The sequence below is a fragment of the Paraburkholderia gardini genome (assembly GCF_907164575.1).
Classification (GTDB): Bacteria; Pseudomonadota; Gammaproteobacteria; order Burkholderiales; family Burkholderiaceae; genus Paraburkholderia; species Paraburkholderia gardini.
The window spans coordinates 1-44,384 of sequence record NZ_CAJQYY010000038.1 but is presented as its reverse complement, the minus strand read 5'-3'; the positions used below and the strand labels follow the sequence as shown (position 1 = coordinate 44,384).

At 63.7% G+C, this 44,384-nt stretch carries 43 protein-coding genes; 30 read left to right on the top strand and 13 right to left on the bottom strand.

What is annotated here, in order from left to right:
• The first annotated feature begins 56 nt into the window (after positions 1 to 56).
• Genes LPA34_RS24635 through araD form a run of 4 tightly spaced genes read left to right on the top strand, consistent with a single transcriptional unit; the run spans position 57 to position 4,720 of the window.
• Positions 57 to 1,136 (top strand): ABC transporter ATP-binding protein, encoded by a 1,080-nt coding sequence (locus tag LPA34_RS24635; RefSeq protein ID WP_228983402.1) that lies wholly within the window; start codon positions 57 to 59, stop codon positions 1,134 to 1,136.
• On the top strand, positions 1,133 to 2,011 hold the full coding sequence (locus LPA34_RS24630; RefSeq protein WP_228983401.1) for an ABC transporter permease: 879 nt from the start codon (positions 1,133 to 1,135) through the stop codon (positions 2,009 to 2,011). Before LPA34_RS24635 ends, LPA34_RS24630 begins: the two co-directional genes overlap by 4 nt.
• Positions 2,011 to 2,931 carry an ABC transporter permease gene (locus tag LPA34_RS24625; protein ID WP_228983400.1) on the top strand — a complete coding sequence of 307 codons (921 nt, stop codon included), beginning with the start codon at positions 2,011 to 2,013 and terminating at the stop codon, positions 2,929 to 2,931. The genes LPA34_RS24630 and LPA34_RS24625 overlap by 1 nt, the downstream gene beginning before the upstream one ends.
• A 55-nt stretch (positions 2,932 to 2,986) precedes the next feature.
• Positions 2,987 to 4,720, top strand: a complete 1,734-nt coding sequence (gene araD, locus LPA34_RS24620) for an L-arabinonate dehydratase (RefSeq protein ID WP_228983399.1) — start codon at positions 2,987 to 2,989, stop codon at positions 4,718 to 4,720.
• A gap of 113 nt (positions 4,721 to 4,833) precedes the next feature.
• Here araD and LPA34_RS24615 read toward each other — a convergent pair whose 3' ends face one another.
• Complete coding sequence (locus LPA34_RS24615) at positions 4,834 to 5,439, bottom strand: short chain dehydrogenase (protein WP_228983397.1); 606 nt, start codon at positions 5,437 to 5,439, stop codon at positions 4,834 to 4,836.
• Positions 5,440 to 5,597: 158 nt separating this feature from the next.
• On the bottom strand, positions 5,598 to 6,053 hold the full coding sequence (locus LPA34_RS24610) for a DUF3005 domain-containing protein (protein ID WP_228983396.1): 456 nt from the start codon (positions 6,051 to 6,053) through the stop codon (positions 5,598 to 5,600).
• Positions 6,054 to 6,348: 295 nt separating this feature from the next.
• Between LPA34_RS24610 and LPA34_RS24605 the strand changes: the two genes are divergently transcribed.
• The 4 genes from LPA34_RS24605 to LPA34_RS24590 all read left to right on the top strand — a co-directional run bounded on the left by LPA34_RS24605 (position 6,349) and on the right by LPA34_RS24590 (position 9,533).
• Positions 6,349 to 6,582 (top strand): hypothetical protein, encoded by a 234-nt coding sequence (locus LPA34_RS24605; RefSeq protein WP_090538000.1) that lies wholly within the window; start codon positions 6,349 to 6,351, stop codon positions 6,580 to 6,582.
• Between the two features lie 113 nt (positions 6,583 to 6,695).
• Positions 6,696 to 7,622, top strand: coding sequence for a serine O-acetyltransferase EpsC (epsC, locus tag LPA34_RS24600; protein ID WP_228983394.1), 927 nt, complete (start codon positions 6,696 to 6,698; stop codon positions 7,620 to 7,622).
• A gap of 60 nt (positions 7,623 to 7,682) precedes the next feature.
• Positions 7,683 to 8,501 (top strand): AraC family transcriptional regulator, encoded by an 819-nt coding sequence (locus LPA34_RS24595; protein ID WP_228983393.1) that lies wholly within the window; start codon positions 7,683 to 7,685, stop codon positions 8,499 to 8,501.
• Between the two features lie 120 nt (positions 8,502 to 8,621).
• Positions 8,622 to 9,533 carry a DMT family transporter gene (locus tag LPA34_RS24590; protein WP_228983392.1) on the top strand — a complete coding sequence of 304 codons (912 nt, stop codon included), beginning with the start codon at positions 8,622 to 8,624 and terminating at the stop codon, positions 9,531 to 9,533.
• Positions 9,534 to 9,547: 14 nt separating this feature from the next.
• Here LPA34_RS24590 and folE read toward each other — a convergent pair whose 3' ends face one another.
• Together folE and LPA34_RS24580 are read right to left on the bottom strand one after the other, a co-directional pair.
• A complete protein-coding gene (gene folE, locus LPA34_RS24585) occupies positions 9,548 to 10,174 on the bottom strand; it encodes a GTP cyclohydrolase I FolE (RefSeq protein ID WP_228983391.1) in 627 nt (208 codons plus the stop codon).
• Between the two features lie 65 nt (positions 10,175 to 10,239).
• Positions 10,240 to 11,160, bottom strand: coding sequence for a LysR family transcriptional regulator (locus tag LPA34_RS24580; protein WP_228983390.1), 921 nt, complete (start codon positions 11,158 to 11,160; stop codon positions 10,240 to 10,242).
• 373 nt (positions 11,161 to 11,533) lie between these two features.
• Between LPA34_RS24580 and LPA34_RS24575 the strand changes: the two genes are divergently transcribed.
• The 5 genes from LPA34_RS24575 (at position 11,534) to pcaC (ending at position 15,575) form a co-directional block, all read left to right on the top strand.
• On the top strand, positions 11,534 to 12,223 hold the full coding sequence (locus tag LPA34_RS24575) for a 3-oxoacid CoA-transferase subunit A (RefSeq protein WP_228983386.1): 690 nt from the start codon (positions 11,534 to 11,536) through the stop codon (positions 12,221 to 12,223).
• Positions 12,224 to 12,236: 13 nt separating this feature from the next.
• Positions 12,237 to 12,899 (top strand): 3-oxoacid CoA-transferase subunit B, encoded by a 663-nt coding sequence (locus LPA34_RS24570; protein ID WP_228983383.1) that lies wholly within the window; start codon positions 12,237 to 12,239, stop codon positions 12,897 to 12,899.
• A gap of 104 nt (positions 12,900 to 13,003) precedes the next feature.
• Entirely contained in the window at positions 13,004 to 14,383 is a 1,380-nt protein-coding gene (locus LPA34_RS24565) for a 3-carboxy-cis,cis-muconate cycloisomerase (protein WP_228983381.1), read from the top strand.
• A 5-nt stretch (positions 14,384 to 14,388) separates the two neighbouring features.
• Complete coding sequence (gene pcaD, locus LPA34_RS24560) at positions 14,389 to 15,174, top strand: 3-oxoadipate enol-lactonase (RefSeq protein WP_228983379.1); 786 nt, start codon at positions 14,389 to 14,391, stop codon at positions 15,172 to 15,174.
• A 2-nt stretch (positions 15,175 to 15,176) separates the two neighbouring features.
• Positions 15,177 to 15,575 (top strand): 4-carboxymuconolactone decarboxylase, encoded by a 399-nt coding sequence (gene pcaC / locus LPA34_RS24555; protein WP_228983376.1) that lies wholly within the window; start codon positions 15,177 to 15,179, stop codon positions 15,573 to 15,575.
• A gap of 6 nt (positions 15,576 to 15,581) precedes the next feature.
• Here the strand turns inward: pcaC and LPA34_RS24550 are convergent, their stop codons facing one another.
• The gene (locus LPA34_RS24550; RefSeq protein WP_228983373.1) at positions 15,582 to 16,292 is read right to left on the bottom strand and encodes a TetR family transcriptional regulator; all 711 of its coding nucleotides are present in this window, start codon (positions 16,290 to 16,292) and stop codon (positions 15,582 to 15,584) included.
• A 280-nt stretch (positions 16,293 to 16,572) separates the two neighbouring features.
• On the opposite strand from LPA34_RS24550, the gene LPA34_RS24545 reads away from it, so the two are divergent.
• The 11 genes from LPA34_RS24545 to LPA34_RS24495 all read left to right on the top strand — a co-directional run bounded on the left by LPA34_RS24545 (position 16,573) and on the right by LPA34_RS24495 (position 30,646).
• On the top strand, positions 16,573 to 18,183 hold the full coding sequence (locus tag LPA34_RS24545) for a 6-hydroxynicotinate reductase (protein ID WP_228983371.1): 1,611 nt from the start codon (positions 16,573 to 16,575) through the stop codon (positions 18,181 to 18,183).
• A 36-nt stretch (positions 18,184 to 18,219) separates the two neighbouring features.
• On the top strand, positions 18,220 to 19,188 hold the full coding sequence (locus tag LPA34_RS24540) for a UPF0280 family protein (protein ID WP_228983368.1): 969 nt from the start codon (positions 18,220 to 18,222) through the stop codon (positions 19,186 to 19,188).
• Positions 19,164 to 19,754 carry an amino acid synthesis family protein gene (locus LPA34_RS24535; RefSeq protein WP_228983365.1) on the top strand — a complete coding sequence of 197 codons (591 nt, stop codon included), beginning with the start codon at positions 19,164 to 19,166 and terminating at the stop codon, positions 19,752 to 19,754. Before LPA34_RS24540 ends, LPA34_RS24535 begins: the two co-directional genes overlap by 25 nt.
• 35 nt (positions 19,755 to 19,789) lie before the next feature.
• Entirely contained in the window at positions 19,790 to 20,374 is a 585-nt protein-coding gene (locus tag LPA34_RS24530; protein ID WP_228983360.1) for an amino acid synthesis family protein, read from the top strand.
• Between the two features lie 87 nt (positions 20,375 to 20,461).
• A complete protein-coding gene (locus LPA34_RS24525) occupies positions 20,462 to 22,402 on the top strand; it encodes an ABC transporter permease (RefSeq protein WP_228983358.1) in 1,941 nt (646 codons plus the stop codon).
• Positions 22,399 to 23,199: an ABC transporter ATP-binding protein gene (locus LPA34_RS24520; RefSeq protein ID WP_228983356.1), complete on the top strand. Its 801-nt coding sequence runs from the start codon at positions 22,399 to 22,401 to the stop codon at positions 23,197 to 23,199. Before LPA34_RS24525 ends, LPA34_RS24520 begins: the two co-directional genes overlap by 4 nt.
• Positions 23,196 to 23,909 (top strand): ABC transporter ATP-binding protein, encoded by a 714-nt coding sequence (locus tag LPA34_RS24515; RefSeq protein ID WP_228983353.1) that lies wholly within the window; start codon positions 23,196 to 23,198, stop codon positions 23,907 to 23,909. Before LPA34_RS24520 ends, LPA34_RS24515 begins: the two co-directional genes overlap by 4 nt.
• Positions 23,910 to 23,962: 53 nt before the next feature.
• On the top strand, positions 23,963 to 25,162 hold the full coding sequence (locus LPA34_RS24510) for an amidohydrolase family protein (RefSeq protein WP_228983352.1): 1,200 nt from the start codon (positions 23,963 to 23,965) through the stop codon (positions 25,160 to 25,162).
• A 13-nt stretch (positions 25,163 to 25,175) separates the two neighbouring features.
• The gene (locus LPA34_RS24505) at positions 25,176 to 25,697 is read left to right on the top strand and encodes a (2Fe-2S)-binding protein (protein WP_228983349.1); all 522 of its coding nucleotides are present in this window, start codon (positions 25,176 to 25,178) and stop codon (positions 25,695 to 25,697) included.
• Complete coding sequence (locus LPA34_RS24500; protein ID WP_228983346.1) at positions 25,694 to 29,332, top strand: molybdopterin cofactor-binding domain-containing protein; 3,639 nt, start codon at positions 25,694 to 25,696, stop codon at positions 29,330 to 29,332. The genes LPA34_RS24505 and LPA34_RS24500 overlap by 4 nt, the downstream gene beginning before the upstream one ends.
• Positions 29,333 to 29,437: 105 nt before the next feature.
• Positions 29,438 to 30,646 (top strand): ABC transporter substrate-binding protein, encoded by a 1,209-nt coding sequence (locus tag LPA34_RS24495; protein ID WP_228983342.1) that lies wholly within the window; start codon positions 29,438 to 29,440, stop codon positions 30,644 to 30,646.
• Between the two features lie 80 nt (positions 30,647 to 30,726).
• On the opposite strand, the gene LPA34_RS24490 is transcribed toward LPA34_RS24495, so the two are convergent.
• On the bottom strand, positions 30,727 to 30,978 hold the full coding sequence (locus LPA34_RS24490) for a hypothetical protein (RefSeq protein ID WP_228983340.1): 252 nt from the start codon (positions 30,976 to 30,978) through the stop codon (positions 30,727 to 30,729).
• A 245-nt stretch (positions 30,979 to 31,223) separates the two neighbouring features.
• Between LPA34_RS24490 and LPA34_RS24485 the strand changes: the two genes are divergently transcribed.
• The gene (locus LPA34_RS24485; protein WP_228983336.1) at positions 31,224 to 31,748 is read left to right on the top strand and encodes a DUF6496 domain-containing protein; all 525 of its coding nucleotides are present in this window, start codon (positions 31,224 to 31,226) and stop codon (positions 31,746 to 31,748) included.
• Positions 31,749 to 31,793: 45 nt separating this feature from the next.
• Here the strand turns inward: LPA34_RS24485 and aptA are convergent, their stop codons facing one another.
• Positions 31,794 to 33,122 carry an omega-aminotransferase AptA gene (gene aptA, locus LPA34_RS24480; protein ID WP_228983335.1) on the bottom strand — a complete coding sequence of 443 codons (1,329 nt, stop codon included), beginning with the start codon at positions 33,120 to 33,122 and terminating at the stop codon, positions 31,794 to 31,796.
• A 158-nt stretch (positions 33,123 to 33,280) separates the two neighbouring features.
• Here aptA and LPA34_RS24475 point away from each other — a divergent pair, with 158 nt between their 5' ends.
• Positions 33,281 to 34,687 carry an aminotransferase-like domain-containing protein gene (locus LPA34_RS24475; protein ID WP_228983332.1) on the top strand — a complete coding sequence of 469 codons (1,407 nt, stop codon included), beginning with the start codon at positions 33,281 to 33,283 and terminating at the stop codon, positions 34,685 to 34,687.
• Between the two features lie 5 nt (positions 34,688 to 34,692).
• On the opposite strand, the gene LPA34_RS24470 is transcribed toward LPA34_RS24475, so the two are convergent.
• The 6 genes from LPA34_RS24470 to LPA34_RS24445 all read right to left on the bottom strand — a co-directional run bounded on the left by LPA34_RS24470 (position 34,693) and on the right by LPA34_RS24445 (position 40,314).
• A complete protein-coding gene (locus LPA34_RS24470) occupies positions 34,693 to 35,316 on the bottom strand; it encodes a LysE family translocator (protein WP_228983329.1) in 624 nt (207 codons plus the stop codon).
• Between the two features lie 262 nt (positions 35,317 to 35,578).
• On the bottom strand, positions 35,579 to 36,634 hold the full coding sequence (locus LPA34_RS24465; protein WP_228983326.1) for a permease: 1,056 nt from the start codon (positions 36,632 to 36,634) through the stop codon (positions 35,579 to 35,581).
• A 24-nt stretch (positions 36,635 to 36,658) separates the two neighbouring features.
• Complete coding sequence (gene mnmH / locus LPA34_RS24460) at positions 36,659 to 37,726, bottom strand: tRNA 2-selenouridine(34) synthase MnmH (RefSeq protein ID WP_228983322.1); 1,068 nt, start codon at positions 37,724 to 37,726, stop codon at positions 36,659 to 36,661.
• Positions 37,727 to 37,858: 132 nt separating this feature from the next.
• A complete protein-coding gene (gene selD, locus LPA34_RS24455; protein WP_228983319.1) occupies positions 37,859 to 38,923 on the bottom strand; it encodes a selenide, water dikinase SelD in 1,065 nt (354 codons plus the stop codon).
• A 168-nt stretch (positions 38,924 to 39,091) separates the two neighbouring features.
• Positions 39,092 to 39,268: a phage integrase Arm DNA-binding domain-containing protein gene (locus LPA34_RS24450; RefSeq protein WP_228983317.1), complete on the bottom strand. Its 177-nt coding sequence runs from the start codon at positions 39,266 to 39,268 to the stop codon at positions 39,092 to 39,094.
• A gap of 119 nt (positions 39,269 to 39,387) precedes the next feature.
• Positions 39,388 to 40,314, bottom strand: a complete 927-nt coding sequence (locus LPA34_RS24445; protein ID WP_228983403.1) for a LysR family transcriptional regulator — start codon at positions 40,312 to 40,314, stop codon at positions 39,388 to 39,390.
• Between the two features lie 118 nt (positions 40,315 to 40,432).
• On the opposite strand from LPA34_RS24445, the gene LPA34_RS24440 reads away from it, so the two are divergent.
• From LPA34_RS24440 to LPA34_RS24420, 4 genes are all read left to right on the top strand, one after another.
• Positions 40,433 to 41,353, top strand: a complete 921-nt coding sequence (locus tag LPA34_RS24440; protein ID WP_228983315.1) for a DMT family transporter — start codon at positions 40,433 to 40,435, stop codon at positions 41,351 to 41,353.
• Positions 41,354 to 41,817: 464 nt separating this feature from the next.
• On the top strand, positions 41,818 to 42,003 hold the full coding sequence (locus LPA34_RS24435; RefSeq protein ID WP_228883678.1) for a hypothetical protein: 186 nt from the start codon (positions 41,818 to 41,820) through the stop codon (positions 42,001 to 42,003).
• Between the two features lie 267 nt (positions 42,004 to 42,270).
• A complete protein-coding gene (locus LPA34_RS24425; protein ID WP_228983312.1) occupies positions 42,271 to 42,912 on the top strand; it encodes an alanine racemase C-terminal domain-containing protein in 642 nt (213 codons plus the stop codon).
• A gap of 433 nt (positions 42,913 to 43,345) precedes the next feature.
• Positions 43,346 to 44,113 carry a phytanoyl-CoA dioxygenase family protein gene (locus tag LPA34_RS24420; protein ID WP_267478883.1) on the top strand — a complete coding sequence of 256 codons (768 nt, stop codon included), beginning with the start codon at positions 43,346 to 43,348 and terminating at the stop codon, positions 44,111 to 44,113.
• Positions 44,114 to 44,384 lie beyond the last annotated feature (271 nt).

Sequence of the window (44,384 nt, the reverse complement as noted above, 5' to 3'; positions counted from 1 at the left end):
TGGCGCGCGGCCGCGCCCCCCCGGCCCCGCCCCGCCGCCAGCTTCAGGAAATTGTCATGAAGTATCACTTTGAGCAGTTGCGCCTCGATTCGGTGTGCCGCAGCTTCACGAACGCCGAGGGTCACGCGGTTGCTGCGTTGCAGGGGCTCGACCTGAACATCCAGCGTGGCGAATTCATCGCGCTGCTCGGGCCTTCCGGTTGCGGCAAATCCACCGCGCTCAATTGCATCGCCGGGCTTCAACCGCTGACGGCCGGCGGCATCTGGCTCGACGACCGGCGCATCGACGTGTTGCCGCCCGAAAAGCGCGGCTTCGGCATGGTGTTCCAGAACTACGCGCTCTTTCCGCATATGTCGGTGCTGGAGAACGTGGGCTTCGGTCTGAAGATGCGCGGCGTCGCGAAGAGCGAAGCCGTGCGACGGGCGCGCGAAGCGCTGCAGCTCGTGCAACTGGTCGGGCATGAGCGCAAGCTTCCCGGACAGCTTTCCGGCGGCCAGCAGCAACGTGTGGCGATTGCGCGGGCGATCGTAATCGAGCCGCCGCTCATTCTGATGGATGAACCGCTGTCGAATCTCGACACCAAACTGCGCATTGAGATGCGTGCTGAAATCCGCCGCATTCACAGCCAGCTCGAACGCGCGACGATTTACGTCACGCACGATCAGGACGAAGCGCTTTCGATGGCCGACCGGATTGTCGTGATGAGAGAAGGCATCGTGCAGCAGGTCGCCACGCCGAAGGAAGTCTACGGACGGCCGAAGAATCTGCATGTCGCGCGCTTCATGGGTTATCGCAATGTCGCGGAGTTCACGCTGGAAGGCATGGAGGGCGAAGGCGTCGCGATGACGGCGAACGGCGTGCGGCTCATCGGCACGCCGATGGAAGCGTTCAACAGCAAGCGCGTGAGCGTCGCGCTGCGTCCGGAGGATATGGAGCGCGCCGCGCCCGGCACGCCGAACGCGTTCGACGCCGACGTGCTGACCGTCGAATACGGCGGCCGCGATTCGCTGATCCGTGTGAAGACGGTGTTCGGTGAACTGTGGGCGCGACTGCCGGGCGAATTCAGCGAAGGCGAGCGCATCAGCCTGTGTGTGCCGCCCTCGCGCACGCTCGTGTATGACGGAGCGGTGCAATGAACGCGGTCACGCTCTCACCGCCACCCGCGCCGCGCGATACCCGCGCGTGGCTCGTCACGCCCGCGCTGATATTCATTCTCGCGCTCTTCATCTATCCGTTCGCGTACGGTCTGGTGCTGTCGTTCCAGCCGACGAACGGCGGCAGCATGTGGGCCAATTACACGACGTTCTTCACCGACACGTCGATGTGGCCGACGATCATCGTCACGCTGAAGCTCGCGGTGCCCGCGACGCTGATCAACGTCGGCGCGTCGATTCCGGTCGCGTTCGCGTTGCGTCGCGATTCGCGCTACCAGAAGTTCGTCACGACACTGCTGGTGATTCCGGTCACGCTCGGCACGGTCCTGATCGCCGACGGCATGCTGACGTATTTCGGCCCGAACGGCTGGTTCCCGCAGGCGTTGCAGGGCATGCATCTGTATTCCGACGAAGTGCGGCTCACGCATAACTACTGGGGCGTGCTGATTTCGCTGATCGTATCGGGCTTTCCGTTCGCGTTTCTGCTCACACTGTCATACGTCACAGGTATCGATCCGCGGCTCGCGAGCGCCGCGGCCACGCTCGGCGCGAGTCCGTGGCAGCAGTTTCGCCAGATCTATCTGCCTTTGCTGGTGCCGGGCCTCACGATGGCCGCGTGTCTGTCGTTCGTGCAGGCGTTTTCGGTGTTTCCGTCGGCGGTGCTGCTGGGTGCGCCCGCGGGGCCCACGCGCGTGATGTCGATTGCCGCGGCCGAAGCGGCGTTCGAAAGCTATGACTATTCGCTTGCGTCCACCATCGCGATGGTGATGGGTTTCGTGCAGCTGCTGGTGGTCGCGGGGATGCTCGGTGCGCGCCGCTTCTTCTACAGCGGACCGGTGACGGGAGGGAAGGGCTGATGACGACCGATCACCACGCCACGCATCCGTGGCCCGCTGATGGCAACCGCAAGAGCGGCAACGACGGCACGCAGCGTTCGGGCCGGCAGCGCACGAGTCTGCCCGATCGTCTGTGGAAAGTGCTCGTATGGGGCGCGATGGTGTTCTTCCTGCTGAACGTCGTGCTGCTGATCGCGACGGTCGCGGTCAACTCGATCGCCACGCGCTGGTTCGGCACGCCGCTGCCGCAGGGTTTCACGCTGCACTGGTACGCGCAGGCGTGGAGCGATTTCCAGCTCGCCAACGTGTTGTGGGTGACCGTCGAGGTCGTGGGCGCAGTGGTGCTGCTGTCGGTCGCGCTCGGCGTCCCGGCGGCCTATGCGCTCGCTCGCGTCCAGTTCCCCGGCAAGCGGGTTGCGATGCTGATCTTCCTGCTGCCGCTGATGGTGCCGCCCGTGACGTACGGCATTCCGATGGCGACCGTGATGTACAAGGTCGGTCTGGCCGGTACGCTCTCCGGTGTGATTCTCGCGAATCTGGTGCCGGCGCTGCCGTTCGTGATTCTCGTGATGACGCCGTTCATCGAGCAGATCGATCCGAACCTCGAATCGGCGGCGCGCATCTTTGGCGCGAACACGTTCCGCTACTTCCGCTACGTGCTGCTGCCGCTGCTGGTGCCCGGCATGCTGGCCGCCGGGCTGCTCGTGCTGGTGCGCACCATCGGCATGTTCGAGCTGACGTTCTTTACAGCGGGGCCCGCCACGCAGACGCTTGTCGTCGCGTTGTATTACGCTGTGTTCTCGACGGGCGTTCGCGCACCGCAATCGATCGATGCGATGGCGATGATCTACATGGCGATCACGCTGATCTGGGTACTGATCGCATTGCAGTTCGTGAGCCCGACGCAGATCGTGTCGCGTGGGAAGCAGCAGAAGGCCTGACGGCCGCTCCAGCACGCGCCGCGCCGTACGTAGTCAGGACGTTGCTGGAGAGAGCGTGGCCAGACGAAAGACACCTGAAGAACTGCGCAGCCACCGCTGGTATGGCGTGAACGACCTGCGGTCGTTCGGCCATCGTTCGCGCACGGCGCAGATGGGCTTCAGCCGCGAGGAATACGCCGGCAAGCCGGTGATCGCGATCCTCAACACGTGGAGCGAAATGAACGCGTGCCACACGCATTTCAAACAGCGTGTGGAAGAGGTGAAACGCGGCATCTGGCAGGCCGGCGGCTTTCCCATCGAGTTACCGGTGCAGACGCTCGCCGAGCCGTTCCAGAAGCCGACCACGATGCTCTATCGCAACTTCCTCGCGATGGAAGCCGAAGAGACGTTGCGCTCGTACCCCGCCGACGGCGTCGTCCTGATGGGCGGATGCGACAAAACCACGCCCGCGCTCCTGATGGGGGCGATCTCGATGGACCTGCCCGCCATCTACCTGCCCGCCGGCCCGATGCTGCGCGGCAACTGGAACGGCGCGACGCTCGGCTCGGGCTCCGACACGTGGAAATACTGGGCCGACCTGCGCGCGGGCAAGATCACCGAAGAAGACTGGCAGGGCGTGGAAGGCGGCATCGCACGCTCGCCGGGCCACTGCATGACGATGGGCACGGCATCGACGATGACGAGCGCCGCCGAGGCGCTGGGCTTCACGTTGCCGGGTTTCGCGTCGATTCCCGCGCCGGACTCCCGTCATGCGCAGATGTCGGCGAAGACCGGCATGCGGATCGTCGAGATGGTGTGGGAAGACCTGAAGCCGTCGGACATTCTCACGACCGGTTCGATCGACAACGCGGTGACGACGTGTCTCGCGCTGTCCGGCTCGACGAACGCGATCGTCCACATGATCGCGGTGGCGCGACGCGCGGGCATCGAACTCACGCTCGAGCGCTACGACGACATCTCGCGCCGCACGCCGGTGCTCGCGAACATCCGTCCGACCGGCGCGTACCTGATGGAAGACTTCTTCTACGCGGGCGGCCTGCCAGCGATGCTCCGCGAACTCGGCGACCTGATCGACGGCTCGCAGAAAACCGTCAATGGCCGCACGATCGGCGAGAACATCGCGGACGCGAAAATTTTCAACGAAGACGTGATCCGCAGTCGCGCCGCGCCGCTTCTGCCCGGCAACGGCCTTGCCGTCCTGCGCGGCAACATCGCACCCGACGGTGCGGTGATCAAACCGGGTGCGGCCGATCCGAAGCTGCTCGTGCACACCGGCCGCGCGGTCGTGTTCCGCGACTATAACGACATGGCGGCGCGCATCGACGACGACGCGCTCGATATCGACGAAAACAGCGTGATCGTGTTGCAGCACGCGGGGCCGGTCGGCGCACCGGGCATGCCGGAGTGGGGCCAGTTGCCGATCCCGAGGAAGCTGCTGGAGAAAGGCGTGCGCGACATGGTGCGCATCTCCGACGCGCGGATGAGCGGCACCAGCTATGGCGCATGTGTGCTGCACGTCGCGCCGGAGTCGTTCATCGGTGGACCGTTCGCGCTGATCCAGACCGGCGACCTGATCGAACTCGACGTGCCGCAACGCAAGCTGAACGTGCTCGTGCCGGACGATGAACTCGCGCGCCGCAAGGCCGCGTGGGTCCAGCCGGCGCCGCGCTTCGAGCGGGGTTACGGAGCGATGCATCAGGTTCATGTGCTGCAGGCGGACAAAGGCTGCGACTTCGACTTCCTGCAACGCGGCGGCGCGAAGCCCAATGGCGAGCCGGAGATTCACTGAGCGCCGTTCACGCGATGCGCGGCTACGCGACGGCCGTCGCATCCCTCATGGGAATACGACCGCCGTCTCGTGAACTACATGACTAAAAACGCGCGACGTCACGCCGCGCCGGTTCAGTAGCCGACGCGATAAATCTGCCCGGTCTGCGCACCTTCAACGCTACGCAGATAGGCCTGCGCCGCGCGTTTCGCGCTTACCGGTTCGAAGCCGCGGAAAAACGGCGCATAGCCTTCCATCGATTCTTCGAGTACGGTCGGGCTTACCACGTTGATGCGGATGCCGCGCGGCAGCTCGATTGCCGCACCGCGCACGAAACCTTCCAGTGCCAGATTCACCGAGGTCGCGCTCGCGCCGAGGCGGATCGGTTCGTCGGCGAGGATGCCGCTTGTGAGCGTGAACGAGCCGCCATCGTTGATGTACTGATGTGCGCCGAGCACGACGTTGATCTGGCCCATCAGCTTGTCGCGCAGACCGGTCCAGAACTGCTCCACGGTCATCTCCGTGAGCGGGCCGAAGTGTACCTTGCCGGTCGTGGTGACCACGGCGTCCACTTTGCCGATTTCGCGAAAGAGCTTCTCGACGCTTGCCGGGTCTGTGCTGTCGACGCGATACGCGCCGCGCGTCGCGCCCACTTCGATGACTTCATGCCGTGTCTTCAGTTCGCTTGCGACCGCCTGACCGAGCGTGCCCGTTGCACCGATGACGACAACCTTGTTCATGCTGATACTCCACAAATGGGGAATGGGAAACCGGGAGATATCAATTCCGCCATGACGCGGGCAATCGACACCGGGCACGAATCAAACACGGGTAAAACGTAAAGCCCACGTGCCGCAAGCGACACGCGGGCAAATCAAACACAACAGACGGATGCAGTCTACTTGCCACGCTGCAGTTCGATCACACGCGCCGGCCGTAAATGATTCAACGCGTAGTGAATGCGTCCGCGCTGCCGACGTTCTGCAACCGTGCGTGGGTCGTCGAACTGATAGTCGATGTCATAGGCTTTTTCAGGTGCGACCATGCCCTTGTCGACGAGCGTGCATCCCGGTTCGAGCGCCAGCAGAAGATGATTGCCGCCGACGCGGCTATCGAAGCCGGCGATGTCGCCGAGCATGTCCGGCACGCTGTCGTCGAGTGACGCATTGCTACAGGTCATTTCGTCCGGGCTGATCGCTCCGTGCCCGGCAATTCGTGCCGCTTCATGATTCTTGCCGTCGGTGTCGACGGTGCTGTCGTGTGTGCGATCGTTATGCATCTCGGCGCTGAGCGGCCTTTTTGCCGCGGCATGCGCGGTGTCGCCCTGCGGTTTCTTTACGTCGGTGCTGTTCATGACGCTACCTCCATTCAGGAACGATCAGGTGGAATACCTGGCTGTTCCGTCAGCAAGACCCGTTCCGGCAGCCGCACTTTCAATGTGGGTAAGGGTGCCGCCGGGGTCATCCGCGTGTGCCGTAACTTTTTGCTTTTTTTCCGTAGAACACGCATTTTCTACAGAGTATGATCTTAGTCCGAACGAGATGGCGCGTATTGGCGTATTGAAGAACGGCCGCCGGTGGTCTGGCGGAAGCAGAACACCACGCGTCGTCGCTCATATCATTTACGAGGCAGTCAGGAGCGGGTGACTCATGCACTTCGATGCTGCATTCACACATCGTGGCTACTTGCTGAACTGTGCGCCGGCGCGTTCCGGCGACGGCATGTATCAACCCTATGTCGTGATCTCGCGCTCGAGCGACGGCGAGCTCGTCGCCAATCGTTTTTTCCCCGTCGATCTCCGCTTCTCTGACGAAGCTTCCGCGATCGCACACGCACGCGACTGGGCCGTGCGCTGGATCGATGCGAGCAGCGTGACGATCTGACTGCCGCGCGGCCTGGTGCGCTGTCCCGGCGCGCGTTACGCGGGCAGACAAAAAACGCGGTAATCTTGGGGACACTTCACTTCGAACCGCACTCCCGTGCGGGTGCCGTCCTCATGTCAAACGTGTCTTCCCATAACTGGGGCCTTGAACAGATCGTCGCCGAATTGCGGGCGTCGCGCGAAGAACTGCATCGAACGCGCCACCCGCGCGGCATCCGCGAACTGCCCTCGCGCGAAGGCGTGATCAATATCGTCGCGGGCCTGCGCGCGGCGCTGTTTCCGACGCACTACGGCGCGCCCGACCTGACGGATGAAAGCGTCGACTATTACGTCGGCCATACGCTTGAAAGCACGCTGCGGTTGCTGGCCGAGCAGATCCGTCGTGCGCTGCGATTTCTGCCGGAATACGCACAGACACCTGACGTCGAACTCAGCGTGCATGCATTCGATGTCGCACGCGAATTCGGCAAGCAGTTGCCCGGCATTCGCGCGCTGCTCGTGAGCGACATTCACGCTGCGTTCGCGGGCGACCCTGCCGCGCAGCACATCACCGAAATCCTGCTTTGCTATCCAGGCGTGGGCGCGATGACGCATCACCGTCTCGCGCACGCGCTGCACCGGCTCGGCGTGCCGCTGCTCGCGCGCTTCATCAACGAGATCGCGCACTCGGCCACCGGCATCGACATTCATCCGGGCGCGTCGATCGGCCCGAGCTTCTTCATCGATCACGGCACGGGCGTGGTGATCGGCGAGACGGCGATCATCGGCGAACGCGTGCGCCTGTACCAGGCGGTGACGCTTGGTGCGAAAAGTTTTGCGGCGGATGTGGACGGCTCGCTCGTGAAGGGCAATGCGCGCCATCCGATCGTTGAAGACGACGTCGTGATCTACGCAGGCGCGACGATTCTGGGTCGCGTGACGATCGGCAAGGGCTCGGTGATCGGCGGCAACGTGTGGCTCACGCATAGCGTGCCGCCGGGCAGCAGCGTGTCGCAGGGCAAGATCCGCGAAGGCGAGCGCAGCGACGAGGGCAAACGCTGATGTCGCCGCGCCTGCCCGCATGCATTCGCGCGTCGCATTGGCCTCGCGGCTGAGACTGGCATGCAGCGCGGCCGCGTCCAGATGGTTCGCTGTGCAATCGACGGCCTCGAAGCGACGGTCGCCGAAACGACGCATGCGTTTCCACGCCATTCGCACGACGGTTTCGGTATCGGCGTGATCGTGCGCGGCGGGCAGCGTTCGGCGAGCGGACGCGGTCCGGTCGAGGCGCTCGCCAATGACGTGATCACCTGCAATCCCGGCGAAGTCCACGACGGCAGTCCGCTCGACGCGCGCGGCCGTGCGTGGCACATGTTTTACTTCGCGCCTGCGCTGATGTTCGAGGCAGCGGGCGAACTGACGCAGACGTTCACGCGCGACGTCGAACTGACGCAGCCCGTCACGCACGATCCGTTGCTCAAGATACGGTTCGAACGCCTGTTCGCAGCCGCTGTCGACGATGCCGCGAGTCCCTGCGACATGGCGCGCGAAGAGGCGCTCGTCGCGCTGCTTGCCCATGTCGGCGCGCATCATACGATGCTCACGCCGCCGCGCCTCGCGGCCGCGCCGATCGCACGCGCGAAGGTGCGCATCGACGACGATCCTGCTTCCGCGCTGACGCTCGCCGATCTGGCATCCGAAGCGGGGATGAGCCGCTTCCAGCTGTTGCGCGGTTTCGCGCGGGAACTCGGCCTGCCGCCGCACGCTTACCGGATGCAGCGGCGCGTGGCGCTCGCGCGGCGGCTGATCGCGACCGGCAGCGCGCTCGCCGATGCCGCGGCTGGCGCGGGCTTCGCCGATCAGAGCCACATGACGCGCGCGTTCGTGCGCCTGCTCGGCGTCACGCCCGCGAGTTACGCGGCGGCGATGCGGCGTTCCTGAGCGTCATACCGCGCGGCGTGCTGCCGCGCATCCATTCGTCTCACGCTGCAATTTCATTCAAGACGCGCGTTCGCGCGTGTCCTACGCTGCGTCACATCAATCAGCGGACAAGGACGCAGCATGAATTCACGATCGACTGGCTATCTCTTTTGCGCGCTGGCGATGATCGGCGTGGGCAGCACCGTGGTGGTCAGCAAGACCATCGCGGCCGGCTTGCCGCCTTTCTGCGCCACGGCGTTGCGCTTCGCGATTGCGTTTCCCCTGCTCGTCGCGATCATGCGCATGCGCGGCGCGACGTTCCCGCGTCTGAACCGGCGCGACACGATGCTGGTGATCGCGCAGGCGGGCGCCGGCAGCGTCGGCTATACGGTGTTCCTGATCAGCGGCATGAAGCTCGCTTCGGCCGCCGACGCGGGCGTTATCGCGGGCACGCTGCCTGCCGTCACGGCGGGCGTCGCGATGATCGCGTTCGGCGAGCGGCCGCGTCCCGCGCTGATCGGCGCGATCCTGCTCGCGACGGCCGGCGTGCTGGCCTGCACGGTGCGTTTCGACGACATCGAAGGGGCGAGGAACAGCCGCGCGCTGGTGGGTGATGCGCTCGTGCTGGCGGCGGTTTTCTGCGAAGTGCTGTTCATCCTGCTCAACCGCAAGCTGTCAACGCCGGTCCCGGCGTTGCAACTATCGGCGCTGATGAGCGGGATCGGCTTTGCGGTGGCCGTCGTGCCGGCGCTCTTCGAAGCGCCCTGGCGCGGGCACGTCGACAGCGCGGCGATTGCCGGCGTCGTGTACTACGCGCTCGTGCCGACCGTGGCCGGCTTCGTGCTCTGGTACGCGGGCGCCGCGCGGATCAGCGGCTCGGAAGCGAGCCTGACGACAGCGCTCGTGCCGGTGTCGTCTGTCGCGCTCGCTGCGTGGCTGCTGCACGAGCCCGTGAGCGTCGCGCAACTGGGCGGCGTGGCGTGCGTGCTGGGTGCGGTGTTGCTGGCGAGCATGGACGGCCTCGTGCGTGGACGAAGGCGCGCAAGCGCGTGAACACCGCGTCAATCTCAGGTATTCGCCACGCTGACCGTCGACGCATTTCCGACAATCGACAGAAACTCGCGCCGTGTCGAAGGATCGGTGCGGAACGTGCCGAGCATGCGCGACGTGACCATCGCGACACCTGCCTTATGGACGCCGCGCGTCGACATGCATTGATGCGACGCTTCGAGAATCACGCCGACACCCTTCGGCTGCAGCACCTCGTTGAGCGTATCGGCGATCTGCACGGTCATCTTTTCCTGGATCTGCAGACGCTTGGCGAATGCATCGACGAGGCGCGCGAGCTTCGAGATGCCCACGACGCGACGTTCCGGCAGATACGCCACATGCGCGCGGCCGATGATCGGCACCATGTGATGTTCGCAGTAGCTTTCGAAGCGGATGTCTTTCAGCACGATCATTTCGTCGTAGCCGTCGACTTCGGAAAACGTGCGCGCCAGCAGTTCTTTCGGGTCGACGGTGTAGCCGGCGAAAAACTCCTCGTAGGAACGCACCACGCGCGCTGGCGTATCGAGCAGGCCTTCACGCGCCGGATCGTCGCCGGCCCAGCGCAGCAGCACGCGGACCGCTGCTTCCGCTTCCTCGCGCGTGGGACGAATGGAGGCTTCGTCAGTTTTCGTTGTTCTGGTCATCCGCGGCTCCTGTCAGTTCATGTCTGCCGGTCATTGTTCCATGTTTTGCGAAAGGCCGTCACCGGTTACCTGGGCCATTCGTCCATCGCATCGTTGAACAGCTCCGATACGGCGCCGCGCAGCCAGCCCACGCGTGCGTCGTTATGAAACTTGCGATGCCAGTGTTGCCGCAAATCGAAACGCGGTAGCGGCATCGGCGGCTCGACGATCGTGATCGACGCGTGCTCCGTCACATACGCGAAGCCGATCGCGTGCGGCACCGTCGCGATCAGGTCGGTGCGCGCGAGAATGAACGGCAGGCTCATGAAGTGCGGTGTTTCCAGCACGGCGCGCCGGCGGATGCGCTTTTTCTCCAGATACTGCTCGAGCACTTCCTGGCTGCGTCCTTCGGAGCGCACGACCGCATGCCCGCACGCAATGAACTGTTCGACGGTCAGCGTCTTCGCGAGCGGATGGCCGGTGCGCATCAGACAGATGAAGCGGTGCGTGAAGAGCCGTTGCTGAAAGAAGTTGTTCCCCGACAGATCCGGGAAGAATCCGACGGCCAGATCGACGTCGCCCGATTCGAGTCCGCGCTCGACGTGAGCGGGCGTAAGCGTCACCGAACGCAGGTTCGCGTGCGGCGCGCGCTGCGCGAACAGCTGCAAAAGACGCGGCAAAAACACGATTTCGCCAACATCGGAGAGCGCGATCGAAAACGTGTGCGTCGACGTGGCGGGGTCGAACTCCTCTGAATCGATCAGTCCGCTTTCGATGCGGCTCAGCGCCTCGCGTGCGGCCGGTATCAGCATGAGCGCGCGGGGCGTCGGCTCCATCCCGCGCGACGTGCGCACGAAGAGCGGATCGCCGAAGTACTCGCGCAGACGTCCGAGCGCCGTGCTCACGCGCGGCTGGCTCACGCCGAGGCGTTCGGCGGCGCGGCTCACGTTGCGCGTGTCTTCCATCGCGACGAGATAAGGAATCAGGTTCAGATCGAGTTCAGGCATGACGGCCACGGACCATTATCGGCAAGACGCATACACGATAACGGCAAAATCGCCTTGCCGCATATTGGGGGAAGCGCCCACGCCGCGCCTGCCCGGTGCGCTGCCTTGCCTTTTGCCGCGCAAGGTAGATGATGAAAGTCCCCGCCTTGACAGGCCTGCGGGATGCCGGCCATAATGCGCCAGAACGTTCGCTAAACGAATCGTTGTTCGTATATAGAACAAATCGGTAAAACAGCAGTCACGGACAGACCAGCACATAGCGGGCATGTGGCGCGTATCCGGAACCCGGCGGCGCGCAGTCAACACGACGCGGAGACGGTGCCATGCAGCTTCCTGAAGCAGCGCGGCGCAAGGCGTCCAACAGGGAACTGGCATGATCAACAAGATTTTCGAATCACTTCAGTCGGCGGTCGCCGACGTCAACGACGGCGCCACGGTCATGATCGGCGGCTTCGGTACGGCTGGCATGCCGTCCGAGCTTATCGACGCGCTGATCGGGCAGGGCGCGCGCGAACTCACGATCGTCAACAACAACGCCGGCAATGGCGACATCGGCCTCGCCGCGTTGCTGAAGGCAAAGCGCGTGCGCAAGATCATCTGCTCGTTTCCACGCCAGACCGACTCGTATGTGTTCGACGCGCTCTATCGCGCGGGTGAGATCGAACTCGAACTGGTGCCGCAGGGCAATCTGGCCGAACGTATCCGCGCGGCGGGTGCGGGCATCGGCGGTTTCTTCACGCCGACGGGTTACGGAACGAAGCTCGCCGAAGGCAAGGAAACGCGTCTGATCGACGGCAGGCATTACGTGCTTGAAGCGCCGCTGCATGCCGATTTCGCGTTGATCAAGGCGCTCAGGGGCGACCGCTGGGGCAATCTGGTGTACCGCAAGACAGCACGCAACTTTGGTCCGGTCATGGCAAGCGCGGCGAAGGTCGCGATCGCGCAGGTATCGGAAGTGGTGCCGCTCGGCGCGCTCGATCCGGAAGTGATCGTGACACCCGGCATCTTCGTGCAGCGCGTGATCGCGGTGCCGCAAGCGGCCCGGCAAACCGCCGCGGCGTGAGAGGAGACACAACATGAAACGACTGACCCGCGATGAAATGGCAAAGCGCGTCGCGCAGGATATTCCTGAAGGCGCGTATGTGAACCTCGGTATCGGCGTGCCGACGCTCGTCGCCAATCACCTCGACGCGAACAAGGAAATCTTCCTGCACAGCGAGAACGGCCTGCTTGGCATGGGCCCGGCGCCCGCCAAAGGCGAGGAAGACGACGAACTCATCAACGCCGGCAAGCAGCACGTCACGCTGCTGACGGGCGGCGCGTATTTCCATCACGCGGATTCGTTCGCGATGATGCGTGGCGGCCACCTCGACTTCTGCGTGCTCGGCGCGTTCCAGGTATCGGCGAAGGGCGATCTCGCGAACTGGCACACCGGCGCACCCGACGCCATTCCGGCCGTGGGCGGCGCGATGGATCTGGCGATCGGCGCGAAGCAGGTCTACGTCATGATGGAACATCTGACGAAGCAGGGCGAGAGCAAGATCGCCGCCGAATGCACGTATCCGGTGACGGGCGTGAACTGCGTCGACCGTATCTATACGGACCTCGCCGTGATCGACGTGACGCCGCAAGGGCTTGCCGTGCGCGAGATCTGCTCCGATATCGGCTTCGACGAACTCGAGAAGCTGACGGGCGTTCCGCTCATCGACGCCACGCGGGCCGCCGCCAGCGCAGCGTAAACACGGCGTGACGGTCGCGCGGCGCCCGGCGACAATGACGCCTCGCGCCGCGCGTGTTGCTTGCACCGCGGTTTTCGTTCTCTTCTTCGATTGCTGACGCCACCATGCTCGAAGCCAGCGCCCGCCTGACGGGCCTTATCTGCGGTACGCAGCCGATGAACGACCTCTGGTCGCCGCGCGCCACGTTACAGCGGATGCTCGACGTCGAAGCGGCGCTTGCGCGCGCGTCGGCGGCCCATAGTGTCATTCCGCACGCGGCCGTGGCCGCCATAGAAGCGGCGTGTCACGCCGATCAGCTCGACGCCGACGCGCTCGCCCGCGACGCCGCGCTTGGCGGCAATCTCGCGATTCCTCTCGTCAGGCAGCTCACCGCACGTGTGAAAGCGGCGGATGCGGAAGCGTCGAAATACGTGCACTGGGGCGCGACGAGTCAGGACATCATCGATACCGCGACGGTGCTGCAACTGCGCGACACGCTCGACCTGCTCGACGCGACGCTGCGCCCGACCTGTGACGCAATCGCCGCGCTCGCGCGCACGCATCGCGCGACGCCGATGATCGGCCGCACGTGGCTGCAACAGGCGCTACCGATCACGCTCGGTCTGAAATTCGCGCAATGGCTCGATGCGTTGCTGCGTCATCAGGACCGGCTCGACGCGTTGCGCGCGCGCGTGCTCGTGCTGCAGTTCGGCGGCGCGGCGGGCACGCTCGCGAGTCTGCGCGACGCGGCGCCGGCTGTTACGCAGGCGCTGGCGAAAGACCTCGGCTTGCAGGTGCCCACGCTGCCGTGGCATACGCAACGCGATCGCATCGCGGAAACGGCTTCCGTGTTTGGCATGCTGATCGGCACGCTCGGCAAGATCGCACGCGATATCTCGCTGCAGATGCAGACCGAACTGGGTGAGCTCGGCGAACCGGTTGCAGCAGGAAAAGGCGGCTCATCGACGATGCCGCACAAGCGCAATCCTGTCGGCTGCGCGGCCGTGCTGACGGCCGCCGCGCGCGCGCCGGGGCTCGTCGCCACTGTGCTGGCCGGCATGGTTCAGGAACACGAGCGCGCGCTCGGCGGCTGGCAGGCCGAGTGGGACGCGTTGCCCGACCTCGCGCGCCTCGCGGGCGGCGCGCTCGCGAACATCGAACAGATCGCAGCGGGCCTCGACGTCAACATCGAACGTCTCGCGGCGAATCTCGAAGTCACGCATGGACTGATTCTCGGCGAAGCGGTGATGCTCGCGCTCGGCGACAGGATCGGCCGGCTCGACGCGCATCATCTCGTCGAGCACGCTTCGAAAGCGGCCGTGCAGTCGGGCCAGTCGCTCTTCGAGGTGCTTTCCGCGGATTCGAACGTCACGCAGCACCTTCCGGTCGCGCAGCTGAAACGGCTGCTCGATCCCGCACAGTATGTCGGCCAGGCGCACGCGTATGTGGACGCCGCGCTGGCTCTTTACACCGCGCGCGCGGATCGCGCCAACCATCAGGAGTAACGGCAATGCCCTACGCCGCAGTGAATGGCACAGAGCTTCATTATCGTGTGGACGGCGAGCAGAACAGCAACGCCCCGTGGATCGTGTTTTCCAACTCGCTCGGCAGCGACCTGTCGATGTGGACGCCACAGGTTGGCGCGTTCTCGAAGCACTTTCGCGTGCTGCGTTACGACACACGCGGTCATGGTCACTCCGCTGCGCCGCAAGGTCCGTACACGATCGAACAACTGACGGGCGACGTGCTCGGCCTGATGGACACGCTCAAGATCGAACGCGCGCATTTCTGCGGCCTTTCGATGGGCGGCCTGACGGGCGTCGGTCTCGCGGCGCGGCACGGCGACCGTCTGGATCGCGTCGTGTTGTGCAACACGGCGGCGCGCATCGGCTCGCCCGAGGTGTGGGTGCCGCGTGCGGCGCGCGCGCGTGGCGAAGGCATGCTGGCGCTCGCCGATGCGGTGCTGCCGCGCTGGTTCACGGCGGGCTTTTTCGAGCGCGAGCCGCTGGTGCTCGCGCAGATTCGCGATGTGTTCGTGCATACGGACAACGAAGGCTACGCGTCGAACTGCGATGCGATCGACGCCGCCGACCTGCGTCCGGAAACACCCGGCATCAAGGTGCCGGCGCTGGTGATTTCCGGCACGCACGATCTTGCCGCGACGCCGGCGCAGGGACGCGAGCTGGCCGGGGCCATCCCGGGTGCGCGCTACGTCGAGCTCGACGCCTCGCATCTTTCCAACATCGAGCAGGCCGACGTCTTCACGAAGACCGTGCTCGACTTTCTGGCGGAGTAACCATGACCGATGACGAACGCTACGAAGCGGGCCTCGATGTGCGGCGCGCGGTGCTGGGCGAGGCACATGTCGACCGGTCGCTGGTGAACCGCACCGAGCTGACTTCGGAGTTCCAGAATCTCATCACACGCTATGCGTGGGGCGAAATCTGGACGCGTGAAGGATTGCCGCGCCACACGCGCAGCCTGCTGACGATCGCGATGATGGTCGCGCTCAACCGGGTCGAAGAACTGGCCCTGCATCTGCGCGCCGCGAAGAACAATGGCGTCACGCGCGACGAGATCAAGGAAGTGCTGATGCAGACGGCGATCTATTGCGGCGTGCCGGCCGCGAATTCCGCGTTCCATCTCGCGGACAAGCTGTTCGGCGAGGAAGATGCCGCCGCTGCGGCAAAACCGTAACGCGTATCAGGCGGCGGGCGTCCGTGCCGCCGCCGTACGTGCCGCATCTTCGACCGGCACGTGTATCAGCACTGCCCGCAATACGGTCTCCGTGATCACCTCGCGCCAGTGCGCGAGTTTTGCCTTGTCCATCAACGCTTCGCCGAGAAACGCGCCGAGTGTGTACTGGTTGGCGTTATAAAAATACCCCAGCGATGCAATCATGATGTACACGTCGCGCGCTTCGACGCTCTCGCGAAACACGCCTTTCGCCTTGCCGGCGTCCAGTACCCTGGCGACAACGGAAATCGCGTAACCGGAAATCTCGCGCAGCTTCGACGACTTCTTCGAATGCTTGCCCTGATGGAGGTTCTCGCTCGACAGCAGCGTGACGAATTCCGGATGATCGAGGTAATACTGCCAGACGAATTCGATCATCTGCGCGAGTCCGCGCGCCGGGTTGTCCAGATCGAGATCGAGCCTGCTCTCGGCCTCGTTGAACTGCGAGTAGATGGTCTCCAGCACTTCGACGAATAACTGCTCCTTGCTGCCGAAGTAGTAGTAGATCATCCGGTCGTGCGACTTCGCGGTCTTCGAAATGCTTTCGATGCGACCGCTCGCATAGCCCTGCTTCGCAAACACCTTGATGGCGGCACGAAGAATCTTCGCGCGCGTGTCCTGCGCCTGTTTTGCGCGGATGCCGGTCGCGCCCGGTTTGCGTGCAGCGGGTGTGCTCATGGGCAAGCTCGTCAGGGCCTATCAGAATGTAAGCAAGGGTGTCAGTCGTGACTGCGATGGCGCGCTGCAACAACCCTCGCTGCGGGCAAAAGGCGTTGCGCAGTCAATTTTGATCAGGTAGATTTCAACCAGAATTGGTGTAGCGGATACTACACGAACGGTGAGTGAACGCAACATCAAACACAATCAGACCGGATGCGCATCATACGAAAGTGCCCTGAAACAGGGGGTTTTCGTCAACCGGGCAGGACCCTGTAATGTCGTCGTATGGAACTCCGCCATGACTGAACATACGAAGGTCGATTTCGGTGCAGAGCGTGTCGATGGCGAAGTTGCGTCGACGCCGGGTCCCACCGTGCTCGAAAAGTCGGCGCCGCGCAGCGAGCGGATGGCGTCGAACAAGATCGAATGCAACGCGTGTCCGGTGCTGTGCCAGATCTCCGACGGCCGCACCGGTGCGTGCGATCGTTACGCGAACGCGCAGGGCAGACTGATTCGCGTCGATCCGGTGGTGTTCGTGTCGCGCGCGGCGGTATCCGGTGCCGAAAAGCCGGCGGTCGCGTTTGGCGCCGCTTCGTCTTCGTCGTCGCTCGCCGGGGCGCAGCCTGACGAGCAGGAGCAGGCGCTGTTCGTGACGGGCGTGGGCGCATCCTCGACCTATCCTGACTACAAGCCCGCGCCTTTCATCGTGTCGTCGAAACTCGACGATGTCGATATGGTCACCGTGGTGACCGAAGGCATCTTCAGCTACTGCAGTTTCAAGGTAAAGATCGACACCGACCGCTTTCTCGGGTCCGAGCAATCGAACGTGCGTTGCAACGGCGAGATCGTCGGTCACGTGACGACGGCCGAATATGGCTCGCAGATGCTGAGCCTTGGCGGCGTGCATCATCTGACGGGCGGCAGCAAGAAGGAAGGGCGCGTGACGTGCGACATGATGCTTGCGCTCGGCAACAAACAGGCAGTCGAACTCGCGATCGACGGCGGTGCGAGCCTCATCATTCGCGCAGGCGCCGCACCCATCGTGGATGGCGTGGAGGAACAGCGGATGCGCGTCGGCTGCGGCTCGGCGACCATCGGCATTTTCGCCAGGCAGTGGTTCGGGCATGTCGACGAAGTGGTCGTCGTCGACGATCACATTACCGGCGTGCTCACGGAACACCAGGCCGGCCGCTGTCTCGGCATGGAGCGCTCGGGGCTCCGGATTCGCGGACGTAAATCGACGCCTGGCCGCTATTTTCAGGTTGCCAATCCTGGCACGGGCTGGGGTGGCACGGACATTCAGGACCCGCTTGCGATCATCGAAGGTTTCGATCCCGCGATAGCGCGCCCGGGCATGCGCTTTCTGATGGTGTCCACAACCGGCGAGCACGCGCAATGGTATGAACTCGATCAGCATCTCGTGCCGCGGATCGCAACGATGCCCGACGTCGTGCGGCGCACTGTCGAGCGTATCGGCGAGAACTGCGAGCCATCGCTTGCGACGGTATTGTTTATCGGCGGCGCGGGCGGCAGCCTGCGCGCGGGCGCGACCGAAAACCCCGTGCTGCTGACGCGCGCCATCAAGCAGCGCCTCGTGAACGTGACCTGCGGCGGTGCGCCGGCCTATGTCTGGCCGGGCGGCGGTATCACGGTGATGGTGGACGTGGCGCGCATGCCCGAACGTTCGTTCGGCACGGTGCCGACGCCCGCGATCGTCGCGCCGATCGAGTTTTCGATGACGCTCGATGCCTATCGCGATCTGGGGGGGCATCTCGAAGCGGTCCGGTCGCTGGAAAGCGTGCTGGCGAACGGGCCGGATCATCTGGAGGGCGCGCCGCTCGCGCGCCGCACCATGGCGCGCAACGCCGCCAATCCGTGGCCGCTCGGCAAACCGCCGATGCTGGGTTAGGCGCATTTATTCCTGTCCTGTCAGGCGACCCATGCAATGAACGCAACCCGCATGCAACTCGACGACCGCCGCTGGCACTGGCAGCACGGACCGATCGACCTGATCGTCGCCGCCGATGGAGACGAAGCCACGCTGCACTTCGCGCACGAGGCGGGCTGGCAGCGGTTCTCGACCGTGCTCGCGGAACTCGTGTCGGAACTCGCGGTGCTGAGGGCGCCGCTGGCGCCGGATGCCGTTGAGAGTGACAACCCGTGCGCAGGCAGCGTTGCACGCCGCATGTGGCAGGCATGTCATGCGCACCGTGCGCGTTACATCACGCCGATGGCCGCCGTCGCGGGCAGCGTGGCCGACGAGCTGATCGAATCGTTCCGGCAGCCGGGCATTTCGCGCGGGTTCATCAACAACGGGGGTGACATCGCGCTGCATCTGACCGAAGGGGTGACGTGGCGCGTCGGCGTTTTCAGCGATCTGGCCGTGTTTGACGGCACCCCGCTCGATGCGCGTGAATCGTTCGACGCAAATCTCACACTCGATGCGACGCAGCCGGTTCGCGGCATCGCAACGAGCGGCTGGCGCGGCCGCAGCTTCAGCCTTGGCATCGCGGACAGCGTGACGGTGCTAGCCCGCACGGCGGCCGATGCCGATGCCGCGGCCACGATGATCGCCAACGCGGTCAATCTCGATCATGCCGGTATCATGCGGCGTCCGGCGTCCTCGCTAAAGGACGACAGCGATCTTGGCGACATGCTGGTTACGGCCGGCGTACCGCCGTTGCCGCAACCGCTGATCGATTTCGCACTCGCGAGCGGCGCACGCGAAGCGGCGCGTCTGCGCGAGTGCGGTTTGATCGTAAGCGCGGCGCTATTTCTGCAACGACGCGCGCGAGTCGTGGGCGTGATGGATCGCGGCGCGTCGACCCCAGCCGTGCCTGTCGCCTGCACGAATGGCATGCGACGCATCATTCCAGAGACGGAGGCCCCGTGTTCGAAATACGCCGCGTGCTGACGCACGTCGAAGACATTTTCCACGAGTTCGGTCCCGCGCCGGCGAAGCCGTTGCGCCGCGGCGCGATTGCCGCGGTGATGACGAATCCTTTCGCCGGCCGCTATGAAGCGGAAATCCAGCACGCGATGGAAGCCCTCAAGCCGATCGGTTTCGATCTCGCACAACGGCTGCTCCTGGCGATGAACGTCCCGCATGCGTCGATCGAAGGTTATGGCAAGGGTGCGATCGTCGGCGCGGCGGGTGAACTCGAACATGGCGCGCTATGGCACGTCCCGGGCGGTTACGCGATGCGCGAACTGCTCGAGAAGAACGGCGTGCCGACGAACGCGATCGTGCCTTCCACCAAGAAAGTGGGTGCGCCGTCCACCGCGCTCGATGTACCGCTCACACACGTCAACGCCAGCTACGTGCGCAGCCATTTCGATGCAATCGAAGTGCGCGTGCCGGGTTCGCCGGCGGCAAACGAAATCGTCTATATCCTCGCGATGAGCACGGGGCAGCGTGTGCACGCACGAGTCGGCGGTCTTTCCAAAGAGGCGATCGCGGGAAAAGACGGACTGCGCTAGACAGCGCTGGATCAGACGCATCGATGGAGATCGAAATGACAGTCAAGCTTCGCAAGCTGGTCGTGCAGGTCGAGGAAACGCGTGTCGAAATGGGCCAGGCCGTCGAGCCGCCCACGCGTCGCGCGGTTGCGATCGCGGTGATGGAAAATCCGTATGCGGGACGTTACGAACAGAACCTCGATACGCTGATCGCCGCAGGCGAGGAACTGGGCGGCCTGCTCGGCCAGAAGTGTGTCGAAGCGCTCGGCATCAGCCCAGGCGATGCACAAAGCTATGGCAAGGCCGCGATCGTCGGCGAAGCAGGTGAACTCGAACACGCGGCAGCGGTGCTTCATCCGAAACTGGGCGCGCCGTTGCGCGTCGCGGTGGGAAAAGGCGCGGCGCTCGTGCCGTCGGCGAAAAAGATGGGCACGCTCGGCACCGCGATCGATGTGCCGCTCGGTCATAAAGACGCCGCCTACGTGCGCAGTCATTTCGACGCCATCGAAGCGCGTGTGCCGGACGCGCCGCGTGCGAATGAAATCGTCGTGGCCGTCGCGGTGACGTCGTCAGGGCGACCGCTTGCCCGCATCGGCGGATTGCAGGTTAGCGAGATCAAGGGCGAAGACGGTTTGCGCTGATTAATTTCGCTGTTAGCGTGTCGGGGGAAACGGGATGTTCCCGATGCGCCTGGATGGCGCCGAATTGCAAGGCCGTTAAGGGCGACGATGCTTTCGAATCTGCTGGTACAACTTGTCAACGGACTGGCCGATGCGTCAGCGCTCTTTCTCGTCGCGGCGGGACTGTCGCTGATCTTCGGCGTGACGCGCATCGTCAATTTCGCGCATGGCTCGTTCTACATGATCGGCATTTACGTGGCGTACAGCATCACGAGCCGCTTTGGCGCGACGTCGGCCGGATTCTGGCTGTCGGTGTTCGCGGCCGCACTGGTCGTTGCCGTACTCGGCGCGCTGGTCGAGATGATCGTGCTCAGGCGGATTTATCGCGCCCCCGAACTGTTTCATCTGCTCGCGACGTTTGCCCTTGTGCTGATCTTTCGCGACGCCGCGTTGTGGCTCTGGGGGCCGGAGGATCTGTTCGGTCCGCGCGCACCGCATCTGGCAGGTGCCGTCGATCTGCTGGGGCATCCACTGCCAACCTACGATATCGCGCTGATCGTGATCGGTCCGCTCGTGCTGCTGGCGCTCTGGTATGGCCTCACGCGCACGCGCTGGGGCACGCTCGTGCGTGCCGCGACGCAGGACCGCGAGATGCTCGGCGCGCTCGGCATCAATCAGGCGTGGCTCTTTACCGGCGTGTTCTTTGTCGGTGTGTTTCTCGCCGGCCTTGGCGGCGCGTTGCAGGTGCCGCGCATGTCGGCGAATCTTTCGCTGGACCTTGAAACCATCGGCAACGCGTTCGTGGTCGTGGTGGTCGGCGGCATGGGCTCCATTCCCGGTGCGTTCGTCGCGGCGCTGCTGATCGCGGAAATCAAGGCACTGTGTATCGGGATCGGTCACGTGTCGATCGGCGGCATCGATCTTTCGCTAAGCAAGTTCACGCTGGTGGCCGACTTTGTCGTGATGGCGATCGTGCTGGTGGTGCGCCCCTGGGGCCTGTTTGGCCGTGCGACGGCCGCAGTGCGCGGAATGGCCGCCGCCGAGGCGCCGATACGCCCGGCGGGCAGGCGCCTGCGCGTGCTGGCTGTCGCTACGCTGGTCGTACTTGCCGTCGCACCGCTTGGCGCCGGCGTGTTTCCGTATATGCCGGTACTCCTCGTTGAAATCCTGATCGCCGTGCTGTTCGCGGCGAGCCTGCATTTCATCATGGGACCGGGCGGCATGCATTCGTTCGGTCACGCGGCGTATTTCGGGCTCGGCGCTTACGGCGCCGCGCTCTTTCTCAAGGTTCTGAATCTGCCGATGGAAGCGGCGTTGCTGCTGGGTCCATTGCTTGCCGTGGGTGGCGCGCTCGTTTTCGGGTGGTTTTGCGTGCGGCTCTCCGGTGTGTATCTCGCGATGCTCACGCTCGCATTCGCACAGATCGTGTGGTCCGTGGTCTTTCAGTGGGACGACGTGACGGGTGGCAGCAACGGCATTCTCGGCCTGTGGCCGTCGAACTGGCTGTCGTCGCCCGTGGCGTATTACTACCTCACGCTGGTGTGCGCGGCGATCGGCGTGTGGCTGTTGCGCAGGATGCTGTTTTCTCCGCTGGGCTACGCGATGCGCGCATCGCGCGATTCCGTGCTGCGCGCCGAGGCGATCGGCATCGACGTGAAGCGTGTGCAATGGGTCGCGTTCGTGATTGCCTCGCTCTTCTGCGGTCTTGCGGGATCGCTGTACGCCTTTTCCAAAGGCACGATCTCACCGGAAGTGATCAGCATCAGCCGCTCGGTCGACGGCCTCGTAATGGTCCTGCTAGGCGGTCTGCAGACGTTGACCGGGCCGATCGTCGGCGCGGCCGTGTTTACCTGGCTGCAGGACACCGTGGCGCGTCAGACGGATTACTGGCAGGCGCTGCTCGGCGTCACCATCCTGCTGCTGGTGATCGCGTTTCCGCAAGGCATCGTCGGCTTTATCCGCGACCGCTTTGGCGACGATGACGAAAGCACGCGAAACGGCGCGGCGACTACTAAAACGCCTGGTGCCGCGATGAAGGAGGGTCTGTGAGCCTGCTGCGCGTATCCGGTCTTTCGCGATCGTTCGGCGGATTAAAGGCCGTCGACGATGTTTCGTTCGATCTCGAAGCAGGGCAACTGCTTGCGTTGCTCGGTCCGAACGGCGCGGGCAAATCGACCTGCTTCAATATGGTCAACGGGCAACTCCGGCCGTCGGCGGGATCGATCGTGTTCGACGGACATGAACTCGTCGGCAGGCGGCCACGCGATATCTGGCGGCTCGGTGTGGGCCGCACGTTCCAGATCGCCGCGACCTTCAATTCGATGACGGTGCTCGAAAACGTGCAGATGGCGCTCGTTTCCCGCGAACGAAAGCTCTTCGGGTTATGGAAAGCAGCCTCGTCGTGGTTCGCGGATGAAGCCCTGCACCTGCTCGAACAGGTCGGCATGGCCGACGACGCGCATCGCGCATGCGGCGTGCTCGCCTATGGCGACGTCAAGCGCGTCGAGCTGGCGATTGCACTGGCGAACCGTCCGAAGCTGCTGCTCATGGATGAACCTACCGCCGGCATGGCGCCGGGAGAACGCAGCGATCTGATGGCGCTCACGCGGCGTCTCGCCACCGACCACCAGATCGGTGTGCTGTTCACGGAGCACAGCATGGATGTCGTTTTCGCGAGCGCCGACCGGATGATCGTGCTCGCGCGCGGCAAGCTGATCGCGGAGGGCGACGCCGATACGATACGTAACGATGCGCACGTGCAGGAAGTGTATTTCGGCACCGGCAAGACGTTCCAGCCGCGCGCGTCGCTTGCGGGAAACGGACCCGCAGCGGGAGCGCCGCGATGAGCGAACCTGTGCTGAAAGTATCCGGCCTGAACGCGTTCTACGGTCGCGCTCACATTCTGTTCGACGTCGGCTTTGAAGTGGCGCGTGGCGAAGTCGTCGCGCTGATGGGCCGCAACGGGGCAGGCAAATCGACCACGATGAAAGCGGTCATGGGGCTGTTGCCGCGCAAGCAGGGCTCGGTGACGTTCCGCGGCGCGGACATCACGACGTTGCCGCCGTATCGCATCGCCCGCCTCGGCATGGGTTTCGTGCCGGAAGACCGGCGCGTGTTCAGCGATCTCACGGTGATGGAGAATCTCGATGCCGGCCGTCAGCCGCCGCGCGAAGGCGCACCGCACTGGACGCCCGAAAAGCTCTTTCGCCTGTTTCCGAATCTCGGCGAAATGCCGAGGCGGCCGGGCGGCCAGATGAGCGGCGGCGAGCAGCAGATGCTGACGGTCTCGCGCACACTGATGGGCAATCCGTATCTCGTGCTGCTCGATGAACCGTCGGAAGGCGTTGCGCCCGTCATCGTCGAACAGATGGCGAACATGATTCTCGAATTGAAGCGCGACGGGCTGTCGATACTGCTGTCGGAACAGAACCTGCATTTCGCGGAACTGGTCAGCGATCGCGCCTACGTGCTTGAAAAAGGACAGATCCGGTTTAGCGGCACGATCGGCGAACTCGCGAAGAACGAAACCGTCAGGCGCGCGTATCTGAGCGTTTGACGGTTTCTGGATGCAGGCTCCGGTCGCAGCACTCACGTCGAAGGGAGAAGCAGATGGCAGCAGAGACATTGACGGGTACATCGGGCAAGGTCGTCGTCGGGAATATCGGCCTGCTGTTGTCCGGCGACATCGACAAACCGGTTCTGGACGCCGATACGATCGTCATCGATGAAGGCGTGATCGTCGCGATCGGCCACGCGAAGGACTGCGACCTTGAAGGCGCACGCACCACGATCGACTGCAACGGGACGACCGTCGCGCCGGGCCTGATCGATTCGCATGTTCATCCGGTGTTCGGCGACTGGACGCCGCGTCAGAACCAGATGGGCTGGATCGAATCGAATCTCAACGGCGGCGTCACGACGATGATTTCCGCCGGCGAAGTGCATCTGCCGGGCCGCCCCAAAGACATCACGGGTGTGAAAGCGCTGGCGATCACAGCGCAGCGTTCATTCGAAGGCATGCGCGGCGCCGGCGTTGGCGGTGGAGTGAAAGTGCTGGCCGGTGCGCCCGTGATCGAGAAAGGCATGGTCGAAGCCGACTTCAGGGAACTCGCCGAGGCAGGCGTGACGTTGCTGGGCGAGGTCGGCCTCGGCAGCGTCAAGGCGGGCGAGGAGGCGGGCCAGATGGTGGCGTGGGCGCGCAAGTATGGCATCCAGAGCACGATCCACACGGGCGGCCCTTCGATTCCCGGCTCCGGGCTCATCGACAAGGACGTCGTACTCGCCGCCGATGCCGACGTCATCGGCCATATCAACGGCGGTCACACGTCGCTACCGTATAAACATGTGTGCGACCTGTGCGAGCAATCCACCCGTGCGCTCGAGATCGTGCACAACGGCAATGAGCGCATCGCGTTGCTGACGGCACGCCATGCAATCGAACTGAAGTGTCCGCATCGCATCATTCTCGGCACCGACAGCCCGGCGGGTTCCGGCGTTCAGCCGCTCGGCATTCTGCGCATGATCGCGCTGATCTCGAGTCTTGCGGACATACCTGCTGAGATTGCGTTCTGCTTCGCCACGGGAAACACCGCGCGCCAGCGCCGCCTGAAGCAGGGTTTGATCGAGACTGGACGTCCCGCCGATCTCGTCTTCATGGATCGCGCCCAGCATACCGCCGGCGCGACGCTGCTCGAAAGTGTGCAACTGGGTGACATACCCGGCGTTGGGATGGTGATGATCGATGGCCTGATCCGTTGCCGTCGCAGCCGCAATACGCCCCCCGCGACCGAAGTACCGGTTGTGGTCTGAACGCGCGCACGCCATGGCTGCTTCCGTGTCACTGACCTTGCACGTGAACGGCGCGACGCATCGTGTCGTCGCGGACATCGACACGCCATTGCTTTATCTGCTGCGCAACGATCTGGAGCTGAACGGCCCGAAATTCGGCTGCGGGCTTGGCGAATGCGGCGCCTGCACGGTGCTGCTGGACGGCACGCCGACCCGCGCGTGTGTGACGACCGCGCGGGTCGCGCTGGAGCGCGAGATCACGACGCTGGAGGGTCTGGGTACACGGGGCGCGCTGCATCCGGTGCAGCAGGCGTTTATCGACGAACAGGCCGCCCAGTGCGGCTACTGTCTGAACGGCATGATCATGACGGCGAAAGCACTGCTCGATCGCAATCCGCATCCCGACGCCGAGGCGGTTCGCCGTGAGCTTTCGCGCAACCTGTGCCGATGCGGCACGCACGTTGAGATCCTGCGTGCCGTGCAGCGCGCCGCGGTCCTGCTCGCTGAACGTGGCGGGCATGACGTAGCTGCCGTACCTGCCGGAGACCCGCCATGACCGGGCCGGACTTCAGCGTCGATCGAAGCCGCGACGCTGAATCGCGGCGGACACTCTTCGACAGTGCCAACGTGCTGATCGTCACGCGGCCGCCGCAGGCATCGCCGCGAGCCGCCATGGGTCAACCCGGTTCGCGTTCCTCGCATGTGCCGACCGAAAAGGACATGTTCCTTGCGGTGCGGGGCGACGGTGGAGTCGTCGCGTTCAACGGGCACGTCGATCTTGGAACCGGCATCGGCACGGCGCTCGCGCAGATCGTCGCGGAAGAACTGGACGTGCCGCTCACGCGCGTGAGCGTCGTGCTCGGTCATACGGCCGAAGCGCCGAATCAGGGACCGACGATCGCCAGCGCGACGATCCAGATTTCAGCCGTGCCGCTTCGTCAGGCGGCCGCGCAGGCAAGGCATTTTCTCGTCGATGAAGCAGCGCGGCGCTGGAACGTCAGCGCGGAACTGCTCGACGTGCGCGATGGCATCGTGCATCGCCGCGATGGCGATATCGCAGCGGGCTTTGCCTATGCGGAGCTGATCGGTGGAAGACGCATCGAACTCGATCTCGCGCCGGATACGCCGCTCAAATCGCCCGACGAATATCGCATCGTCGGCAAGAGCACGCCGCGTGTGGATATTCCCGCCAAGGCCACCGGCGAACTCGTGTTCGTCCACGACGTGCGTGTGCCGGGCATGTTGCATGGGCGCGTGGTGCGTCCGCCGTATGCCGGTATCGCGCAGGGCGACTTCATTGGAAACAGCCTGCTACGGGTGAATGAATCGTCACTGCGCGAATTGCAGGGCGACGTGAAGGTCGTGGTGATTCGCGATTTTGTCGGCGTCGTGGCGCAGCGCGAGGAAATCGCGCACAACGCCGCGCGACGGCTCGACGTGCAATGGAAACCCGTCGACCCTCTGCCCGCGCTCGACACGAGCGAAGCGGTCGAAGCCGCGCTGCGTGCGAATCCGTCGACGCGCCGCGATCTCGTGATCGAAGGCGACGTGGACGGCGCGCTGGCGCAGGGCGGAAAAACGCTGGAGCGCACCTACGTCTGGCCGTTTCAGATGCATGCGTCGGTCGGACCTTCATGCGCTGTCGCCGACTTTCGCGACGATACGCTGAAGGTGTGGTCCGGCACGCAGAATCCGCATTCGCTACGCGCCGATCTGGCACTGCTGCTCGCCATCGACGAAGCGCACATCGAGGTCGTGCGCATGGAGGCCGCCGGATGCTACGGCCGCAACTGCGCCGACGATGTCGCCGCGGACGCCGCGCTGCTCTCGCGTGCGGTGGGCAAGCCGGTGCGCGTGCAGCTCTCGCGCGAGGACGAACACGCGTGGGAGCCGAAAGGCGCGGCACAACTGATGGACGTGCGCGGCGGCGTCGATGCCGAAGGCGCGCTGACGGGTTACGACTTCGCGACACGTTACCCGTCCAACGATGCGCCGACGCTCGCATTGCTGCTCACCGGCGCCATCGCACCGCAACCCCAGGTGTTCGAAATGGGCGATCGTACGGCGGTGCCGCCGTACGACTACCGGACGATGCGCATTGTTTGCGACGACATGCCGCCCATCGTGCGCGCGTCGTGGTTGCGCGGCGTCTCCGCACTGCCGAATAGCTTCGCTCACGAATCGTTCATCGATGAACTGGCCGCTGAAGCGGACGTCGATCCCGTCGAGTTTCGCCTGAATCATCTCACGGATCCCCGTGCGATCGACCTCGTGAAAGCGACTGCGGAAAAGGCCGGCTGGCAGCCGCGCGTGACCGTTGAAGGCACACCCGGACCAGACAGGGAACCCGACGCGAGCGACATCATGCGCGGACGCGGCTTCGCATACGCGCGCTACGTGCATAGCCGGTTTCCGGGCTTCGGCGCGGCGTGGGCCGCGTGGGTTGCCGATGTCGAGGTCAACCGGAAGAGTGGCGAGCTTGCGGTGACGCGCGTGGTCGTCGGCCAGGACGCCGGCACGATGATCAACCCCGATGGCGTGCGTCACCAGATCCACGGCAACGTCATCCAGGCGACAAGCCGCGCGCTCAAGGAACGGGTCGCATTCGGCAGCACGTCGGTGACGAGCCAGGAGTGGGGCGCCTATCCGATCCTCACGTTCCGTGAAGTGCCCGTGATCGAAGTCGTGATGATGCCGCGTCACGGCGAGCCGCCGATGGGCACCGGCGAATCCGCGTCTCTACCCGGCGCCGCCGCGATTGCGAACGCGTTATACGATGCGACGGGCGTTCGCTTCCGGCGCCCGCCGTTTACGCCGGACGTGATTCGCGCCGCGCTTGCCGATGCACAGGCCGAAGAGAAAGCCGCGCGCCGGAAGAAGCGCTGGCGCTTGGGGTTTTTCGGCGCGCTTGCTACGGGTGCAGCTGGGTGGCTAGGCGCTCTGGCGCTGGCACCGGCTGCCATCGCGCCGGTCACGGCGCCGCTTGCAGGCACGTTCGCGCCTGAACTGATCGCGCGTGGCAAGGTACTTGCCGCCGCTGGCGATTGCGCGGTCTGCCATACCGCGCGCAACGGCGTGCCGAATGCGGGCGGCCTGCCGCTCGACACGCCGTTCGGCACGGTCTACAGCACGAACATCACGCCCGACGCGCAGACGGGCATCGGTAACTGGTCGCTCGAAGCGTTCGTGCGCGCGATGCGCGAGGGGATCCATCGCGACGGCCATCGTCTCTATCCCGCGTTTCCCTACACGTCGTTCAGGAACGTATCCGACGACGATCTGAAAGCGCTCTACGCGTACCTGATGTCGCAAACGCCGGTGCATGCGCGGCCGCCTGAAACGAAGCTCGCATTCCCGTTCAGCGTGCGCCCATTGATGGCCGTCTGGAACGGCCTGTTCCTGCAACGCAATACGGTCACGCACGATGCATCGCAAAGCGTGCAATGGAATCGCGGCGCGTATCTCGTGAACGGACTCGGCCATTGCGGCGCGTGTCATACGCCGCGCAACGCGTTGGGTGCCGAAAAAACCGGCGCGGCGTTTCTGGCAGGCGGCACGGCGGACGGCTGGCACGCACCCGCGCTGACGTCGCTGTCGGATGCCCCGGTGCCGTGGACCGAAGACGAACTTTTCAGCTATCTACGTTCCGGTCACGCCAGGCTGCATGGCGTCGCGGCCGGCCCGATGGCCGCGGTGGTCAGCGAACTGTCGGCGTTGCCCGATGAAGATGTCCGCGCGATGGCCACCTACCTCGCTTCGATGACGCCGGCCCAGCCGAATGCGAATCCCGAGGCGCTCGCCCGCGAATACGAAAGGGCCAGCGGCACACGCGATATTGCGTCAGCGGCCGGCGCCGGCGCGCGGCTTTTCGACGGCGCCTGCGCCGCGTGCCATCACACCGGCAGCGGGCCGGAACTGTTCGGCGCGCATCCGTCGCTTGCGCTCAATACGAATGTGCACAGTACCGCGCCGGATAACCTGATTCGCGTGATTCTGGATGGCATCGTCTCGCCTGCGCGGCCGGAACTCGGTACGATGCCGGCTTACCGCGACAGCTTCAACGATGCCCAGGTCGCCGAAATCGTGTCGTACATGCGCGGGCAGTTCGCGGGCGGCAGACCGGCATGGCGGAACGTCGAGGCGACGGTTGCACGTATCCGCGCCGACACCCGCACCCATGCATTGAACTGAACGCGATGCCGATGTGGCAAACCGGCTTTAGCAGTATTTAGCAGCCTTTAGCAGCACACCTGAATTCGCAGCATCACGCAATTCCTCGATAACGGAGAACAGGTAATGACCACGCGCGCAGGATGGATCACTCGCATGACGGTTTCGTTGACGCTCTCGCTGGCCGCGCTCGGCGCGAGCGCGCAGCAGACCATCAAGATCGGCGAAATCAACAGCTACAAGGCGCAGCCCGCGTTTCTTGGGCCGTACAAGAACGGCTGGAATCTCGCGCTCGACCAGATCAACGGTTCGGGCGGCGTGCTCGGCAAACAGCTCGAGGTCGTCTCGCGCGACGACAACGGCAACCCTGGCGACACGATCCGCGTCGCACAGGAACTGATCGCGCGTGAGCAGGTGCAACTGTTGTTCGGCGGTTTCCTGTCGAATACCGGCCTCGCGCTGACCGACTTCGCGAAGCAGCGCAAGATTTTCTTCCTGGCCGCCGAACCGCTGACCGACAAGATCGTCTGGGCCGACGGCAACAAATACACGTACCGTCTGCGTCCTTCGACGTACATGCAGGTCGCGATGCTCGTGCCGGAAGCCGTGAAGCTGAAGAAGAAGCGCTGGGCGCTGGTGTATCCGAACTATGAATACGGGCAGTCGGCCGTGGCCACGTTCAAGAAGCTGATGAAGGCCGCGCAACCGGATGTCGAGTTCGTGACCGAACAGGCCACGCCGCTTGGCAACCTCGATGCGGGTGCGGTGACGCAGGCGCTCGCCGATGCGAAGCCCGATGCGATCTTCAACGTGCTGTTCGGCGCGGACCTCGGCAAGTTCGTTCGCGAAGGCAATACGCGTGGCCTCTTCAAGGATCGCAGTGTCGTGTCGCTCCTGACCGGGGAGCCTGACTATCTCGATCCGCTCGGCGCCGAAGCACCGACGGGCTGGATCGTCACCGGCTACCCGTGGTATTCGATCGATACGCCGGCAAACCGGAAGTTTGTCGATGCCTATCAGGCTAAGTATCACGACTATCCGCGGCTCGGATCGGTGGTGGGTTATTCGGCGCTGATGTCGATTGCGGACGGGTTGAAAAAAGCAGGCTCAACCGATCCTGACAAGCTGGCTGCGGCATTCAAGGGACTGGGCGTCGATACGCCGTTCGGGCCGATCACGTTCCGCGCGCAGGACAACCAGTCGACGATGGGCGCGTATGTCGGCGTGACGGGCGTAAAGGACGGCAAGGGCGTGATGACGTCGTATCGCTACATCGACGGCGCAAGCGTGCAACCGTCCGATGCGGAGGTGAAGAAGCTGCGCCCTGCGGAATAGGCGACCGTCAGCGCGGCATGCGGCATGGCATTGCGCGGAGGCAGCGAACGCCTTCTGCGTAATGCCCGCTGGTTATTCCTCTATTCCTCGTGGTCGTGCTCGGCGACGAAGTGGCGCAGATAGGCGAGAACGGCCGCTTCGGCGGCGCGATGATCGGCGCCGTTTTTCGAACCGGCGTTCTCTTCGTCGCCAAACAGCGCGGACGGCGCGTTATGCACGTCCACTTCCTGGCCCTCGCGATACAGGCGGATCTCGTGGGCCGTTTCGATGTATTCGGCGACCCAGTGGACCCCTTCAATATGCGTGCCGGCACGTATAGACGGTGGTTTCATGGTTGCGTCTCCCGATAGAGATGGTCTGAAGCGCCTTTTCTTCCCGTGTCCCCCATTTTTCATGAGCTTCCCTTTAACAATAGGCGCTGCGACAGGTCAGTGCATTCTTTGTTGAGCCGGCGTGCGCCGCCGGGTATCCCGCAAGCTCATGCCGCGTCACGCCGGTCGCGGGATCAGGACCCGTCGCGGTCACGGGCACACGCGTTGCTTCCCCGCAGAGGCAACCGTTACCTGGGGGAACTGTCATGCCAGAAAGAAAAACTGTCGCGCGCGCTCAAGCGGACAAACGCGCGGGAAAATCGGCGAGCACGCAGGCCGGCGAATTCGTGAAGGAAGAAGTCGATCGCGTGCGGGAAGGCAAACACGGTGTCAGATCGGCGAAGCAGGCCATCGCGATCGGTTTGTCGAAAGCGCGCCGTGCGGGCGTGGCGCTCAAGGCGCCAAAGAAGGGCGCGACCACTGAGGCAACCCGCAAAAAGGCGGCTCAGGACAGCGCCGCCGGCAAGCGCCGGCCAACGGCCGCGAAACCGGCCGGCAAGGAATCGAAATCGACACGTTCACGCGCCACGACCACGGCGCTCAGGCGCGAGAGCGGCGAGGGCGCATCGAAGAAGGCCTTGTCGAAACAGGCGAAGTCGGCGGCCAGCCATCGTCCGGCAGCGAGCCGCTCCGCGGCGGCGAAGAAAGCCGCGCAGACCAAAGGCGCGAGCGGCCGTTCAGCAGCCGCAAAAAAAGCGGCCCATACCCGGGCCGCTCGCGCGCATCACTAGCCGTGTAGCGCGCCTCGCGGCGCGTTATACGCTACACGTCACGCGTTACTGAACCGTCGCCAGCACCTCGCGAACGGTGCTGAAAATGCGGTCGATCTGCGCTTCCTCGATGATGAGCGGCGGCGAGAATGCGAGGATATCGCCCGTGAAGCGGATCAGCACGCCCGCTTCGAAGCATTTGACGAACGCTTCATAGGCACGCGCGCCCGGCGCGCCGTCGCGCGTGTCGAGTTCGATGCCAGCGATCATGCCGAGATTGCGGATGTCCTTCACGTGCTTCGCATCGCGCAGCGCATGGACGGCGCTTTCGAACTTCGGCGCCATCGATGCGGCGCGCGCGAACAGGTCCTCGCGGCGATACAGGTCGAGCGTCGCGACTGCCGCGGCGGTGGCGGCCGGGTGCGCCGAATACGTGTAGCCGTGCGCGAGTTCGATCGCGCCGGGCGCGCCGCTGTTCACGATCGTGTCGTGAACCGTGCGGCTTGCCGCGACAGCGCCCATCGGGATCGCTGCGTTGTTGATCGCCTTCGCCATCGTCAGCAGATCGGGCGTGACGCCAAAGTATTCGCTTGCGGTGGCCTTGCCGAGGCGGCCGAAACCGGTGATCACTTCGTCGAAGATCAACAGGATGCCGTGCTTCGTGCAGATGTCGCGCAGTTTCTGCAGATAACCTTGCGGCGGAATCAGCACGCCGGTCGAACCCGCGACCGGCTCGACGATGACGGCGGCGATCGTCGAGGCGTCATGCAGCGTGACGATACGTTCCAGTTCGTCGGCCAGATGTGCGCCCCACGCCGGTTGTCCCTTCGAAAACGCGTTGTGTTCGAGGCTGTGCGTGTGCGGCAGATGATCGACCGCGGGCAGCAGCGCGCCCGAAAACGTCTTGCGGTTCGGCGAAATGCCGCCCACCGAGATGCCGCCGAAGCCCACGCCGTGATAGCCGCGTTCGCGACCGATCAGGCGCGTGCGCTGGCCTTCGCCGCGCGCGCGGTGATACGCGAGCGCGATTTTCAGCGCGGTATCGACGGATTCCGAACCCGAGTTCGTGAAGAAAATGCGATCGAGTCCTTCCGGCATCAGTTCGGCCACTTTCGATGCCGCTTCGAAGGCGAGCGGATGGCCCATCTGGAACGTCGGCGCGAAGTCGAGCGTGGAGAGCTGCTTCGTGATCGCGGCGACGATCTCGTCGCGGCCGTGGCCTGCGTTCACGCACCAGAGGCCCGCGCAGCCGTCCAGCACCTCGCGACCGTCCGTCGTGCGGTAGTACATCCCCTTGGCCGATTCCAGCAGGCGCGGCGCGGCCTTGAACTGGCGATTGGCGGTAAAGGGCATCCAGAAAGACGACAGATCGTCGATGACGGGGCGCGAAGTCATGGGTTTTTCTCCTCGAAGTGGTAGCGAAACTGTAGCGCTCGCGGTCTAATGGCGGCATAGACAGTTGGCTCATCTGCATTGGCAACTGTGCTGGTTAATCCGCTTCGACTGTAGTGGTGCATGCGTGGTCCTTTATCGCTCGTTGCCCCTTCTTCGCCATGATCGAACTTCAACTGGAACGCGACCGCCGTAGTACATCGACGCTGGTCGAGCAGGTCGTACAGGGCTTTGCGGCGGCGATCGAATCGCAGTCGCTGCGCGCCGGCGCGCTGCTGCCCTCGGTGCGGCAGCTGGCGCAGACGCAGCGTCTCAGCACGTTCACCGTCACGGAGGCCTACAACCGTCTTGTTTCGATGGGCCTCGTGGTGGCGCGGCGCGGTTCCGGCTACCGGGTCGCGACGCTCGACGCGCCCCCCGCGCGGGTGAGCGCGAGCGACTGGCAGCCACCCAGCCTGACCGCGACGTGGCTGCTCTCGGACGTGTACGCGGATCATTCGGTGCCGATCAAGGCCGGGTGCGGCTGGCTGCCGAACGAGTGGGTCAACGGCTCCGGGCTGCAGCACGCGCTGCGCGCAACGAGCCGCGTGCCGCCCGGGCGTCTCGCCGATTACGGCCATCCCTACGGGTTCGCGCCGTTACGCGAGCGCATCGCTGAACAGCTCGACCGGCACGGCCTGCCCGTCGATGTGTCGAACGTGCTGCTCACGCAGGGCGCCACACAGGCGCTCGACCTGATCGTGCGCACCCTGTTGCGTCCGGGCGATACCGTGCTGGTCGAAGATCCCGGCTACTGCAACCTGCTGCAGATCCTCAAGCTGGCCGGGCTCAACGTGCAGGGCGTGCCGCGCACGCCGGCCGGGCTCGATGCCGACGCGCTCGAAGGGCTCGTCGCAGCACATCGGCCGAAAGCGATGTTCGTGAACACGACGCTGCAGAATCCGACCGGCACCACGCTTGGCATGGCGTCGGCGTTCCGGCTGTTGCAGATTGCCGAACGGCAGCGCATGTGGGTGATCGAGGACGACGTCAGCCGCGAACTTGCACCGGCCAGCGCGCCGCTGCTCGCCGCGATGGAAGGACTGCATCGCGTGCTGTACGTGAGCGGTTTTTCGAAGACGGTCACGCCGGGGCTGCGCTGCGGTTATGTCGTCGCGGAGCGCGACGTGCTGCGCGAACTGGCGCGCACGAAGATGGCGGTGGGTTTGACGTCGTCGGAACCGATCGAGCGGATCGTCGACAAGGTGTTGCTCGAAGGGCGTCACGCGCGGCACGTCGAGACGGTCAACGAACAGTTGAAAGCGGCGCACGTGCAGGTCGAGGAACGCATCGATGCGGCTGGCCTCGAACTGTTTCACCGGCCACGCGCGGGTCTTTTCCTGTGGGCCAGACTGCCGGTCGAGCCGGAGCGTGCCGCCGAAATCGCGACGGCCGCGCTGCGCGACGGCATCTGGCTCGCGCCGGGTTCGTATTTCCGCCCCGACGACGCTCCCACCGCGTGGTTCCGCTTCAACGTACCCTATTCAACCGACGACGCGTTGTGGCGGTTTATCGCCGGTATCCGGTAGCGGCTTCAGGCAAGCAGATGCAGCGCGACCGGGTACATCGACAGCACCAGCAGCGAGGCCATCACGATGTTGAACGCGCGCAGCCAGCGCGGATTCGACAGAAGGCGCCGCAGGCTCGTGCCGAATGCGGCCCACAGGCAGATGCAGGGCAATCCGGTTACGTAGAACAACACTGCCATCATCAGTGAGTTGAAGCCGAAATCGGCACTCAGATGAATCGTGGTTGCGGCCGTCAGCACCATCATCCACGCCTTGGGATTGATCCACTGGAACGCGATGGCTTCATGAAAGCGCATCGGCCGGCGCTCGCCCTTGCGGGTCTGGATTTCACCCGACGTGCCGATTTTCCAGGCGAGATACAGCAGGTACACGACGCTTGCGACTTCGAGCGTGGTGTAGAGCATCGGAAAACGGCGAAACGCTTCGCCAAGGCCGAAGCCGACGGAAAGCATCAGCAGCGCGACGCCGGCGGAGATTCCGAGTATGTGCGGCATCGTGCGGCGAAAGCCGAAGTTGACGCCGGACGCCAGCAGCATCGTGTTGTTCGGACCCGGCGTGATGCTGGTGACGAGCGCGAACAGGATGCCGGCGGGCAGGGCGCCGAGTGTCAGCGGGGAGTCGAGTGACATGACGGGCTCCAGATTCGGTGACGGATGATGCAGTCTATCGAAGGAGTCCGGTACAGTACCGGTACAAATTGAGAGATGCTGCCCGGTACGGCTGGCGGATTAGTCACTGAGGCCAGCCGCGCGGAACCAGCTTGAACCTTGATCCCACCATCGCGCGATCACTTCATCTTGAATTTCAAACCGTCCGTTTTAGACGAATTTGACGCCACTAGTAACAGTCAGAACGAATGCAGCGATACGTTTCAAACTCGGTAGCCTGGATTCAGAAGCCCAAAGCGATGGCCAGCAAGCCGCTGACCACGCCGCATACCACCACCGCCAGCGCCACCACCGTCAGTACGCGCCTCGGGAACGAGCGGCCGAGCATGGCCATCGACGGGGCGCTGATCAGCGGCAATGTCAGCAGCAATGCGCCGGCGGGACCGGCTGCCATGCCGAACGACAGCATTGCCTGGATGATCGGCACTTCGCCGGCGGTCGGAATCACGAACAGCGTGCCCGCGACCGACAACGCGATGATCCACACGAGGCTGTTATCGATGTTCGGTCCGATGTGCGGAAACAGCCACGCACGCGCCGCGCCGAGAATTAAAACCAGCACGATATATTCGGGTACGAGACGCAGCGTCATCCTGCCGAGGATTTTCACCCAGCGCGTGAAAGCGGAGCCGGGGTCGTCGGCGGACACCAGTAGCGAAAGGACTTCGCGCGATGCTTCGGCTTCTTTCGGTGTGACCATGCGGTTCGCCAGATAGCCGAGGCCGAACACCATCACAATGCCGAGCGCGAGCCGCAAGCCCATCCACTGCCAGCCTAGCACGAAGCCCATGAAGATCAGCGTGGCCGGATTCAGCGCAGTGTTGCCGAGCCAGAACGCGATCGCCGCGCCAGGCGCCGCCTGGCGCGCGCGCAAACCGGCGACGACCGGGGCCGCACAGCAGGTACACATCATGCCCGGCAACGACATCAGGCAGCCCTTCACCACGCTGGTGAAATCGGTGCGGCCGAGCGCGCGCGCGACCCATTGCGGCGGAATCAGCGCCTGCACCGCCGAGCCGAGCAGCAGTCCGAGCACCATGGCTTGCCAGATTGCTTTGCCATAAGCGAGCGCGTAATCGGTCGCGGCTTGCCACGACGCGTCTGGCGCGCTCGCCGAGGTGCCCATCAGGATCGACTTGCCGATGGAGTGCTGGCTCGCGGCAACGAACGCGCGGTTGTAGTACGGAAACCACTTCACGTAGAAGAGGCCGACCACCGCGATTAGCAGGAATACGACCCAGCCAGGCGCGACACGAGGTTGTCGAAGGGTTGATTGCATGAAGGTCTCAAGCGATGGTTTTAATCAGATGACAGTGGGCGCGCGGCCGTCGAGCTGGGCAAGCAGTGTCTTTGCCTGCTCGACGACATCGGCGTCGTTGGGGCGAAAAGTCAGTTGCAGCGCGTGCGGCAACTGCGTGAAATGCTGATGGCTGCTGCGTGCATACGCCGGGTCGTAATGCCGCTCGATCAGCTCGTGGGCCAGTTCGGCGCGCCGGTTTTCGTCGACGAGCCGCTGCCAGCCCACGACGCGCTCGCGGCTATGCAAGCCGATCATCCGTTCCAGCAGCGCCTTGAGCGCCTCGGGGTCATCGAACAGATGCGCGTAGTCGTGCAGCAGGAACGTCGCGCGATCCTCGCAGCTCGACAGCACCTTCACGCACGCACCCTGATGAAACGTGTCCAGCAGCGCGAGCGGCAGAGCCACCGAACCGATGCGCCGGCTCTCCGCTTCGACGAACACCGGCCGGCCTGGATCAAACTCGCGCAGCGCGCTGACGAGAAGGGTGTCGAAACGCTTTTGCGAGGGCTGCGGCACGCCTGCCCATGCGCCGAGCAGCGAGCCGCGATGCGCGGCCAGCGCTTCGAGGTCGAGCGTCTGCGCGCCCGCCTGGTTCAGGGCCGACAGCAAATGCGTCTTGCGGCTGCCCGTCGGGCCGACAAGCACGATGTAGTTCAGGGTCTTCGGAAGTGTATCGAGTGCTTCGAGCGTGGCGCGCCGGTAGCTCTTGTAGCCGCCATCCAGCTGGCGCGCCTGCCAGCCGATCATGTTGAACAGTGTCGTGACCGAGCCCGAGCGTTTGCCGCCGCGCCAGCAGTAGATCAGCGGCCGCCAGTTGCGTGGCCGGTCGGCGAAGCTCGTCTCCAGATGATGCGCGATGTTGCGCGCGACCATCGCCGCGCCCATCCGCGTGCCTTCGAACGGCGAGACCTGCTTGTACGTGGTGCCGACCAGAACGCGTTCTTCGTTGCTCAGTACCGGCGCGTTGAGCGCACCCGGAATGTGGTCTTCCGCAAATTCGAGAGGCGTGCGCACATCGATGATTTCATCGAAATCACCTGCTTTTTCGAGGCTGACGAGAAGGTTTTTCAAGAGGAAAAGACAAAGCGGCTCGGCGGAAAGAGCGAAATTATCGCATGCGCGGCCAGGCCGGGACCCAGTGTGATGCGTGATTGATTCGTCCCATGCTTCGGTCCGCGCTTTCGCGCGGCGTCCGCTTGCACGTTAAACGACTTCGAGGCGTCTTTCTCCGCTGACCATTTCGCCGATGACGCGCGCGTCGCCGAACCCGTCGGCATGGAACAACGCAAGCACTTCGTCGACCGTTTCGGGTGCGCACGAAACCAGCAGGCCGCCCGAGGTTTGCGGGTCGGTCAGAAGCGTGCGCGCCGTCGACGGCAGAGCCGCGTGCAGCACGACATCTTCGCCGTAGGCGGCCCAGTTGCGCGCCGATGCGCCGGTCAGAATGCCCGCTTCCGCGAGGTCGATCACGCCCGGCAGCCACGGCAGATCCGCGTAGCGCACGCGGGCAGTCAGATTCGAGCCGCGCGCCAGTTCGAGCGTATGGCCGAGTAGCCCAAAGCCGGTGATATCCGTCAGCGCATGCACGCCGTCCAGCCTCGCCAACTCTACGCCGGGGCGGTTTAGTCTGGTCGTCGCGCCGATCATCGCGGCGTAGCCGGCGGCGTCCAGCTGGTCCTTCTTGAGCGCCGCCGACAGAATGCCGACGCCGAGCGGCTTGCCGAGAACCAGCACGTCGCCGGCTTGAGCCCCTGCGTTGCGTTTGACGCGCTTCGGATCGACCACGCCGAGTGCGACGAGACCGTAGATCGGCTCGACCGAATCGATCGAATGGCCGCCGGCGAGCGGAATGCCGGCCTCGGCGCACACGGACTCGCCGCCTTTTAACACGGCCGCGATCACGTCGTGCGGCAGCACGTTAATTGGCATGCCGACGATGGCGAGTGCCATGATCGGCTTGCCGCCCATCGCGTAGACATCGGACAGTGCGTTGGTGGCGGCGATCCGGCCGAAGTCGAACGGATCGTCGACGATCGGCATGAAGAAGTCGGTGGTGGCGACGATTGCCTGCTCGTCGTTAAGCTTGTAGACGGCGGCGTCGTCGGCGGTATCGTTGCCGACCAGCAGATCGGGAAAGAACGGCAGCGGTGCGCTGCGCCTGAGCAGGTCGGCGAGGACGCCGGGGGCGATCTTGCAGCCGCAGCCGCCGCCGTGCGACAGGCTGGTGAGTCGGGGCGATTGATGGGGGCGGGCGTGGGTGTCGGTCATGATGGCGCGATTCCTGGGCTTCGGATGGCCGCAATTATGAAGGTTGTTCGTGTGCGGCGCTGGGGCGCAGTTTCCACAGACAGGTCCTGACAGGGAAGCAAAGGTGTTGTCAGCCGCCGATCCCAGATAGGTGCGGCACCGCCGAAGCGGATTACTCGATCCCGGTATTTACGACTGTCGACGGTTGACTTCCTGCGCTTCGAAGATCGCGAGCGAGAGGTCAATCCGGCCGGGGATGTGCGTCTTCCCGTCGCGCGGATCGCGCCAGGTGTAATAGCCCGGACGCGGCTCGTGCAGGTTGTCGGGCCAGTTGGCGCGACGTCGTATGCGTGGTCTGGCAGCCATATTTATTGTGGGATTCGTTGCACGAGGCGCGGGCGAACGGTTGCTGACGGTGGCGGCTTCCTGCATCAGCGAACTCACACTCCCGACCTGTAGCGGTCCTTCGGACCGGCAGAAGGCGGTCATTCGCCCAGTGTCTCGCGTAGATGTTCGGCCAGGTAGTCAATCAGCGCTCTAACCTTCGGCGGCAAGAAACGGTTGGGCGGATACAGCAACCACACCGGGCCCATGTACACACGCGCCTCGAATACCCAATCGGCGAGAACCTGAACCAGCCCACCGCGTAGCAACACTTCGGCAGCGGCAAAGTCAGGCAGGCTTGCAATGCCCCAGTCCTGTAACGCAGCATCGAGCCGCGCGCCCGCGTGATTGGCGATATAGCGGCCCTTTACTTCCACGATCCGGGTATCGGTACCACGCCGGAAATGCCAGCGATTGTCGTCAACGGTTTCGCCGAGATACAGGCAATCGTGTTGCGCGAGATCATGAGGTTCGGCCGGTGTGCCGTGTGCGTTGAGATAGGCTGACGACGCACAGAGCACCCATTTCACCGTACCGAGTTGTCGGGCTGCAAGATTTGGCGGGGGCGAGTTGGTCAGGCGGATCACGAAATCCACATCGTCGCGCAGGGGATCGACTTCGTGGTCAGCGAATACCAGTTGCACATCCACATCCGGCCACGTACGCAGGAACCCCGGAATCAGCGGATGGATGACTGTTTTGGCAAAAGCCGTCGGCGCACTGACGCTGACTCTCCCCCGTGGCTGACCGATGGTCTGCCCAGCCGCATCAACGGCGCCCGATGCGGCGCCAAGCATGTCGCGACAATACCGGTAAACCTGCGTGCCCGATCTGGTCACTCGCACACTGCGCGTCGAGCGTTCCAGCAGTCGTGTGCCGAGCGCTTCTTCAAGCCGCTTGATCTGGCGGCTCACCGTGGACGGTGTGCTGCCCAACTGGCGTGCCGCCACGGAGAAATTGCCCGCATCGACAACACGGGCAAAGGTCGCCATGTCGGGTAACAGCGCGAAAAGCTGGGTTGGATGCATGATTATCACGTTGGGGGGAATTTGTGCGGATGCGACATAAAACATGTGCGTTCAACCGCAATTATCATTTCAAACGCAAAACTGGACAATTCAGACCTTGCCGATAACGAGGTCTGCCATGCGGAAACAAAACCGTCTACTCTGGCTGTCCGACCTGATGCTGCTGGTGGTCGCGATGGTGTGGGGCACGAGCTATGGAGTCGTCAAAGGCGCGCTCGCGTTCTATCCGGTCCTGGGACTGCTTGCGTTGCGCTTCGGGCTGACCTTTGTGGTGCTATCGCCCGCCTTGCGCTCGCTGCGGTACGTAAAGGCGTCAACGCTGGCGGGCACATTCGGCGCTGGCGGATTGCTGCTGGGGATTTTTCTGGCCGAGACGTTTGGGATATTACTGACACGGGCATCAAACGCTGCGTTTCTTATCAGCCTGTGCATGGTGCTAACGCCGCTCGTGGAATGGGCCCTCCTGCGAAGAAAGCCTTTGCGCGCGGAATGGGGCGCTGTGGCGCTATCGTTGCTGGGCGCATGGTTACTCAGCGGTGGCGTGGCCGAGCCGGGACCCGGTGACGCGCTGATTCTTCTGGCTGCGTTTCTCAGGGCACTGAATGTCTGCGTGACAAGGCGTGTCATGCGCGACGTTGCGCTTGCTCCGTTGGCTGTGACGGTCGTGCAGGCTGGCACAGTCGCGGGTGGCAGCCTGATCGCTGCGTTACTGTTTGCGCCTCGGCAGTGGCAACCATTGCCGACGTTGGCTGGCCACGGCATGTTCTGGGCGAGCATGTTCTATCTGGTGCTGGCCTGCACACTGTTCGCGTTCTTTGCGCAAAACCATGCAGTCAAGCGCAGCAGCCCGACCCGTGTAGCGCTGTTGATGGGAAGTGAGCCAGCATTCGGTGCGCTATTCGCATGCGTGTGGCTGGGCGAGCAGTTGTCGGTCGGGGCGTGGGTTGGAGGTGGTTTGATCGTCGTAGCCTCTCTTCTCGCGACGGTGCGTTGGGGTACGCGTACGGTGACTCCCGGGGTCGTCGCGCAGCACCAGTGAGTGGCCCCCAGATGTAAGCGGGTTTTCGGCGGACTTTTCGATGAGGAAGGAGCCTGAGCGCAGTTTCACCATCGCAGGCCACAGCAGCATGTGTGGCCATAGCAGTCCAGCAGGAAAGCGAGACTGTCCGCGACAGACTCATTGTCGTCAGGCTTCGATCGGATTCCACGCCTCGAGGACATCGTACAAACACGGGATACGCAGGCGGACCGCATGTGTCGCGATCTAACCCACAGTGCCAGACGGAAAGTTGGATCCGAGCCACCGGCCGCAGCGCGCACGTCTGCCTGCCAATTCGCACTGGTCGCCATTAAAAATCCAGTATTTTCAACTAGTTGTGTGATCGCTGACCGCGGTGCCACCGTTTGGCACGCACTTTGCGTTGATTCTCATCGAGGAGTGGGGACACCCTCAAAACAAGCTCTGACATTCCTGACTGACTCATTTATCCTTGGAGAATCGAAATGAACACGCTGGTAATCAAAGACCTTCCCGTAGCCGTTGAGATGGATCGTACTGCAATGACCGCGGTTAGCGGCGGCAGGTTGCCGCAACAGATCGTGAACATCATCCAGGCCGTTTCCGACTATGCAAATGACGCTCCTACCCAGCACAGTTTTACTGGCAGTGGGACCTCTGTGACGTACTAACAGAAACACGGTGATTTCGTAGCTCAAGGCCCCGCCAACGAGGGGCCTCTTTGAATTCGCTTCCGGTGACTTTATCTGCGCTGCCCCGATACCGACCGTTTCGCCTCAACTCGACATCTCGTCGCGTCAGCTGGATCTTCGGCAAAACGGCCCGGATATGAGCGGCGAACGCCACGACAAGCGCGGACGGCCGCGCACGATCGAACGCAATGGTGATGCCGAGGGCAGGCAACAGCGGCAGCTTGCATCTGGGCCCGAGGATCCGCAGTGCCTTTCGCTGACATGGGTCACGCCGATTGGGCTGAAGACAGAATCCGCGCGTTCGAAGCGCTCGTTCGACGTCTCGCACAACGAGGACTGGCATTGCGCGTGACGCAGGCCCGCGCGAGCGCGCACGTGCTGGCGAATATCGACGACAGTCTCACTGCGGTGTGTGCGGGTCATTTCCTGTATGGCTTGCGCTCATTTTCGGCCGACAACGGGATCACCCCGCAGTCGGCTCCCGTTCTTCGCGCGATCAGGGCGCGCCTGATCCAGGTACGGCCGATCGATCCAGGCTCGATCAGAGCCGATAACGATCCATACGGGTCCAACTTCGAGGGTGTTGCGCGAACCGGTGTGCTTGCGATTGGACGGACAAATGGTATGCCGCGCTCACGTCCTGACATCGACGCTCACGTCCTGATCGCTGGGCGACTCGCCCGCATCATTTCCGTCACGCTGGAATATACCGTCGTTGATCTGTCGGGCCATCCCGACGTATCGCCAGGCGACATGGCCACGATCGTGGGCGAGGATGGTGGAGCGAACCTGAGTATCCAGGATGCAGTGAGGGCTCAGGGCTCGTCGCCGCTGGATTTCAGTATCGGGCTGCGCGATCTCGATTTCCGGTATCACACGAGCGAGTGACGTTTCCGGGTTGCCGTCGCCGTCATTTTCAGGTCCTCGCGCAGGACGCTGCGTTCGCCGCAAGGAATACCCTTTTTCAGGTCGCGGACCTTGAGAGGGAATCGGGTCGCGCTATTTCTCATCCGCGGGCGTCCGGCTCATTGAATACGCTTTGGGGAAACCTGCCTGAACGCGCATCGACATTAGCACCGCAATGGACGCTTATCCGTAGATGCCGGCAACTTAAGGCGCTCACGAAATATGACATCAACATCACTTATACCTTCATTAAACAGTATTAGTTTCTATTTAATTGAACCGGCGGCTATCCTTTAATCGATGCACATCAAGGCACTGACAGAACACAGCTGAGTCTGTCTCGCATACTCATATCGTCTTATTCGGAGGTCCACCATGCAGCTAGCACAAGAGCAGCTTCGGCAATTCAACGAGGATGGTTTTCTCATTCTCCCGAAGCTCTTTTTCCACCGACGAGGTCGAAGTCCTGCTAAGCGCCATGGACCGCGTTTTCAGCGAGGAAAGCGCGGCGAACGTCAAGGAGAAAAACAGTAACGTCGTGCGCACGGCGTTCGGTCTTCACCTGCGCGACGAAGTCTTCGGCAAGCTCGTGCGGCACCCGCGTTTCGTGGAGCCGGCACAGCAGATAGCCGGCCCGGATCTCTATGTCATGCAGTCGAAGATCAACGTCAAGGAAGCGATCACTGGAGAAATGTGGCAGTGGCATCAGGATTTCGCGACCCACCATCGCGATGACGGTGTGCCGGAACCGCTGGCGCTCAACCTGCATGTCTTTCTCGATGACGTGAATGAATTCAACGGGCCTTTGTACTTCATCCGGGGCTCGCATCGGGCTGGTGCGTCAGACGCGCATTACGATACGGTCACCACGAGTCACCCGTGGTGGGTGGTTCCGACCGAAGTGGTCAGGAAGGTGGGAGAGAAGCGGGATCTGGTTTCTGCGACAGGACCGGCGGGCACTGCGCTGATCTTCGGCGATAGCCTTATCCACGGATCACCGCCCAACCTCTCGCCCTGGACGCGCGCTATTTTCTCGCTGATCCTGGATCCTGTCGCCAACCGTTATACGAAAGACAAGCGACCAGAACATATCCATCATCGTGACGTTACGCCCGTGACCGCACTCGACGATGGATGCCTGACTGATATGTCCAGGCTGGGGGTAAGGAAAGCGACCGCGTGACTGGCGTCATACGGCCACGCGAGCAGGTCGATTCTGTAATGCCTCAGCCTGTCCGACATTACGCAGCCAACAACCGGTCGTCCGACCGTGCGACTCAAATCGTTGACAATGACTTCGCCTGAGCTTCGCTCGTCGCGTCGCATCAGTCTGACTCCAGGTGGGGGATTACCCGGTGATCCTCGCTCTCCCCCGGCGTCAGACTACTTGTCGTGTTATCTGATTCTTATAGACATGGTCCGGGGGCGGTAAAATCAGGGTGAATGAAAGCCTA

Excerpts from the sequence above, each read along its gene's own strand:
- LPA34_RS24590 (WP_228983392.1), top strand. The coding sequence starts at position 8,622 with ATGAATTCACGATCGACTGGCTATCTCTTTTGCGCGCTGGCGATGATC.
- LPA34_RS24550 (WP_228983373.1), bottom strand. The coding sequence starts at position 16,292 with ATGAGCACACCCGCTGCACGCAAACCGGGCGCGACCGGCATCCGCGCA.
- LPA34_RS24515 (WP_228983353.1), top strand. The coding sequence starts at position 23,196 with ATGAGCGAACCTGTGCTGAAAGTATCCGGCCTGAACGCGTTCTACGGT.
- LPA34_RS24500 (WP_228983346.1), top strand. The coding sequence starts at position 25,694 with ATGACCGGGCCGGACTTCAGCGTCGATCGAAGCCGCGACGCTGAATCG.
- LPA34_RS24635 (WP_228983402.1), top strand. The coding sequence starts at position 57 with ATGAAGTATCACTTTGAGCAGTTGCGCCTCGATTCGGTGTGCCGCAGC.
- LPA34_RS24450 (WP_228983317.1), bottom strand. The coding sequence starts at position 39,268 with ATGGCTGCCAGACCACGCATACGACGTCGCGCCAACTGGCCCGACAAC.
- LPA34_RS24580 (WP_228983390.1), bottom strand. The coding sequence starts at position 11,160 with ATGCCTGAACTCGATCTGAACCTGATTCCTTATCTCGTCGCGATGGAA.
- LPA34_RS24505 (WP_228983349.1), top strand. The coding sequence starts at position 25,176 with ATGGCTGCTTCCGTGTCACTGACCTTGCACGTGAACGGCGCGACGCAT.
- LPA34_RS24495 (WP_228983342.1), top strand. The coding sequence starts at position 29,438 with ATGACCACGCGCGCAGGATGGATCACTCGCATGACGGTTTCGTTGACG.
- LPA34_RS24490 (WP_228983340.1), bottom strand. The coding sequence starts at position 30,978 with ATGAAACCACCGTCTATACGTGCCGGCACGCATATTGAAGGGGTCCAC.
- LPA34_RS24540 (WP_228983368.1), top strand. The coding sequence starts at position 18,220 with ATGAACGCAACCCGCATGCAACTCGACGACCGCCGCTGGCACTGGCAG.
- LPA34_RS24570 (WP_228983383.1), top strand. The coding sequence starts at position 12,237 with ATGAAACGACTGACCCGCGATGAAATGGCAAAGCGCGTCGCGCAGGAT.
- epsC (WP_228983394.1), top strand. The coding sequence starts at position 6,696 with ATGTCAAACGTGTCTTCCCATAACTGGGGCCTTGAACAGATCGTCGCC.
- folE (WP_228983391.1), bottom strand. The coding sequence starts at position 10,174 with ATGACCAGAACAACGAAAACTGACGAAGCCTCCATTCGTCCCACGCGC.
- LPA34_RS24445 (WP_228983403.1), bottom strand. The coding sequence starts at position 40,314 with ATGCATCCAACCCAGCTTTTCGCGCTGTTACCCGACATGGCGACCTTT.
- LPA34_RS24565 (WP_228983381.1), top strand. The coding sequence starts at position 13,004 with ATGCTCGAAGCCAGCGCCCGCCTGACGGGCCTTATCTGCGGTACGCAG.
- LPA34_RS24440 (WP_228983315.1), top strand. The coding sequence starts at position 40,433 with ATGCGGAAACAAAACCGTCTACTCTGGCTGTCCGACCTGATGCTGCTG.
- pcaC (WP_228983376.1), top strand. The coding sequence starts at position 15,177 with ATGACCGATGACGAACGCTACGAAGCGGGCCTCGATGTGCGGCGCGCG.
- pcaD (WP_228983379.1), top strand. The coding sequence starts at position 14,389 with ATGCCCTACGCCGCAGTGAATGGCACAGAGCTTCATTATCGTGTGGAC.
- selD (WP_228983319.1), bottom strand. The coding sequence starts at position 38,923 with ATGACCGACACCCACGCCCGCCCCCATCAATCGCCCCGACTCACCAGC.
- LPA34_RS24630 (WP_228983401.1), top strand. The coding sequence starts at position 1,133 with ATGAACGCGGTCACGCTCTCACCGCCACCCGCGCCGCGCGATACCCGC.
- LPA34_RS24615 (WP_228983397.1), bottom strand. The coding sequence starts at position 5,439 with ATGAACAAGGTTGTCGTCATCGGTGCAACGGGCACGCTCGGTCAGGCG.
- LPA34_RS24485 (WP_228983336.1), top strand. The coding sequence starts at position 31,224 with ATGCCAGAAAGAAAAACTGTCGCGCGCGCTCAAGCGGACAAACGCGCG.
- LPA34_RS24610 (WP_228983396.1), bottom strand. The coding sequence starts at position 6,053 with ATGAACAGCACCGACGTAAAGAAACCGCAGGGCGACACCGCGCATGCC.
- LPA34_RS24420 (WP_267478883.1), top strand. The coding sequence starts at position 43,346 with ATGGTTTTCTCATTCTCCCGAAGCTCTTTTTCCACCGACGAGGTCGAA.
- LPA34_RS24605 (WP_090538000.1), top strand. The coding sequence starts at position 6,349 with ATGCACTTCGATGCTGCATTCACACATCGTGGCTACTTGCTGAACTGT.
- LPA34_RS24545 (WP_228983371.1), top strand. The coding sequence starts at position 16,573 with ATGACTGAACATACGAAGGTCGATTTCGGTGCAGAGCGTGTCGATGGC.
- LPA34_RS24435 (WP_228883678.1), top strand. The coding sequence starts at position 41,818 with ATGAACACGCTGGTAATCAAAGACCTTCCCGTAGCCGTTGAGATGGAT.
- LPA34_RS24475 (WP_228983332.1), top strand. The coding sequence starts at position 33,281 with ATGATCGAACTTCAACTGGAACGCGACCGCCGTAGTACATCGACGCTG.
- LPA34_RS24525 (WP_228983358.1), top strand. The coding sequence starts at position 20,462 with ATGCTTTCGAATCTGCTGGTACAACTTGTCAACGGACTGGCCGATGCG.
- LPA34_RS24470 (WP_228983329.1), bottom strand. The coding sequence starts at position 35,316 with ATGTCACTCGACTCCCCGCTGACACTCGGCGCCCTGCCCGCCGGCATC.
- LPA34_RS24530 (WP_228983360.1), top strand. The coding sequence starts at position 19,790 with ATGACAGTCAAGCTTCGCAAGCTGGTCGTGCAGGTCGAGGAAACGCGT.
- LPA34_RS24595 (WP_228983393.1), top strand. The coding sequence starts at position 7,683 with ATGCAGCGCGGCCGCGTCCAGATGGTTCGCTGTGCAATCGACGGCCTC.
- aptA (WP_228983335.1), bottom strand. The coding sequence starts at position 33,122 with ATGACTTCGCGCCCCGTCATCGACGATCTGTCGTCTTTCTGGATGCCC.
- LPA34_RS24510 (WP_228983352.1), top strand. The coding sequence starts at position 23,963 with ATGGCAGCAGAGACATTGACGGGTACATCGGGCAAGGTCGTCGTCGGG.
- LPA34_RS24465 (WP_228983326.1), bottom strand. The coding sequence starts at position 36,634 with ATGCAATCAACCCTTCGACAACCTCGTGTCGCGCCTGGCTGGGTCGTA.
- LPA34_RS24625 (WP_228983400.1), top strand. The coding sequence starts at position 2,011 with ATGACGACCGATCACCACGCCACGCATCCGTGGCCCGCTGATGGCAAC.
- LPA34_RS24575 (WP_228983386.1), top strand. The coding sequence starts at position 11,534 with ATGATCAACAAGATTTTCGAATCACTTCAGTCGGCGGTCGCCGACGTC.